The sequence below is a fragment of the Blautia hominis genome (assembly GCA_002270465.1).
In the GTDB taxonomy this organism is placed as follows: Bacteria; Bacillota; Clostridia; order Lachnospirales; family Lachnospiraceae; genus Blautia; species Blautia hominis.
Genome location: NQOF01000005.1, coordinates 57,672 through 115,342, shown reverse-complemented (window position 1 = coordinate 115,342; position 57,671 = coordinate 57,672). Strand labels below are relative to the sequence as shown.

Sequence of the window (57,671 nt, the reverse complement as noted above, 5' to 3'; positions counted from 1 at the left end):
ATTCCACGTCTGCTGTCTCCGAGGAGCAGGCCAGAAGTGCAGCGTTAGCTGATGCGGGAGTGACGGAGAAGGAGATCACAGGGATCCGGGTGAAAAGGGACCATGAGGACGGACGCCAGGTATATGACGTGGAATTTTATTCCGGAAATAAGGAATATGATTATGAAATTGACGCTTCCACAGGCAGCATTCTGAGTTCGGATTTTGATATTGATGATGATTTTAAACAAGGCGGACAAAATGCATCCGGCCTGACTCCGGCAGTAAGCCAGGAGGAGGCATCCGCGGCAGCCCTTGCTAAGGTTCCGGGGGCAGGGGAAAAGGATCTGCGCATAAAGCTGGATGATGATGACGGCAAGCTGATCTATGAAGGCGATATCTATTATAACGGTACAGAATATGAGTTTGAGATAGACGCGGCCACCGGTGATTTTCTGGAATGGAGCCAGGAGCGCGATTAAAGAACAAAGACAGGGGAGGATTTCCTGATATAGGAGTCCTCCCTTGTCTTTGTATGTATCTATAGTTCGCTTACCGCATCATAAGCTTCATGGACAGCATTGAAAACCTTTCTTGCGGATACACAATCCCCGGCTTTTATGGTTTTGTAGTCCCTGGCAATTTCCTCATATACGGAATCATCAGGCCGGAAGCCCATGGCAAGGACCACGGTATCGCATGGGATCCTTTCCTCACCGCTTTCCTTTTGGACAACAATCCCGTCCGGTTCTATTTTCAGCAGTTTTGTGCTGACCTGTGATGGCACCTGATATTTCTGCATCAGGTCCATGATCATCATCATATTCTGCATGAATACCGGTTCAGGCAGCAGTTTGGGTGCCATTTCCACCACAGTCACTTTTTTGCCTTTCTGGGTCAGGTCCACGGCTGTCTCCAGCCCCACAAGGCCCCCGCCGATGACGGCAATGTTCTCCCCCAGAAGGGCATTGTTTAAAAGTGCATCGATGGCTGTGCAGACATTATCCCCGTGGATCCCCTCAATAGAACCGGGGACAATGGGACGGCTGCCAGCAGCCCAGATGACAGCGTCCGGCTTAAAAGCATCCACGGCCTCTTTGTCAGCCTCCATGCAGAATTTTACCGGAACCTGCAGCCGGGTCAGCTCGTTCTGATAGTAGGAGAGCAGGTTTGCCATATCGGCCTTAAAGTTAGGGCGGGAGGCTGCCAGCACATTGCCGCCGATACGTTCCCTCTTTTCCCACAGTTCTACTTTATGTCCGGCCTGGGCAGCCGTGATGGCGGCTGTACATCCCGCCGGGCCGGCACCTACGACCAGTACCCGTTTGGGGTTAAGGGCGGGCTTTAGGTCATGGATCCCCTCCAGGCCTGCGCAGGGATTGACAGCGCACTGTACGCTCTGCCCAACACACACTCTGGCGATACAGCCCTCATTACAGGATATGCAGGGCCGGATTTTCTCTGTCTCGTGATCCGTCAGCTTGTTAGGCAGCTCCGGGTCTGCCAGAAGGCCCCTGCCAATGGCCACAATGTCCAGATCTCCATGGTTCAGAGCATATTCCGCCTTGGAAATATTACCCAGCCGTCCGTGGGAGATGACCGGTATCCCCACAACTTTCCGGACTGCCCTTGCACTGCGCAGCTGTTTTACCTGCTCCTGCTGGTAAACAGGAGGCATTGCCATATACCAGTTGTCATGACACCCGGCATCCACGTGGAGGGCATGTACGCCCAGGGCTTCCAGGCGCCTGGCTATCTCAAGGCCCTCCTCCATGCCACGGTATCCCTCTTCCTCCGGCAGATAATGGCATGGGGTGTATTTTACGATCAAGGGGAAATCCTCCCCCAGGTCTGTTTTTACGATCCTGATCAAATCCGTGAGAAAACGCATCCTCCCGGTCAGGTCCCCGCCGTACTCATCTGTACGGATATTCCAGCGTTTGGTCAGAAACTGATCGGTGAGATACCCGCCGTAGGCGTGGATCTCAATGGCATCTGCGCTGGCCTTTTTGGCGTATTGGGCAGTTCTTCGGAAACCATTCTCAATGATCCCGATCTCATCCCTGGTGATCTCCTCACAGATGACTCTGGGGTCCATCCAGGGCACTGCTGAGGCACCGATGGGTTTTTTCCTTCCCGGAGGCGGTGTGGTGATCCTGCCGTTGCCGGGATGGATCTGTACACAGACTTTACAGTCATAGCTGTGAGCCTTTTCTGTCATGTTTTTAAAATCCTGAAAGCTGTCAGCGTCCAGCAGGGACGAAGGGCACATGCCCTCGATCTCCGGGGTGGCCAGCGTATTGCAGAAGATCATGCCCACCCCGCCTTTGGCCCTTGCCAGAAAATAAGCGCTGGTGCGCTCATCATAATTCCCCAGGTCAACACCCATGGGAGCCATGACCATGCGGTTTTTCAGCTTCAAGTTTCCAATGGAAACAGGTTGTGTCAATTTCATTATAATTCCTCCAGTCCTTGAGTTCGCAGTGCGTCCAGGATCCCATCGCCAAAGGCAGGCCTGCAAGGGGGTCTGCCTGTAACCGTGAGGCTGCCGGACCGTTACTATTTATCTGTAAATCCAGCATAGCCCAGACAGGCCGGGAAAGCAAAGGACAGTGAATGAAGGAAATATGAAAGGATTGAATTTGATAAAATTCAAATAAGTCAAGTATTGTCAATAAATTCACATGTAAAATTGCTTTTAGCCGATATGTTTGCTATACTTTCATTTATAGGAACCGTTATGTGCGAGAGCGGGGTGAGAGCATGAATTTCAGCGTTTTATTACAGAGATTAATTCATATTACCGGTGTGAAACCACAGGTGCTGGCAGACAGACTGGGATATGATGTATCATATATCAGCAAATGGCAAAGCGGCGCCAAGCTGCCTTCTTCCAGGAATGCAGAGGAGCTGTCTGAAAAAATGGCTCATTTCTTTGTGTCCGGTGCTGACGAGGGCAGGAAAAAAGCCATACAGGAGGCTGTCGGTCCGGAAAATATGGAGGATGACTTAGAAAAGGCACTGAAAAAATGTTTTCTCCAGTCACTGCTCATGCAGAAACAGCAAAAAGAAGAGATCAGGAAAGTACGGGAAAAAATCTCCTACGATTCCCTTTGGCAGGACAAAGAGGTGGCAGCCGGTGCTGTGGGCAGTATGATCTATGAAATCTGTGCCCAGGCCGAAAAGGATGTGGACATTATTGTCACCTGTCCCTTCCAGGAATACGTGACAAAAGACAATGATTTTTTCAAGAAAATGGAGGATCTGGAGCAAAAGGGAGTCACTGTCAGAATCCATCAGTTTATAGACATGGAAAAATTCAGGGATCAGACAGATGCCTACTGCCGCTGCATAGCCATGTATCTGACTCCCATCTTTTCCGTGAGATATTGTTTTTATGAACTGCCCGGCGCAGCTGCAGACATTCCTGTTCTGGTATTAAAGGACGGTCTTTTAGTCACAGAGATCCAGGAGCCTTTTACCAGAGAGAGATACACTACAGTCATAAAAAACCGTCCTCTTGTCAACGCCTACTATGACGCAGCCTCCGCCTGCCTTCTTGTTCAGAAAGCGCTGGTGGAAGAATACTCCGTGAGCAAAATGTACAGGGAAAAATATATCTTTGACTATATGATGCAGAACGAGTACCGTTACCTTCTGAGGTCCATGCACATCATCCATCTGCCGGATGACATGCTCTGGGACCTGTGTCAGAGATACACACCGGACCGGGAAAGCGCCATTTTGCAGTACAATATGAACCGGAACTCCTTCCAGGCTCCGGTTACAGCGGTCATATACAAATCCACACTTATGGATTACATCTTTGATGGGAAGATCAATATATTCGGAAAAGAAGTGGAGGTGGACAGAGCTTGGAGGATGCGCCACATCAGCCATCTCATAGAAGAATTAGAAAAAAACAGCAGTATCCGTATACTCCTTCTGGAAAACAACAACCCATACATAGGATACCACGACCTGCAGAGCACCATTTACTTCTGCCGTGATACCGTATTTGCCATGTCTGTTCAGAAAGGAACATCCAGCTACTACCGTTTTTTCTCAAAAAAACTCATAGACCAGTTTAACGAATTTTACGGGCACATAGAAAATGCGGGTGATGAATATCTTCTGCGGGGCCATAAAGTCACAGACTTCCTTGCCCAGGGCCTAAAATTCATTTCATAGCCCTTTACTTATCATCACATTCCCAGCGGCCGGAAGCACCACAGGGCAGCACAAGTCCGCTTTCCCTTACGGGCAGCCCGATTTCCTGGGAATCCACCTTTCCATGAAGGTCCTTCAGCTCTGTAGCCAGCATATAAGTCAGCACGGCCGGCGCAAGCCCGGTGGTATAAGAATTCACCAGAAAGAAAAGCGGTTTATCACTGAGAAGCTTTGCACACAGTTTGATCAGCGGATGGATCGCTTCTTCAATCTTCCAGATCTCACCTTTAGGCCCCCTGCCATAAGAAGGCGGGTCCATAATAATGGCATCATAATGATTCCCCCTGCGGATCTCCCGTTCCACAAACTTCACACAGTCATCCACCAGCCACCGGATTGGTGCCTCCCCCAGTCCTGAGGACACAGCATTCTCCTTAGCCCAGGAAACCATCCCCTTAGAAGCATCCACATGCGTGACCGCCGCTCCCGCAGCCGCAGCTGCCAAAGTAGCCCCGCCCGTATAAGCAAACAGATTCAGAACCTTAACCGGCCTTCCGGCCCCTTTGATCTTATCCGAAAACCAATCCCAGTTCACCGCCTGCTCCGGAAAAAGCCCGGTATGCTTAAAACTAAAAGGTTTCAGGTTAAACGTAAGCTTCCCATACCGGATACACCACTGCTTGGGCAGATCAAAAAACTCCCATTCCCCTCCCCCCTTCGTACTCCTGTGATAATGCCCGTTCATCTTCCTCCACCCGGCATTTTTCCTGGGCGTATCCCAAATCACCTGCGGATCCGGCCGAACCAACAAATAATCCCCCCACCGCTCCAATTTCTCCCCGTCAGAGGTATCAATAATCTCATAATCCTTCCACCCATCAGCAATCCACATACATTTAATTCCTCTCAATCCTTAATTTCTTATTCAATCACACTTAATCCTATAAGTTTTTTGTTCCCAGTGTCCGGCAACACAGCCCGCTGCGCCTCTCTCATCGGAGTCAAATTTCCCACATCATATTGAGCAGAGTTCAATAAGCATAAACTGTAACGCACAGCTTGCCGAAGCAATTTTCAAACACATCCAGTACAGCCATCCGCTTTTAAAATCTTTTACCCACTACAGTTTATCGTAGCCAGGGAGTTTGTACGCGGGAGGGGCGGGGATGGTGTTTGTGTCGCTGTATGTATTCCGAGGCTACACTTTGCGGAGATTGTGCGCCTGAGGCGGACTCTTGAGTCCGATTCAGGCGCACAATCTCCGCAAAGTGTAGAAATCGGCTTCATACGAGAGCAAACACCATCCCCGCCCCTCCCGCGTACAAGCTCCCGTCCCATATAACTATACCTATTCTAACCCCCAAAAGTCAAGCATACATTATCCAAGGAGGTGAAGCCATGTACGAAGCATTCACAACCCCCCAATTAGAAGAAACCTTCCACACCCGCCAATCCACCGGTCTCCCCTCCGCCGAGGCCGCCGAAAGACTCCGTAAAACCGGAGAAAACATACTAAAAAAAGGCAAAGACCAGACAATCCTGGACATGGTCATGGAACAGCTCAACGACCCTATGATCTTCATCCTGTTCATGGCCGCGGCAATCTCCATGCTTCTGCGCCAGTTCAGCGATACCGCCATCATTTTTGTTGTCATAGCCCTGAACACCACCGTAGGCGTCATCCAGGAGGGCAGAGCCAAAAAAGCCATGGATGCCTTAAAGAAAATGACTGCCCCGTCCGCAGTAGTCAAACGTGACGGTATCTACAAGAAGATCCCCGCCTCCGGCGTAGTTCCCGGAGACCTGGTCAAGATCGAGGCAGGGGACCAGGTACCGGCAGATATCCGCCTGATAAGAGTACAAGGCTTCCAGACCAATGAGTCCGCCCTCACCGGCGAATCCATGCCTGTCCGGAAGACAGACACTGTGCTGCCCCAGGGGATCCCTATGGCAGAATGGAAAAACATCGCATTTATGTCAACCGAAGCCATGAAGGGAAGCGCCGAGGGAATCGTGGTAGCCACCGGCATGGAGACAGAGCTTGGCAAGATAGCCGGAATGATCAACGACACCCCCACAGAGCTGACACCCCTGCAGAGACGTTTGGGCGACCTTGGAAAAATATTGAGCGTGGTAGCTGTAGTCCTCTGCGCAGCCCTTTTCCTTCTGGGTGTTGTCCAGCACCGCAACATTCTGCAGATGCTTCTGGTTGCCATTTCTCTGGCAGTAGCGGCCATACCCGAAGGCCTGCCTGCAGTGGTGACCATTGTCCTTGCCCTGGGTGTTGCCCGCATGGTTAAAGTCAACACCATTATAAGGAAGCTTCCCGCAGTGGAAACCCTCGGGTCTGTGGGCATCATCTGCTCCGACAAAACAGGCACCCTGACGGAAAACAAGATGAAGGTGGTGGAGATTTACGGTGATGACCGCAAGCTTCCGCTGTCAAAAATCCGCCGCAGGGAATTTCCCCGTCTGATGGAAGGGTTTCTCCTGTGCAACAACAGTATGCTGGGAAAACAGGAGATCGGTGACTCCACAGAGCTTGCACTTCTCCACATGGGAGAGGAAATGGGGTATAACCGGGAGAAATTAAAGGAACAATATCCACGTACCCATGAAATCCCCTTTGATTCCGAACGGAAATACATGGCAACCGTACACAAGGACGGCGGCAACGAAACCGTCTACGTGAAAGGAGCCTGTGATTATCTGCTGGAGCGCTGCGCTTTTGTATCAATCCGTGGAAATGCGGTCCCTATGACGGAAGTGCAGCGCATGAAGATCCGCATGGCAATGGAGGCAATGGCCCAGGACGGACTTCGTGTGCTGGCTCTGGCATTTAAGGAACACGTAAAAGACAAAAGCGAGTCTGCCCTCACAGGCAATCTGGTGTTTGCAGGAATGGCAGGCATGATGGACCCGCCCAGAAAAGAAGTCACTCAGTCTATCCGCACCCTGAAAAAGGCAGGGGTACAGGTGGCTATGATCACGGGGGATTACAAAGACACAGCGTTGGCTGTTGCAAAAAAGATTGGCATAGCGGACTCCATGGACCAGTGCGTCACCGGCGCAGAGCTGGACAACATGAGCGAGGAGCGTTTTGCAAAGAAGATGAAAGACCTGCGGGTATTCGCCCGTGTCACCCCTGCACATAAAGTAAAGATTGTCAGCCGTTTCCGGAAAAACGGACAGATTGTAGCCATGACCGGGGACGGAGTCAACGACGCACCCTCCCTGCAGGCCGCCGACATTGGGATCGCCATGGGAAAAAACGGAACGGATGTGGCAAAGAATGCTGCGGATATGGTGCTGACCGATGACAACTTTTCCACCATTGAGAAGGCCATGGAAGAGGGCAGAGGCATTTACGTGAACATCAAGAAATCCATCCTGTTCCTGCTGTCCTCCAATTTCGGTGAGATCATTACCATGTTCGTGGCTGTTTTGCTTTCCCTGGAAACGCCTTTGAAGGCAAGCCATATCCTGTGGGTAAACCTGATCACAGATTCCCTGCCTGCCCTGGCCCTGGGCGTGGACAAAAATGACCCGGCATCCCTCATGAGGAAAAAGCCCAGGGATCCCAATGAAGGGCTGTTCGCCCACGGAGGGTGGCTGTTCACCGTATTTTACGGAATGCTGATCAGTGCCATCACGCTCTATGCCTTTCACAAAGGAGGCCAGACCTATGCCTTTACCGTGCTGGGTGTGTCGCAGCTTTTCCACGCCATTGGAATGCGGGACAGGGATAAGTCGGTACTCCGTATGAACCATCTGGATAACCCGTTTATGATACTGGCGTTTTTCCTGGGGCTGGCCCTTCAGGTTATGGTCACGGAGGTGCCGTATTTTGTCCGGGCATTTCAGACGGTGCAGCTGTCCTTTGGAGAATGGCGCTGGCTGCTGGGGATTTCCGCAATTCCGCTTCTTATGCATGAGATTCTGCTGCTTCCGAGGCTTATCAGCGGGAACAGAAAAAAACAGTAAAGAAAATGCAGGATTTCATTTGTTAAATTGCATATAAAAAGCTATAAACCCGGTAAAAAGGGGAAAAAATTACCAAAAATGCAAGAGGGTATTGACATAAAGTCATATTCTATCATACAATACCACATAACGAAGCATAATTGTTAAGAAGCTGCACGGGATGCTATACCGTGGCAGTAAGTCTTCGCAGCCCGACGGAATCGTTGCCCGCGAAGGAATAAAACAGTTACAAATTATGAAGATCACCAGGAGGAGAGCCATGACGCCGTACAAAGAACTGAGCAGAGAGCAGCTGCAGGCTATGAAAGCCGATTTGGAAAAACAATTTGAGGAAGTAAAAGCAAAGGGACTGAATCTGGATATGTCCAGAGGTAAGCCATCCAAGAAGCAGCTTGAGCTGGCAATGGATATGCTGGAAGAGTTAAAAAGCACTGACAAACTGAAATGTGAAACAGGTATTGACTGCCGTAACTATGGCCTGCTGGACGGTATTCCTGAAGCAAGAAGACTTCTGGGAGCCATGACCGAGGTTTCCGCAGACCAGATCGTGATCTTCGGCAACTCCAGCCTGAACGTGATGTTTGACACAGTTTCACGTTCCATGACACATGGTGTCTGCGGCAGCACTCCCTGGTGTAAATTAGATAAAGTAAAATTCCTGTGCCCGTCACCGGGATATGACCGTCACTTTAAGATCACCGAATACTTTGGTATTGAGATGATCACTGTACCCATGACTCCTGCAGGCCCGGACATGGATATGATAGAAGAGCTGGTAAGCTCCGATCCGGCAGTCAAGGGCGTGTGGTGTGTTCCGAAATACTCCAACCCACAGGGCATCACCTACTCTGAGGAGACTGTGAAACGCTTTGCCAGACTGAAACCGGCGGCAGAGGATTTCCGTATTTTCTGGGATAATGCATACTGCATCCATCATTTATATGAGGAACAGGATTTCCTGCTGGAGATTCTGGAGGAATGTGAAAAAGCGGGCAATCCGGATCTGGCTTACAAATTCATCTCCACTTCAAAAGTCAGCTTCCCGGGTTCCGGTATCGCCGCTGTTGCGTCCTCACCCAGAAACCTGGCTGACTTCAGGAAACATATGGCGATCCAGACCATTGGTCATGACAAGATCAACCAGTTAAGGCATGTGCGTTTCTTCAAGGATATCGAAGGTATGCATGAGCATATGAGAAAACATGCAGAGATCCTTCGTCCGAAATTTGAGGCAGTGGAGAATACACTGGAAAAAGAGATCGGCGGAGCAGGGATTGGAACATGGACCACACCGAAGGGCGGATATTTCATTTCCTTTGACTCCATGGAAGGCTGTGCAAAGGATATTGTTGCCAAGGCAGCGGAAGCCGGCGTGAAGATGACAGAGGCGGGCGCTACCTTCCCATATGGTATTGATCCTCATGACAGCAACATCCGTATTGCTCCCAGCTTCCCCACACCGGAGGAACTGCAGCTTGCAACCGAGATTTTTGTACTCAGCGTGAAATTGGTTAGTATCGATAAGCTTCTGGCAGAGTGATGCACGTTAAAGGTGCAGACCTGCCAAATAGCAGCGGGAAACCACATAAGTGAGATAACAAGGCAGAACTTTTGCAGAAAAGCAGAAGGTCTGCCTTATTGTATAACACCTTATTTCTATTTGGTTACGGAATTATCGGATAATTATCGGATAATTTACAGAAATGTGATATTTTAATGAATTTTGCATAAAACACTTTACTTCGACAATCAAAATGAAATAGAATAGAAAACGAAGGATAAGTGTAACTGCTCGGTCAGGTCTGCGCACCTACTGCGCTGAACGTGCAAAAGAGCAGCGGCAGCAGGTATTTGCCCCATTGCAAAGCAATCTATAATGGGAGGATACACGCAGCGATACAGACGACCGGATCGTTACGGTCAAACAAAGTTATAACATAAGGGGTAGAGGTTATGAAAAAAAAGAAAGGGAAGACAGGAAAGTATACGAAGGCAAAGAAGATCGTACTGGGTATTTTGATCGGGTATATAGCGCTGATGGTGCTTGGGTACATAGCCGGTGTCGTATATTTTACCAAACATTTCTATCTGGGTTCCCAGATCAACGGAATGAATGCCTCCGGCAAGAGCGTGGAGGATGTGGAAGACAACATAGTGGATGAGATTGCGTCCTACACGCTGCATTTGAAGGAGCGGGACGGTAAGACGGAATCTATAGTGGCTTCACAGATAAATATGCAGTATGTGGATGACGGCAAGATCCAGGAGCTGAAGGACAAGCAGAATCCGTTTCTCTGGTTCCTGTCATTTGCGCATCAGAATGACTACGATATGTCAGCCACGACCAACTATGACAAAGACATGCTGTATACTGCTATAGATGCCCTGGATGCGTTCCAGGAAGCAAATATAACACAGCCTGCGGATGCTTATCTGGGCGACACAGACACCGGATACGAGATCGTGCCGGAGGTTATGGGAAATGCCCTGGATAAGGACAAGGTAAAAGAACAGATCCTGAAGGCCATTGATGAGGGAAAAACGGAGCTGGATCTGGAAGCGGAAGAGTGTTATCTGAAGCCCGCAGTATACAGCACGGATGAGGATCTGATCAAGCAGCGTGACCAGAGCAATGTATTTCTGGGTGTAACCGTCACCTTTGACTTTTCGGACAGGCAGGAAGTGGTGAACAAGGATGTTATCAAGAACTGGCTTACCACAGATGAGAACGGGGACGTGGTCCTGGACGAGGAGAAAGCAAAAGAGTACGTGGTGGAAATGGCTAAGAAATATGATACCTTTGGTTATCCCCGCCAGTTTGTTACCTCCAATGGAGAGACAATTACAGTCAGCGGAGGAGATTACGGATGGCTGATAGCCAGAAATGACACTACCACAAAGCTGGTGGAGGCCATAAAGAGCGGCCAGTCCCAGACCATGGAGCCTGAGTACACCTACAGGGGCTATGTGCGGGATACCAATGATATTGGAAATACCTATGTGGAGATCAGTCTGCAGGCGCAGCACATGTGGTTCTACAAGGACGGACAGCTTCTGGTGAGTACGGATGTTGTAACAGGCAACCATAACCAGGGTTGGGATACCCACACGGGAATCTACGGCATTATGTATAAAGAGAGAAATGCCACACTGGTTGGTGAGAATTATTCCTCACCGGTTCAGTATTGGATGCCGTTCTATGCGAATACAGGCATCCACGATGCAGACTGGAGGGAAAGCTTCGGAGGTTCGGAGTACATCAACAACGGTTCCCACGGCTGTGTGAATACGCCTCCGGCCAATGCGGAGAAGATTTATAATAATATAGAAAAAGGTGTGCCGGTAGTGGTGTACTGATGTTGGCAGGAATAAGGCATTCAGAAGGTATAGACCTGCTGAATGGATAGAAGAAAAAATGAATGGATAGAAGAAAAAAGACGAACGGTTGGCAGAAGGCCAATAGTTCGTCTTTTTTCATGAAAATATGTTAATATGTTTCATAAATTTGTGGGGCCGGCATTTTGTGGATACCGGCCCCTTTTCTATAGTGAGTGTGTGCTGTCTGAAATAAATTAACGGGTTTGTGTCCAGGCACCGCTTGCGTTGACATAGTAATTGTCAATCCATGTGTTTTGGGTCATAGCGCCTGAAGCAGTCAGGTAATACCATTTGCCGCTGTCTTTGATCCAGCCTGTAGCCATGGCGCCTGAGGCGGTGAGATAATACCATTTGCCACTGTCTTTTATCCATCCGGTAGCCATAGCGCCGGAGTTAGTCAGGTAGTACCAGCTATTTCCCAGTCTGAGCCAGCCAGTAGCCATGCGGCCTGATGCATTGAGGTAATACCAGTTGTCGCCGTCTTTCAGCCATCCGGTAGCCATAGAACCTGAGTTTGTCAGGTAGTACCAACTGCTTCCCAGCCGGATCCATCCGGTAGCCATGCGGCCTGATGCATTGAGGTAATACCAGTTATTGTTCAGGTGAAGCCATCCGGTAGCCATAGTGCCTGAAGCGTTCAGATAATACCAGCTATTGTCCGGTTTGATCCATCCGGTAGCCATGGCGCCTGAGGAGGTCATGTAATACCAGTCACTGCCCGGTTTGATCCATCCGGTAGCCATAGCGCCTGAAGCGTTCAGGTAATACCAGGTTTGGCCAAGCTTTATCCATCCGGTGAGCATTGCGCCTGAACCGGAGAGATAATACCAGGTACCACCAACATTCATCCAACCGGTAGCCATGCTGCCGTTTTCTCTGAGATAATACCAGTTTCCTCCGTCTTTGAGCCAACCGGTAGCCATAGCGCCTGAACCGGTGAGGTAATACCAGGTATTTCCGTCCCGGAACCATCCGGTGCGCATATAGCCGTCGGCGTCAAACGCATACCATTTCCCTTCGATAAGCTCCCATTTTCCTGCCGGCCACTTTCCGTTGCCGTAATCATACCACCAGCCCTTGGCATTTTTCTTCCATGTGCCTTTTATTTCCTTTTTCAGGTCAGAGACAGCTTTTGTGATGCTTTCGGCTGCTTTGTCAATATCCTTCTGGGAAGCATTTTTATTGTCCAGCACTTTTTTACCTGCGTCTACTGCTTTGGTGAGGTTCTTCCATGAGGATGCGGTATAGTCGTTTTGTTTCAGTTTAGATGCTTTGTCAAGCGCATTTTTTAATGCTGTTTTATTTGTTTTTGTTATCTTTTTCAGTCCGTCTATTGCCTTTTGAATATCCTCTGCAGCTTTTTTGATATCACTGTCAGAAGCTTTTTTGTCATCAAATACCTTTTGGCCTGCACTGACTGCCTCTGTCAGAGTCTTCCATGAGGCTGCGGTATAATCGCTTTCGATGAGCTTTGCAGCTTTATCGAGTGCGGATTTAAGCGCCGTTTTGTCTGCTTCCGGTGCTTCCTCCAGGCTGTCGATAGCATTTCGGATGGCTGTGGCAGCATCCGCGATCTCCTGTGCAATGGCTGTCTCATCATTCATGACAGCCGCTCCAGCATCCAGGGCATCACTCAATACCTTCCAGCTCTCAGCCGTATAATCTTCGGCGTTCAAAGCATCCGCTTCTGCCATGACTGCTTCCAGTTGGGATTTATCCGCAGTTTCCTGCTGATCCTGAAGGAAGGTCACTTTTGCAAGCTGGATATCTGTGTTCTGAACCTCTTTCACTTCCCCTGATCTAAGAGCGTAGCTGACACCTTTATAGTCCGGGAACGCAACTTTCACATAATTTGTTCCTTCCGGAAGTCCGTAAGCGTCAAATGTGATCCTGGCATAGCTTGGATATGCCTCAGGGAAATTATCCACAGTCTTAATATTTTCAAACTTTGTCCAGTCTTTTCCGTCGGTTGAGGAGAATACCTGGAAATCAATATTTGCGTTATCCTTCAGCGTGGTCCTGATGGATGCGCCCTTGTAGGAACCTGCGCCGCCGTCCCACTGGGCCGCGTCACTGAGTGTCTGATAATAGGCGGTCAGATGTACATCCTTTACGCCCGGGATCTTGTATACAAGGGACTGGTCCTCAGCGTTTTCTTTTACTGCGATTCTGCTGTCCTCATATCTGGGCTGGCCGCCGTAATAGAAGTTATCCTTGTCCTCATAAGGCTCCTCTCCGTTTGTGAGCGCCATAAGGCCGTCTGTTGCGGAGGATGCACTGATAAAGTAATCGTTATTGGTTCCGCTTGAAATTTCAGTCAGGTCGTCAAAACGGGTAACTGCCTGATCTTCTGACTGGTATACACGTACCCAGTCAACCAGGAAATCACTGTCCTGTTTTGTGTTCTGTTTGCTGTAGTCCACATCGCCGACCCAGCCGTCGCCCACCTGTGTTTCCAGGATTGGGAACATGGGGCGGGTGTGCATGCCGTCTCTGCCGTCATCCCTGGCCTGACTGGTCTTGTGTACCTGATTGCCGTCGATAAAGAAGGTGATAGCCTCGGGATCCCATTCTACTTCAAATACATGGAAGTCCTGGCACCATGCCTCATAATTGTTGGTGGCAATACCGTGTGAACCTTTATTGTAGCTCAGGATACCGAAATGGTTGGTGGTCCAGGCTGACCAGGAATCCTGACCGAGATATTCCAACACGTCGATCTCATCATGTCCGGTCTCATCCTGGCACAGCATCCAGATCGCCGGCCAGATACCCTGGGAATCGTTGGGTTTTGCGCGGACTGCCATGCGTCCGAACTGGAAGGAGTACTTATTCTTGGATTCCAGACGGCCGGATGACCATGTGACCTTGGAGGCCAACTGCTGTGAACCGTACTGATCCCAGCCTACCGCATCAATAAGGGAATCTGTGGAGCCGTAGTTTTTGGAGTTGATGGAAAGATAGCTTTCCTCTCCATCCTTCACGATGCTGACTGCGCCTCTGTTGTAGATGGCTGCGTGGTTTGCCATACCGTCAATGATATTCCATTTTGTCTCATCAATGCTGTCTCCGTCAAACTCATCTGCCCACACCAGGGTGTCATATTTGGAATCCGGTGCCACATATTCAGGCTTGGACTCGTCGTAAGATTTGCCTGTGGCCCAGATCTCCACCTCTGAATATTTGGTGGGACTGTTGTTATCTTTGTTTACAGTAAAGCGCACGTATCTTCCGGTAATAGGCTGGTCAAGGGTTATTGTCTGCATGTCAGCGCCCTGTGTCCAGTTATTCTGCTGGAAAACAGTCTGTCCCGCATTGGTGGGGGAAGAGGACACAGAGACCTTTACGGACTGGTATGTGCCTTCCTCGAGCTTGAAGCAGATTTCTTTCATCTGGTAATTATTCTTGTATTCAAACTGGAGCCAGCGCTCTCCGGTGCTGTTGTGCACCGCATAGTTGTCGTCAACATTGCCGTCTGTGATAGCCTCAATATTGGTAGGGGTCAGACCGCGCACGTATGGGATCTTTCCAAGGGCAATATTCTGTGACTCCTCCTCCGGCGGCGGAGCGGGAACCTCTGATTTTGGAATGCTGGCAATTACTTCAATCTCATTAAAGAGGATACCGTTGCTGTAACCTTTCCAGGCGCTGTTGGTGTTCTGGATGTAGTGGCCTCTCTCCCAGATCCTGATGTACTGGGCAGCTACGGGCTCCTCCAGGACAAGGGTCTGGGGCTGTCCTTTATTGTCGGTGGTCTCCTCATAATCGGCAGTATCGTATACGATGGTGCTCTCTGAGAAATCCTCATCTGCGGACAGTTCCACTTTCACATCTTTGAAGGTGGACACTGCGTTGGGATAAGTGTTCCGGTACAGGTCGATCTCTTTTACGTCGCGGAGCTTGCCGAAATCATACTGCAGATATACATGGTCCCAGCCGGAATAGCCGTTGTCATCGCCTCCGATTTCTTCTCCGGCGATTATTTTGGTGTTGTTGGAGTCATCGTCACTGCCGGATCTGACACCATCTGTGGCAGCTTCCGGATTCTTGATCTGAACCTGGGGCACGGTGGCGTCACCGCTTACAATCTGGTGCGGAGAGTTGGAGGTGGGGAGAAGACCTGTCATGATGTTGGCGTCCACCATCTCCTCATCACCGCCGGGGTCTGTAGATCCCTCCTCAACAGAGGCAATGACTTCGATCTCATTGAAAAGGACGCCGTTGCTGTAGCCATTCCAGGTACCTACCGTATTTTCAATGTAATGCCCTTTTCCCCATACACGAAGGTAGCGGGCATCCACTGTGTCCTCTGCTTCCAGGTACTGGGAGGTGCCTTTGGTGTCTACGGTTTCCACTATATCTTCGCCGTCAGGATCACCGTAAAGGACAACACTTTCAGAGAAATCTTCCGTAGACGACAGTTCCACTTTAACGTCCTTGAAGGTGGAGACTGCGATATCATAGGTGTTGCGGTATATATCCACGGCCTTTACACTGTAGACATCACCAAAATCATACTGCAGATACACCTGGTTCCACTGGGAGTAGCCATTGTCATCCCCACCGATTTCTTCCCCGGCGTCGATGCGGGTATTGTTCATGTCTACATTGCTGTCGGTCTTGATACCGTCTGTTGCAGCCTCGGGATTGGCAATGCCTCCGGCAGCATTTGTGGTGGGAACCAGTCCTTCCAGGATGTTCTTATCCACGATTACGGGTTCTGCCTTGACTGTGGCAGGAGATAGATTTCCTGCGGTCAGGGCCAGAGCCATGAGCAGTGACAGGGACTTGCGGATCTTCTTGTTTCTTTTCATACATATGCTCCTTCCTTGTTATAGATGTTCGGCACATCCGTTGGTATTACATTTTCCTTTTCACCGGATGAGCATAATGCTATAATACTTATAGCTGATTTTATGGATGAGGGTGAAAAGGAGGAGATTCAAAATGGACAGCGTACATAAGGACACCGAGGTGAAATACACGGAATCCCCCAAGTATCAATGCCTGGAATTTCTCAGAAAAAACTCTGTGGAGCTTTATCTGGCTTACTGCGGCAGGGAAATCTGCGAGGCAGGGCATACTTACGGCCCTGCTGCCCGGAAGGAATATCTTCTGCATTATGTAGTAAGCGGAAAAGGCACCTTTACAGCAAATGGAAACACCAGAGAGCTTAGCGCTCATGATGCCTTTCTCATTATGCCGGAGGAGACCACTGTATACAGGGCAGATATGGAAACGCCCTGGTCCTATGTCTGGGTGGCATTTGACGGTATCCGGGCATATGAGTGCCTGGAACACGCCGGGTTTTCTGACAGTCAGCGGGTGGTCCGCTTTGAACAGGAGGAGAAACTTACCGCCTGTGTGGATGCCATGTTGGCGGCCCATCAGCTTACTTACGCCAATGATCTGGTGCGCCAGAGCCAGCTTACCCTGTTTCTGGCAAATATTATCCGTGAGTATCAAAGTACGCACGTCTCACGGGAGCCTTTCACAGAATATCACCAGCAGGAGTATGTGGACTATGCGGTTGCCTACATTGAACAGAATTATCACAAAGATATAAAGGTCAATGACATGTGCAGTTATATCGGCATTACCCGCAGCTATCTGACTAAGATATTCAAGCAGATCCTTCACGTTTCGCCCTATGAATATCTGCTGGGTGTCCGTATGAATAAAGCATCCCTGCTTCTTCAGGACACAACACTGCCGGTCAAGCAGATCGCGGAAATGGTGGGATATAAAGACGCACTGGTATTTTCCAAGGCATTTAAGCAGAAAATAGGCATCAGCCCCAAGGTGTTCCGCGCCTCCTCCGGGACGCTTGTTCTGTCTGATACAAAGAACGCATAAAAGGGTAAGATGGAGTGCCCATTCGGAATCTCGTCCAACCAGCGCCTGACTTGTTGGAATGTGATAATTTTACTGTAAAATGTGCACAGAACATATGATTTTTTATGCTGTTTGCATGTCAAATTGTATTTTGTGTTGAAGATATATGTCATAAAGATGGAAAATATAGATAAAAGTGCTGGAAAGATTTGCGGTATGACAGTTATTTTGACGATGAGGAGCTGCTTCAAATTTTATTTTTGCTGCAGAGACGGAGCCCGGGAGGTCAGGATAGAAGGAAAAAATCTGAACCTGAGGTGTCTTTTTTATTGCAGATTATGTTGTGAGACAGCAACAGCGTTGACAAAAAAGTTTAAATTGATTAGTATAAAAAGAACAGGTTAATGAAACCAAATGGCTGTGAAAAGGGAGAAAGAGCATGAATATAGTAGTTTTAGCAGGCGGCAGCAGTACGGAGAGGGAAGTTTCCATTGTGTCCGGACAGGGGATCTGCACAGCTTTGCGCAAGAGAAATCATAAGGCAGTATTGGTGGACGCGTATTTTGGAAAAGAGGAGTGGGGTGAGGAGATGTTTCCCCTTACCTATGATATAGATGCAGAGACTGCTTATATGCAGGCAAAAAGCAGGGAACTGGAAGAAACCATGAAGAGCAGGAAAGAATTCTTCGGACCGAATGTACTGGATATCTGCAAGGCCGCAGATATGGTTTTCCTGGCTCTGCACGGCTCCAATGGAGAGGACGGCAAGGTTCAGTCCGTATTTGACCTGATGGGCATTCCATACACCGGTTCCGGGCCGCTGAGCAGCGGGATGGCGATGGATAAAGGCATCACAAAAATGGTATTTGAAGCAAAAGGAGTACCCACACCCAAGGGTGTGACCCTGCAGAAGGGAAAATGCAGCAGTGAACTGGCTGACTATGATATGGATTTCCCGGTTATCGTCAAACCTTGCTGCGGCGGTTCCAGTGTGGGCGTGTGTATTGCTAAGAACCAGGAAGAGTATGAGGCAGCCCTTGAGGAATCCTTTTCCTATGAAAACGAAGCGGTTGTGGAACAGTTCATTGAGGGGCGTGAGTTCTCTGTAGCCGTAGTGGACGGCAAGGCATATCCGGTTATTGAGATTGCGCCGCTTCAGGGATTCTACGATTATAAGAACAAATACGAGGCAGGTTCCACCATTGAGACATGTCCTGCAGAACTGCCCGAAACACTGACCAGGGAGATGCAGAAATACGCCGAGCTTGGATATAAGGCACTGGCCCTGCAGGCATATGCAAGACTGGACTTCATTTTGGACAAAGAAGGAAATATGTACTGTCTGGAAGCCAATACGCTGCCGGGGATGACACCTACCAGCCTGATTCCCCAGGAGGCAAAGGTATTGGGCATGGATTACCCGGAACTGTGCGAGAAACTGATTGAGGTTTCCTTGAAAAAATATAAATAGCCGGAACAATCTAACAGTTCAGACGGGTCTGCGCATGCACTGCGCTGGCCATATGAATGCGTGGCGGCAGTCGGCATCCAGCCCATCGCAAAGCGATCCTTAATGGCTGGATGCATGTAACAGTTCATCTGTCTGAACTGTTACGGAAAATATAACGGATCAGAGGTGTGCCATGAAAAATCTTACGTTGGAAAATATAGCAAAAGTCTGCGGCGGTGTCTATGTGGGCAGCCCGGAGAAGAAGGAACAGGAAGTACAGGGAATAGTCACGGACAGCAGAAAGGTGGAGGAAGGTTTTCTGTTTGTTCCTATTAAAGGTGCCAGGGTAGATGCCCATGATTTTATTGACGGTGTGATGGAAAAAGGGGCACTGTGTACCCTCACAGAAAGGGAGCTGGGTGAAAAAAGCTTTCCTTATATAAAGGTGAATTCTTCGCTGCAGGCTGTGAAGGATATTGCGGAGTTTTATCTGAAGCAATTGTCCATCCCGGTAGTGGGAATTACCGGCAGTGTCGGTAAGACCAGTACCAAAGAAATGATCGCCGCGGTGCTGGAAGAAAAATACAATGTGCTGAAGACAAAAGGGAATTTCAACAATGAACTGGGAGTTCCGCTGACTGTATTTGGGCTGCGCCCGGATCACGAGATCGCGGTGCTGGAAATGGGCATCAGTGATTTCGGTGAGATGCACAGACTGGCTAAGATCGCGCGGCCGGATACCTGTGTGATCACGAATATCGGACTTTGCCATCTGGAATTTCTGAAATCCCGTGACGGGATCTTGAAGGCAAAGACAGAGATATTTGATTTCCTGGAAAGTGACGGACATGTGATCCTGAACGGGGATGACGATAAGCTGATCACGGTCAGGGATGTGAAAGGGATCAAGCCGTTGTTCTTTGGAGTTGATAACCATCAGGGAGTGTGGGCGGATGAGATTGAGAGTAAGGGGCTGAAAGGCATTTCCTGCCGGATTCATGCGGGAGAAGAGAGCTTTAAGGTACTGATTCCCATACCTGGACGGCATATGGTGTATAATGCGCTGGCAGGAACGGCTGTTGGCCTTACCTATGGGATGAATATGGAGGAGATAAAGAAAGGGATTGAAAGTCTCCAGTCTTTGAGCGGACGCTTCCATATTATAGAGACAGGGAACAGGACGATCGTGGATGACTGTTATAATGCCAATCCGGTTTCTATGAAAGCGTCTCTGGATGTGCTGCAGGATGCGCTGGGTAGAAGAGTTGCCATATTGGGTGATATGGGTGAGCTTGGAAAAGAGGAAGTGGAGATGCACCGGGAAGTTGGGGTGTATGCCGCTGCCAGAGATATTGATAAGATCATCTGCGTGGGTGAACTGGCAGGGGATATGGCTGAGGCAGCCAGGCTGGCAGCACCTACAAAAGATATTGTACATTTTGCGGAAAAGGAAAGCCTGCTGGAGGCTCTGCCGGAGATGATCCGGGATGGGGATACCATTTTGGTGAAGGCTTCGCACTTTATGGAATTTGAGAAAGTGGTGGAGATGTTGAAGGATTTTCCCTGTAACTGATTGACAAAATGTTTGAATTTTGAGATACTGAGTTTGATAATGAGAATAATCATAAAAGTGGAAACCCCTGCCGGTGAATGATACGGCGGGGGTTTTCACTTTTGTGATGGGATGATAAAGAGATAGAGGGGGTCCGTGTGGTGCGGGGCCTTTTTTGTTATGTGGAAAATCTCGCCCAACTTCTTTGTGTGACAAAAAAGCTTTCCGGGAGGGATGTGTATTGTGTGTAAGAGGAAGATGGGTGTAAGTGCTCAAATTTCCGTGCGAGGATTTGGCAAGGAGATACCTGTTTTGATTTATGGATTTGATTTATGGATTTATAGAAAGTTTTTAGGGATATTTTGTGTAAGAAACATCTTTTTGGGGAAGATGTATGAATATGGAGGAAGGCGGATAATGGCAGAAGGTATGCCTCTGTGCAGGCTTTGGGGGATGGTATATCTTTAACCATATTATTTTAGAAATGCGACAGGAGATAAAAAAGACAGGTCAGAAGGCGCGTCCGGCAGCTTCTGACCATTTTGGTGACCATTCATAATTCCGATTCATAGTATTGTGAGCTGGTTCATATACCTGCGCTTGGTATCCGGCTGTATATGCACATATAAGTCAAGCGTTGTCTTTACAGAAGTGTGGCCCAGGATTTCGGACAGGGATTTTGTGTCAAAACCCTGTTCTATCCAGCGGCATGAGAACTGGTGGCGGAGTGCGTGGATTTTTATGTGAGGGATCCGGCATTTTTTTAAAAGAGCGGCGTATCTGCGTTGTATTGTCCTTGGCTCCATGCATTTTTCTGTTCCGGTTAGGACAAAATAGCTGCTGTCCGTCTTTAAAGGCGCAGCCAGTGCCAGAAGTCTGTCAGGCAGAGGAATGGAACGTATGGATGTTGGTGTTTTGGGAGTGCCGATATTCAAATGTGTGCGGGAGCATTGACTTTTTCCGTCTGTTATGAGCATATTCGGGTTTTTTACACGTGTCACAGTACGGCGTATTTGAATTTTGCACTGGGCAAAATCAATGTCTTCCCATTTCAGGCCGCTCAGTTCGCCTACACGGATTCCGGTGTACATGCATAAGAGGATACCAAAAGAAAAGGGATCCATATTGTTGAACAGGTAGGAATCGAGTTTCTTGTAATCCTCACCGCTCATAATCTGTATATCACTGCTGCTTGAGGGGATACGGGGGAATTTAAGCGGCTCAGCCGGGAAGTAACCGAATTCCTGAGCATACCGGAGAATGTTTTTGAGCACACTTAGGATCACATGGATACTTCCGAAGGCCATTCCCTGCTCCAGCTCCTTTTGCACAAAACCTGTGAGGGTGTGGTTTGTAAACTTTTTAACCTGCATTTGGCCCAGGAGGGGCAGAATATGGTTGTCAAGAATTTCCTCATAGTTGGAATACGTGCTTTCTTTCACGGTATAGCGGATATGGGCTTTCCACTGTATGCTTACGGTACAGATCTGGTCATTATGGGGCGGTGTAGAGGACTGCCTGCCATACAGATAAAAATTAGGATTTTCGGATATGATCTTGTTTTTTTTATCTTTTACTTCCGTGTAGGACCTGCCGTACAGATAACCGTAACGGATCTTACCGTCCATATCACGCCCTTTGATATATCGTGCTTCCCAACGTCCATCTTTCCTTTTTCTGATATTTTCACCTTTTCTGGACATATTGACCTCCTAAAAATTATGAATTTATTGTACAAATTCAGACCACTTTTCTGACCATTAATGATTTTCTATTAATGGTGCCAAAATATCACGGTTTTCATTTTATATCCGGTAAAGTTTTCCAGTGGTTCCGAATATACTAAAAATAGCCAAAAAATTGCCATTATTTTTTGGCATATTGACTTTAGAGGCTTTTAGCGTTAAACTTAGTTTTGACTAAAGACCGGAAAATTATTTTTGTTAATACTATTTCCTGTCTTTTGATGTCGCATTTCTAAAAAAATATGTCCCATTTATTGGAATAAGTGAATGAAAACAGGATACAGTATTAAGACAATTAAATACAAACTTCGCTGTTCTCACCCGGAATGGCTGACAGAAACAGAGAAATATTACAGACAGGTGCTGGACTTTTATTTTCGTCTGCTTCTGGACCATGAGGAAATATGGGAATTGAATCTCCTTCAGATGCAGGGCGCGCTGGAACGCTTAACCATTCCGGGGAGGGACGGGAGAGTGCCCGAGAGGCCGCTGCCGTTTGACAGGGTTCCGGTATATTTCAGGCGTTCGGCTATTAATAAAGCTTCTGCCAGTTTAAAAAGTTATACGGAAAAGTATAAGAATTCAGGTGATGATCTGGTCTATACCATACCGGACACCATTGATGCATCGGTTACCTACTTTAAGGGGATGTATAAGGATTTTAGGGATAATAAGATTTCTCTGAAAGTATGGGATGGAAACAGGTGGAACTGGATGGACTGCAGGTTAAAGGGGCAGTTGGTACCTGAGGAAGGTATGGTGCTTTCTCCTACGGTAGTTTTTAGGGAGAAGGGATTTTGGCTGCATGTGCCTGTAAAACAGCAGACAGAGGATGCCAGGAACGCAAAAGAGCGGATGAAGGAAAAAGAAAATGTCTGCAGCGTACAATTTACGAATACGGACATTTTTGCTATGTGCTGTGTGCTGGATGGGGATGGGAAACAAAAGGCTGTGTATTCCTGCAGAGGCGGGGATGCGTACAGAAGCAAATGTAAGGTCCTTTTGGAGAAAATCGAGAAATCCAGAGTTTACACGGACAAAGATAATGCTCCTCATGCGAATCACAAATATTATCTGCGGTTAAGAAACCTGTCTGAGCATTATGCGCATCAGGTGAGCAGGGAAATTGTGGATTTCTGTGTGAGGGAAGAGGCCAGTGTGATCGTATTTCCGTCTTATGATAAGGAGTTTACGAAAGTTGTCCAGTATCGTTCAGGAATGTATTCGCCATTGTATTTGGGAAGCAGGATAAGAGAATTTCTGAAATATAAGGCATGGGGCGCCGGAATTGTGGTTCTGGAGCTTAGTGCGGAAGGGACAAGCAGTAAGTGTTTTGTCTGCGGCGGGAAGATCAAGAAAAATGGGACTATGTTTGAGTGTGAGAATGGGCATCAGGGCAGCCGGTTCCTAAACAGCGCGAGGAATCTTGGGGTGAAATGCCTGAAGGATTTTGAGCGGAAGAGGAAATGAGTCAGACAAATAATTTAGACATAAGTGTGAATATCACTCTTATATAGATGCCGGGAAACTGGCAAGAGGCTGTGCGCCAGTGACGCATGGTTTCCGGTTGAATATCGCCGGTCGGCTCCTTTACGGGGTCGGCGAAGAATTGTCTTTTGTGGGCAGAGAATATTCAAAGTAATAATAAATAAAAAATAAAGAGATAAAAAGATTTGGAAATACGAGGGGAGATATTATGTGGCAGATAATCATTGTGCTGCTGCTTCTGCTTGTACTGTTCCTGTTCGTGATGGTGTTTGCTTTGGCGAAGATCAATTCCGGAGACAGGAAGAGAGAGGATAATGAGCAGGAGGCGTTTATTCGTGGCAGAGAGGATGCTGGATATGACGAGAGCATGGAACATGGCTCCGGTATGACCGGTGAGGAAGAGAGAAGATGGAAAGCGGCACAGACGAATGAGGAAAGAGACAGGGTTCAGGAAGAGTTGATACAGAAGGCTGGTAAGAAGAGAAAGGTTATGGAACATTGGCAGGCGATTGCGCTTTGGCTGATGCTTTATGATGTTGTGGCTGTAAACGCGGCGTTTATGCTGGCTTTATGGGTTAGGTTTGACTGTCGGTATTCTTTGATTCCGGATGTTTATCTGGGGGCATTTTTGAAGTTTGCGCCTTGGTACACGGTGTTTAGCATTGCTGTTTATTGGGTGTTGAGGCTGTATAAGAGTGTTTGGCGGTTTGCCAGTTTTAGTGAGTTGTTCCGGATTGGGGCGGCGAATGTTGTGACTGGGTTGTTTCAGATAATTGGGATTACTTTGTTTGTGAAAAGAATGCCGATTTCTTATTATTTGTTTGGGATTATGCTGCAGTTTGTGTTTACGGTTGCGGTTCGGTTTTCTTATCGGTTTATTCTGTTGGAGCGTAATAGGAATAAACAGAGTGAAGAGGATGCGGTTCTTCATCGAGTTATGTTGATTGGGGCAGGTGCTGCGGGGCAGATTATAATCAGAGACCTGAATAGGGCCAGTGAGGTTAAGGCGAAGGTTTGCTGTATTATTGATGATAATCCTAATAAGATGGGACGTTACATAGAAGGGATTCCTATTGTTGGAAATAGGGATGATATTCTGCTGAGTGCAGAGAAATATAAGATTGACCAGATTTTGCTTGCGATTCCCAGTGCTTCGGCTGAGGAGAAAAGGGATATATTGAATATCTGCAAGGAGACTGGATGTGAACTGAAGATACTTCCCGGGATTTATCAGTTGGTGAATGGGGAAGTGGCGATCAGTAAGATGAAGAGTGTGGCTGTGGAGGATCTGCTGGGAAGAGATCCCATTAAGGTCAATATGGAGGAAATTTTTAATGCGCTGCGGAATAAGACGATTCTTGTTACGGGTGGAGGTGGTTCTATTGGTAGTGAGTTATGTCGGCAGATTGCGGCGCATGGTCCGAAACGGTTGATCATATTTGACATATATGAGAATAATGCTTATGACATTGAGCAGGAGTTGAGGCGGAAATATCCTAAGTTGGATTTGGTTGTATTGATTGGATCGGTGAGGGATAGCAGAAGGATTAACAGTGTGTTTGCTGAGTATAGGCCGGATGTGGTTTATCATGCGGCGGCACATAAACATGTGCCTTTGATGGAGACTAGTCCTTGTGAGGCCATAAAGAATAATGTTTTGGGGACGTATAAGACTGCCAGCGCGGCACTGCAGAGTGGGTGCGAGAAATTTGTGCTGATCAGTACGGATAAGGCAGTTAATCCTACGAATATTATGGGGGCAAGTAAGAGGCTTTGTGAGATGGTGATTCAGACTATGGATAGGCTGAGTAAACAGGGCGGGCCGATTATTTTGCCGGACTTGAATGGGCATGATGAAGGTGCAGATTATGAAGTGGCTGCGGCTACCAGGGAAAAGGGTGCGGATTGTGAAGAGGGCCAGAGAAAGCCTACCGATTTTGTGGCGGTTCGATTTGGTAATGTTTTAGGGAGTAATGGGTCTGTGATTCCGCTTTTTAAGAAACAAATTGAGGCTGGCGGGCCGGTTACGGTTACACATCCGGATATCATTCGGTACTTTATGACGATACCTGAAGCAGTGAGTCTCGTGTTGCAAGCGGGAACGTATGCGAAAGGTGGAGAGATATTTGTGCTGGATATGGGGGCGCCGGTGAAGATTGATACGTTGGCACGGAATTTGATAAAGTTGTCGGGGTATAAGCCGGATGTGGATATATCGGTTGTGTATACTGGGTTGAGGCCTGGGGAGAAGCTTTACGAGGAGAAACTTATGGCGGAGGAGGGGATGAAGACTACGCCGAATAAGTTGATACATATTGGGAGTCCGATTCCGTTTGATACGGAGAAGTTTTTAGGAGACTTGGAGGGGCTGGCAACGGTTAGTTATAGGAATAGACAGGATATCTGTGAGTTGGTAAAGAGGGTGGTGCCGACTTATAAACCAGATAACGTTATTTTGTAATAGGGTGTAGACAATGGATATGGGTATGGTAATAAGTGTTTAGTAGGTTAGCAACAAAATCAAATAAAAAGGAAGCATCATGATTAAGAAAGAATTCACGAAGTTTAAAAACAAGTTTTAAGGATAATTATTTAATAGGAACAACCAAGAGAAGCCCAGTATTTTTAAGGGTTTGCAAGCTTAGTTGTTTCTTCCTTTTATAATTTTTGTGCTGGACAGGCCAAATTAAGCATTCTAAACTGATTGAAACATGTTGGCCTCTCTGGTTGATCTATAATTAACCCAATCCAGAGCAAAAATACAATAAGGGGGAACGGACTAAGCCTGCACGGATTGTATCCGGCAGGCTTAAAGTTGTGGTAGGAAATAATAAAAAAGTATGATAAATTGGAACAGTCAAGAAATTAATCTCGTCGAGATGGGTTGTATCTGTTCCTATAGGTATAAAATTTAGGGCAGGCCTTCTAAGAGACGGGAATAAAATCTTGAATGTTAATTAAATTGCCCCTAAAACCCATAGGAACGAATGAGGCTCGTATTAGAGATGAATTTCTGGTACGAGTCTTTTTTCGTACTTAGAAATAAATTGGGAACATTGTTGTGAAAAGATTATTGATCGTTGGTGCCGGTGGTCACGGCAGAGTAGTAAAAGAGGTTGCGGAAGCTACCGATGAATTTGAAAAAATAGATTTCCTTGATGATAATAGCGAAGATACTGTCGGAAAAACAGATGATCTAAAAAAGCTATATGGTGAGTATGACAGTGCATTTGTAGGAGTTGGTAACAACATGTTTCGGATGGAATGTATAGCAAAAATAAAAGAGGTTGGGTATCAGATACCGACATTGATACATCCGACTGCTTATATCAGTAAGAGTGCCAATATTGAATTAGGTACAGTTGTTGAGCCAAAAGCACTCGTGAATGCAAATACAAAGATTGGAGAAGGATGCATTATATCGGTTTGGACAATCATAGATCACAATGTTGTTGTAGAAGATGGAGTACACGTAAATGCCCGGGCGATTGTAAGAGCTGGTGCACATATCGCTGCATTGTCGAAGTTAGAAGCCGGTGAAGTTATTCTGGGATATGAAAGTGCAAGGGTTAGCAGAAAATGAAAAGAAGGGGAATGATATATGTCGATTGATAAAAATTTAAAAAAGTTTGTTAAATTCGTCACTGTCGTAACAACGGCTACTTTTGTTGGGGTGAGTGCAGTCGCAAAGCTTAAGAAAAAAGATTCTATATATGAAAATGAACCAGAACAGAAGAATCCGTTTTTTGGCAAGAAGGTTGTCTTTGTGTCGGATAATAATGATTGTGAAAATGCAGACGGTGAAAAAGGACACCTAGAGGCAACGGCAATTTCTGATTATAAACAAGGTATTTATGGAAAATACATCAAACGAGCCATTGACATAGCATTATCTTTTGTTGGCTTAGTAGCATTATCTCCAGTTTATGCAGGAATCGCACTTGTAATTAAGATTGATGATCCGGGTCCGGTTCTTTTCATACAGAAGAGAATAGGACAGAATAAGCAGTATTTCAAATTACATAAGTTTAGATCCATGAAAATGAGTACACCGCATGACGTACCTACTCATATGTTGGAAAATCCAGATCAGTATATAACGAGAGTAGGGAAATTCTTACGCGCACACAGTTTGGATGAATTACCACAAATTTGGGATATCTTTATTGGAAATATGTCTGTGATTGGTCCCAGGCCAGGACTCTGGAACCAGGATATCCTCACAGCTGAAAGAGATAAATATAATGCTAATGATGTAAAACCAGGATTGACTGGATGGGCACAGATTAATGGTCGTGATGAGCTGGAAATTCCAGACAAAGCAAAACTTGATGGTGAGTATGTCAAGAAGATGGGAATGATTATGGACATTAAGTGCTTCCTAGCAACTATCATTAGTGTGTTTAAAAGTGATGGAATTGTCGAAGGTGGAACAGGGGAGTTGAAGAAAAATCTGAGTAAAGCAGGTGAACAGTGTGAAGCAGTGCTACAAATTAACTCCCAAATGAACAATATAGTGAGAAAAATCTTAATCACAGGGGCTGGCAGTTACATTGGAACTTCGGTAGAAAACTATTTAAAACAATGGTCAGAGCATTATCAAGTCGATACGATAGATATGAAAGATAGTTCCTGGAAGGATAAGGATTTTTCTGGTTATGATACCGTTTATCATGTAGCAGGAATTGCACATGCAGATATCGGTCATGTGAGTGAAGAGCAAAAAGCTTTCTACTATGAGATTAATACAAATCTCACGATTGAAACAGCTAAGAAAGCGAAAGCTGATGGAGTGAAACAGTTTATCTTCATGAGCAGTGCGATAGTTTATGGAGATTCTGCTCCAATCGGAAAGAAGAAAGTGATTACTAAGGATACACCAACTGCACCAGCTAATTTTTATGGTGATAGTAAGGTGCAGGCAGAGAAGGGAATCCTGCCATTGCAGGATGAGACGTTTAAAGTCGTTATCCTACGTCCTCCGATGATATATGGCAAAGGAAGCAAAGGTAACTATCCGGTACTTGCAAAATTTGCGCAGAAACTTCCGATATTTCCATATGTTAATAATAAACGATCTATGCTCTATATTGAAAATTTGTGCGAGTTCGTGAGATTAATGATTGAAAATGAAGAATCAGGTATTTTTTGGCCGCAGAACAGTGAGTATACCAATACTGCAGATTTGGTCAAGACGATTGCGAATGTGCATGGTAAGAAAGTAATACTTGTACATGGATTTGGAGGAGCATTAAAGCTGGCAAGTAATTTCGTTGGTCTGGTAAATAAGGCATTTGGAAGTCTGTGCTATGACATGAAAATTAGTGAGTATGTAAAGAATTACAGAGTCTTTGAGCTGAAGGAAAGCATAGAGAGGACGGAAAGAGAATGATAGATATTACATTCATTATATTGACAAAAAATGAAGAAGTAAATATTGCTAATTGTCTTAAGTCTATTCAGGGCTTTGCAAAGCGGGTTGTCATTGTGGACAGTGGCAGCGTGGATCGCACCGTTGAAATAGCAAAAAAAATGGGGGCGGATGTTTACACGCATAAGTTTGAAAATTATGCTCGTCAGTTTAATTGGGGATTAGATAATACTGGAATTGATACGCAGTGGTGTTTCCGATTAGATGCTGATGAAAGATTAACACCCGATTTATGTAAAGAACTTGAGAAGATTGCAAAGAAACATGCTAACGACAATGTTAATGGTGTAACCATGGAAGCATGGCTATACTTTATGGGACGTAAAATTAAGCACGGTTGCCATAATAAGCGTAAGTTAATGATGTTTAAGACAGGAATCGGCAGAATTGAAGATAGAAAAATGGATGAACATACGGTCCTGTCTGAGGGAGTGTCCATCAGTACGAAGGAACGTTTCGTCCACTATGATTTTAAGAATATGACCCATTGGATTAATAAAATGAATTGGTATGCTACTCGTGAAATGCAAGATTATATTGAGTTTGCGCAAGGAAAAGGAGCTAATCTGAGCAAGGGTGATGACTCAACAATTTCTGGTACACGTAAGAAAAAATACGGGTTTTATTATAAATTTCCACTGTTTGTAAGAAGTTGGCTTGTTTTCATTTATTTCTACATATTCAAACTGGGATTTTTAGATGGTAGAGAAGGATATATTTATAATTATATGTACCACAGATGGTATAGGAGCCTTGTTGATACAAAAATATATGAGCAGCTGAAGACAAAAAAACCATTCGAAGAAACAGGTGATTTGAAATGACAGATAGACATGCCTATTTGATTATGACACATAAAAACACGTATGTTCTTGAAAAGCTATTGATGCTTATAGACGATGTACGAAATGATATTTTTATTCATGTGGATACAAAATGTAAGGATTTTGATTACAACTTATATCAGTCCAAGGTTAGAAATTCAAAGATGATATTTGTTAAAAACAGAAAAAATGTTTCGTGGGGGGGTATTCAATTGTTGAAGTAGAGTTGAGCCTGTTTAAAGCAGCTACAGATTATGGTGAGTATTTGCATTATCATTTGCTTTCTGGTCAGGATATGCCTATAAAAACACAGGATGAGATTCACAAATTCTGCTCTAGAAATTCGAATATTTCTTTTATTGACATAAATAAACCAGACTTGACTTCGGATTTTGGAAAAATAATATATAGGCGTGTTTCTATTAAAAGGTATATTTCGGAAGAGAAAAAGAGGGAATCGTTCGTATTGAAATGGTTTGATCGAGTGATACTTGGAATTCAGTATTATTTGTTAAAATGTGATTTCGTGAAAAAAACAGGAATTCAGTTAAGATATGGCTCGCAGTGGTGTTCATTATGTGATGGGCACATAAGGATTCTTTTGCAGAATATTGATAAGATTGAATACTATTTCAAAAAAAGTAGTATCCCGGATGAATTGTTTGTTCAGAGTATTCTTGCAGAGATGGGGTTAGAAAAAGAGATAGCAGGAAATAAACGAGAGATTATGTGGAATCATAATGATAAGTTACATCCACATGTCTGGGTTAAAGAAGATTATGAAAAACTTAAAAGGAGCAATGCTTTTTTTGCACGAAAATTTGACGAGAATTTTGATAAGATAGTGATAGATTTGGTTTATGAGTACATAAAACCGTGAATTTGAAATGGAATAAGGTTATGAAAGAGGCTAAATGAGTATGAGAAAAATACTTTTTGTTACAGGTGAATATATTTCCAAAACGGCTCAAAATGGCTTGTGTGTAAGATTTATAGTTGATGAATTGAAAAAAAGGAATGTTGAATCTCATATCTTATGTCTTGAAGAAAAGGTAGATAAAGATACCGCAAAAAAGGGCATATTTCCGATTTACTATCACCAACATATTAATGGGTTATCAAATAAATTAAGACAACTTAAGAAATTTCTGCATATGCCAATTGAAAATAAAGAACTATGTAAGCGACTCGAAAAAGAAATCATCGACTTAGACAAAAATTATGCTTATGATTTAATCGTTGCAGTAATTAATCCCGTAGAAACAGCGGAAGCACTTTATTTAGCAAAAAAAACGAATCCGAGATTGAAATGTGTTTTATATGAAATTGATCCAGCCTCGAATCGTTATAAATATCCTTCTAATATGATTGAAAAGATGTGGAAAAAAAGATCTATAACTTGGGAGCAAAAAGTATATCATGTGATAGATAGAATTATTCATATACAAAGTCATAAAAAACATTTTTCGAATAATGTCTATAAACAATTTGAAATGAAAACATTATATTCGGATATTCCTAGTTTAAGGTTTATAGAATTTAATTTAAATGAAAAAGATTATCATCAAATAAATGCAATTTATGCAGGAGCATTTTATCCGGTATTGCGTGAACCAGATTATATGATTGACTTATTCAAGGCATTAGATGATATTAATTTAAATATTTATACCGGAAACATTTATAGGAAGCATATAGAAGAATTGGTAAGAAAGACACCAAATATTCAGTTAAAATCATTTATCCCTCAAGAAGAATTGGATAAAAAAATTTATGATTCGAATCTGCTGGTGAGTATTGGGAATAAAGAATCAGACTTTCTTCCTTCAAAAGTCTTGTATTATATAGGAACTGGAAAGATTGTTTTGCATTTATATTCAGACGAAAACGATGTGGCAAAAAAATATTTTGAAAAATATCCCAAGGCGATTTTGGTAGATCAAAATATAGATATCAAAGCGAATATAAATATAATAAAAAGGAAATTAAAAGAAGTCAGTACCTTAAATTTAGATGAGGAAATTATAAAGAGCATATATCACAAAAACACACCAGATTATACGGCAAGTGTTTTTGAGGAGATACTTAATGGATAATAAAGAAAATTATAGGATTAATCATTTTAATTGGATACTATATCTTCTGTTTTTTACATCTACGGATACAATTTTATTTGGAACTAATTCAAATAATTTGGCTTTATATATCCCTAGAATAATAGGCCTATTATTTATAATATGGTCGATTATGATTGTAAAAGGGCAAATAAGAGTTGATTTAAAAGTATTAATTATAACGATTTTATTTGTTGGATTATTGATTTTAAATCTTTTTGTTCATAATGAAAATACAAATACTATTCTATCAAGAATTATTTCAGTGCTAGTGGCCATTAGCATTGTAAATACTTATAAAATCAACTATTTTTTAAATATATTTGATAGAGTTATGTCACTAGTGGTTAAAATTGCAATTTTGATTGAACTGATTGCATATATTGTACCTGGGTTAATATTATTACTTCCGAAAGCTACAAATACGGCAGGTAATATATTCGCTATATGTGGAGTAGGAGGACTTCAGCTATCGAATATAGGACGGTCTTTTATCAGGGCATCAGGACCATTTTGGGAGCCTGGTGCATTGGCCATTTACTTGGTCTTTGCAATAATGAATCAACTGTTTTTTTTGACTACAGATTTGAAGAAAGTAATCTTATATGTTATCACTTTAGTAATAACATTTTCTACAACTGGATATATAGCAACAGCAGTTTTATTTATTATTTACGTCTTGTGTATTAAGAAGGCCGCTATAAATCGCTACATTAAAGCAAGTATCATAGGTGTTTTAATTGTCGGGATTATAACGATATTTTGGGGTCAAAATACACTGATATATCAAATGATTTTTGGAAAAGTAATTCTCGGTGAAAGTACTTCAATGACACGTTATGCGTCCATTATTAATGGACTTCAAATCGGTTTTGACTATCCTTTACTAGGTGTTGGACCTAATCGATTGAGTGAATATATGGCGTTGTATGCAAAAAAAACAACTATAATGAACTTAGGAGCAAATCCGTGGAATACAAATACCGTAACATATCAATTTGCAGCATATGGAGCAGTGTTTGGAATACTTTTTGTTATTGGTTACTTTAAGTTCTTTAGAAAAATAACAAATAGACAATTTTTAGGGCTTGGATTATTTATAACAGTGATACTTGCTTATTGTGGAGAGGCGTATTTTTCATTTATGCCATATTTGTTTGTTTTATATGGATATAATAGTAATCTACACATGGAAAGTAATAAGGATGCAATAACTGGAGGAAATAATAGTGAAAATTGCAGCAATTAATTCGATGTCTGTTGGAAGTACTGGTAGGATCATGATAGAAATTGGAAAACAGTCAAAAATTGATAATCTAGAATATATAGGTTACTGTGGTAATTGGGTTAAAAATCAACCATTAAATGAATGTGTAAGGTTTGGATTCAGAGTTGAAAATTTTGTATCGGCAATTCTGTATCGTATAACAGGCATTCAACATGTTGGATCAATTTTAGGGACATTATCTTTGATCAGAAAGTTAAAAAAATATAATCCAGATGTGATTCATATTCACAATTTGCATCTTTGGGTTTTGAATGTTCCAATGTTGTTTAGGTATATAAAAAGGCAAAATATTCCGGTTATATGGACGTTGCACGATTGTTGGGCATTTACTGGGCAGTGTCCTCACTTTACTATGGCAAAATGCGAAAAATGGAAAACGGGATGTCATGATTGCGTACAGTATAAGCAATATCCTAAAAGTTATGTTGATCGTACCGGGATTATGTGGAAGCTCAAAAAGAAATGGTTTACCGGTGTAAATAATGTGACAATAGTGACGCCATCTCAATGGCTTGCTGATTTATTAAAAAAATCATTTTTACATGAGTATCCAATAAGAGTAATACACAACGGAATAGACTTATCAGTCTTTAAGCCAACAGAGAAAAGCTTTCGTACAGCACATAAACTAGAGGATAAGTACATAGTTCTTGGAGTGTCTTTTGGTTGGGGAAAGAGTAAAGGATTAGATGTTTTTATAGAACTATCTAAGTCCTTGCCAGATTCTTATCAAATTGTTTTAGTAGGTACTAATGGTAATACGGATAGAATGCTACCAGATAATATTCTATCGATTCATACTACGCACAATCAGATTGAGTTAGCAGGAATATATACAGCAGCAGATGTATTTGTGAATCCGACGCGGGAAGAAAATTATCCTTCTGTAAATATGGAAAGTCTGGCATGTGGAACGCCAGTTCTTACATTTAAAACTGGAGGCAGTCCTGAAATTTTGAATGAAGCATGTGGGTTTGTAGTTGATAGTGAGGATGTGAATACATTACAGAATATAATTATTAGGATATGTGAGGAAAAGCCGTATTCTAAGGAAACGTGTATTAAACATTCAAAGAATTTTGAGGCTAAAGATCGGTTTAAGGAATACTTAGAACTGTATAAGGAGGTGGTAGAATAATGGATTTACATGAGTTTATATTGAACAACAAAATTCTTTTACCAATCGCCCTAAAAATTAATAAATTGTTAAGAGACAAAAAATTATATCAGATGACAAAATCAGCAATATTGGCTTCAACAGATAACGCACAAAGAATTTTTTATTTGGGGATTCCAGCTCATAGCAACTTGGGGGATTTAGCTCAAGGTGTTTGCATAAGGAGATGGATAAACAAACACTATCCTAATTATAAACTTGTAGAGATTGAGACTAATGCTCTTGTTAACACAAAAAAATCTGTCTTAAATATTTTGAAAGCAAATTATCGTAGTGATGATTTTATTATTTTTCAGAGCGGTTATACAACAACTGATCTTGGAGGATTTGCTGACGAAATGCATCGAGCTGTTATGGGAGCACTGCCAAATGCGCGAATGTTAATGCTTCCTCAAACAATATTCTTTGAAAAAGAAGAAAATCGGATAAGAACTTCAAAGTGCTATAATGCGATGAAACATATGCTATTTCTCGCAAGAGACGGTGTCTCTTATGACATGGCAAAGGAACTGTTCCCTGATATTCCGGTTATGAAATATCCAGATATTGTTACCACTCTGATTGGTAGTCATCAATATGATTATGAGAGGAATGGAATTATGTTCTGTTGCAGAAATGACGGAGAAAAGTATTATTCAGATGAACAGATTCACAATCTTATGATTAGATGTTCAAAATTTTCAAAGGTTCAAAAAACTGATACTACAAAAAAAGGAAAAACAAAAGAGATCGTTCGAAACGCGGAGCATTTAATTTATAAAGAGATTGATACGTATGCACATCATAAAGTTGTAATAACAGATAGATATCATGGTACTATATTGTCTCTTGTTGCTGGAACTCCGGTTATAATTATTAAAACAACAGATCATAAGGTGACTACAGGAGCGGAATGGTTTAGAGGAATTTATGATGATTATGTATATTTGGCAGATGATTTAGAAGAGGCATATCAATTGGCACAAGAGGTATACAACAAAGACATGGATGGTAGGTTAGATACTTACTTCGATGCGGAGTATTATGATAAATTACCGAAAATATTTGATACGGAGGTACAGTAGTGATAATTTGTGAAAGTGAAAAATGTACCGGCTGTGGAATGTGCGTGGATTGTTGCATTGTCTGTGCAATTGAAATGAAAAAAGTTGAGCATGGTTTTTATTATCCGACGATAGACTCAGAAAAGTGTATTGATTGTGGTCAGTGCAAACGAAAATGTCCTGCAAATGATACTAGTATTAAAGGGCAGAAGCAATTAGGAATTTATTCAGCTTGGAATAAAAACAAGGCTAAAAGGAGTAAGGCAACTTCAGGTGGGATTTTTAGCTTACTAGCTGAAAAAATCTTAGAAAATGATGGTCTAGTGGCAGGTGTGGCTTGGGATGATTCATTTCATACGGAGCATGTTTTGATTAATTCAGTTGACGAATTGTGTAGACTGAATGGATCTAAATATGTTCAAAGTCATACAAACTTAATATATAGACAAATAAAGAATACGTTAGATAATGGTAAATCGGTGTTGTTTTCAGGAACACCATGTCAAAATCATGCCCTCAGATTGTTTCTGGGTAAAGATTATACGGATTTATATTTGATAGATCTTGTTTGCCATGGAGTGCCTTCCGAGGATATTTTTGATAGATATTTAAATGAACGTTCTAACAATGGAAGCAAAATAATTAAGCAAATCAGGTTGCGTCATAAGAAACCATACTGGGATTGGAGTTATGTGACGATTGATTTTGAAAATTCAGAATCATATTCTGAATTAACCACAGATGATTCGTATTTTACATTATTTAATGTGGGATATTCATTAAGAAAATCATGTTCACAATGCAAATATGCGAATATGAAACGATTTGGGGATATCACCTTGGCAGATTTCTGGGGATTTACAGCAAATAGTTTTAAGCAATCTAATTATTTGCGAGGCGTATCACTTGTAATGGTTAATACGTATAAAGGTCAGAAATTATTTCAAATTATTTCAAACGATATTATTTATGAAGAGACAAGTGAAAAGAAAGCTTTAAAAAGTAATAAAAGCCTACAAGAACCATATTTTATTTCTGAAGACAAAATTAATGCTTTTTGGTCAGACTATGATATTGGAACGAGTATAGATGAGCTTAGAGATAAATACACTGGTAAACCATTTACCATCCCAAAGTTATTGTGGTTAAGAAGAGTTAAGCATATGTATTGGTGGCTGGTAAAACGAAATGAATAATTCAAGAAGTAAAAACGCAACGCTTAATATCATACTTGGCTGTATTACACAATTAGGAATATTGCTTCTATCATTTTTATCAAGAAAAATTTTTGTTCATTTTTTATCCGCCGATTATTTGGGAATAAATGGATTATATGGAAACATTTTATCAGTTTTAGCATTAGCTGAATTGGGATTAGGAAATGTAACGCAGTTCTTTCTATATAAACCTGTAGCAGATAATAATCAAGGTAAGATTTGCCAACTTATCAATTATTTCAGAAAATTATATTGCATTATAGCAGTAGTAGTGTTTGTAATTGGAATGTGCATTGTTCCATTCTTGAAAGTTATTATAAACAGTGAGCTTCCTCAAAATGAGTTGATTATTTATTATATGATTTTCCTGCTTAATTCATGTGTAACATATTTTTCGGCTGATAAAATTGCACTTTTGGCAGCTTATCAGGATAATAGGCTTACAAAATACATAACGTTGACTGTAAATTTTTTCTTGCAGATAGGTCAGATTATTATACTTGCGGCATGGCATAATTATGTATTATACGTTTTGGCAACACTCGTAAGTTCAATAGCAAATGTGGTTATAACAAATCTTCTTTGTTATAGAAGATATCCATATCTTAAAGCTAAGGTATCTGGGAAAGTTGATGTTGATAAGGCATATATTATAAATAATTTAAAATCCACTTTTGTGTATAAAATCGGTGCGACAATTGTTAATAATACTGACAATATTTTGATTTCAATGATGATAAGCACTGCAGCAGTTGGCCTATACTCAAATTACTATATGGTTGTTTCAGGAGTACAAGCATTTCTGACTATTATAACTACAGCTTTAATTAGTGGTATTGGAAATTTAAGCACGAGCGCCAATAAAATAAGAAAGCATGAAGTGTTTGATATTATGACAATGTTTTATCATTTTATTGCAGCATTTGGCGGAGTATCGTTTTTCTTATTGTTTAATGAACTAATTTCAATATGGCTAGGCGTCCAGTTCTTACTAGATCAAAGTACAGTGTTTGCAATAGCTTTTTCCTTTTATTTGACAAATGCGATAAGTCCGATATGGATGTTTCGAGAATCCAATGGCTTGTTCAACAAAGTAAAATACCTATTGCTCGTAACGGCTGTTTTTAATATAGTACTTTCGATAATTTTAGGTCGTTATTTTGGAATGTTTGGAATTTTAATTGCAACATCAATTGCAAGAATAGTTACTCAAGTGTGGTATGAACCGCATGTCCTGTTTAATAATTTATTTGGTGTTTCATCAATATCATATTGGTTAAAACAATGTAAGTATTTTGCATTATCACTAATCAGTGGTGCTTTCTGTATAGGAATTTCAGAGGTTATTCCATATGGTTTTGTTTTTATTATAATAAAAGCAATTGTATATTTTGGTTTATTTGTAATTGTTTTCTCGGTTTTCTGCTATAGAGATTCAGAATTTAAAGAAATTAAGAAAATGATTGATAGAATTATAAAAAGAAGGAGAAAGTAGAAAATGAATTTGTTTACAGGAAAGACATTGATGATTACAGGAGGCACAGGTTCATTTGGAAATGCGGTATTGAACCGTTTCTTACAGACAGATATTGGAGAAATTCGTATTTTTTCACGTGATGAAAAGAAGCAGGATGATATGCGTCATGAGTTTCAGGCAAAAATGCCAGAAGTAGCAGATAAGATTAAATTCTATATTGGCGATGTCCGTGATTTACAGTCGGTGAGAGGTGCGATGCATGGTGTAGATTATGTCTTTCATGCAGCAGCATTGAAGCAAGTACCTTCTTGTGAGTTCTTTCCGATGGAAGCGGTACGCACAAATGTTATTGGAACAGACAATGTATTAACAGTAGCAATCGAAGAAGGCGTAGAAGCCGTTATTTGTCTTTCAACAGATAAAGCGGCTTATCCAATTAACGCAATGGGCATCACAAAGGCAATCGAAGAGAAGGTTGCAGTAGCTAAGTCAAGAAATTCTGGAAAGACCAAGATTTGTTGCACTCGTTATGGCAATGTTATGTGTTCTCGTGGATCTGTTATTCCGCTGTGGATTGATCAGATTAAAGAAGGAAATCCAATTACATTAACCGAACCTTCAATGACGAGATTTATCATGTCTCTAGAAGAAGCGGTTGAACTTGTATTATTTGCATTTGAGCATGGAGAAAACGGTGATCTTTTGATTCAGAAAGCACCGGCTTGTACAATTCAGACACAAGCAGAGGCTGTTTGTGAGTTATTTGGTGGAAAGAAAGAAAATATTAAGGTGATTGGTATCCGTCATGGTGAGAAAATGTATGAGACACTACTTACAAATGAAGAGTGTGCTAAGGCAGTAGATCTTGGTGATTTCTATAGTGTTCCTGCTGATAATCGTGGATTGAATTATGACAAATATTTTAAAGAGGGCGATGAGCATCGTAATAAATTAAACGAATTTAATTCAAATAATACGAGAATATTAAATGTAGCTGAGACAAAGGCTAAAATTGCAGCGTTGTCTTATATCAAAGAAGAACTTGCAAAGATGGAGAAATGATGTGATTTTGCTACATTGGCATAGGAAGGAATTAAACTATGAACTATGAAGATATTAAATGGAAAGAAAATGGTAAGTTAAAACTTCTTATCATTGTAGGAACCAGACCGGAAATTATCCGTTTGGCAGCGGTTATTAATAAAAACCGTCAGTATTTTGATGTCATTTTGGCACATACCGGTCAAAATTATGATTATAATTTGAATGGAGTTTTTTTCAAAGAATTGAAATTGGATGATCCTGAGGTCTATCTTAACGCTGTAGGAGATGATCTTGGTGAAACTTGTGGAAATATTATTGCGCAGAGCTATAAGCTGATGGTAGCAATTAAGCCGGAGGCTGTTCTCGTTTTGGGCGACACAAACTCTTGTTTGTCTGTTATTGGAGCAAAAAGATTGCATATTCCAATATTTCATATGGAAGCGGGAAACCGCTGTAAAGATGAGTGTTTACCGGAAGAAACAAACCGTCGTATCGTTGATATTATTTCTGATGTAAATATGGCTTATTCCGAACACGCAAGACGATATCTCGCAGATTGTGGATTTCCAAAGGAAAGAACATATGTGACCGGCTCTCCAATGGCAGAAGTATTATATAATAATCTTGCAGAGATTGAAGAATCGGATATTCATGTTCGCTTGGGATTAGAGAAGGGAAAGTATATCCTTCTGTCAGCACATCGAGAAGAAAACATTGATACAGAGAAGAACTTTTTAAGTCTCTTTAAAGCAATCAATAAAATGGCTGAGAAGTATGATATTCCGATTCTTTATTCATGTCATCCACGTTCTCGTAAGAGATTGGAGCAGAGCGGATTTAAGCTTGATTCAAGAGTGATTCAGCATGAGCCACTTGGATTTCATGATTATAATTGCCTGCAGATGAATGCATTTGTTGTTGTATCAGATTCTGGCACGCTTCCGGAGGAAAGCAGCTTCTTTATATCTGTAGGACATCCGTTTCCGGCAGTTTGCATCCGTACGTCTACCGAACGACCAGAAGCATTGGATAAGGCATGCTTCATCCTTTCAGGGATTGATGAAAAGGGATTGTTACAGTCTGTTGATACGGCAGTCGAGTTGAATAAAGCTGGCGATTATGGCATTCCAGTACCGGATTATATTGAAGAAAACGTTAGTACCAAAGTAGTGAAAATCATCCAGTCTTATACGGGGGTGGTTAATAAGATGGTATGGCGCAAATAATAACATTACGATATAAGGAAAAGATAGCTAAAAGTAAAGTTGATGGGGAGTAATAATAGATATAAGATATACAAATTAGAATATTTTTTGGTGATGGAGCATGCTCCTTTTATCAGAGGCATTCGCTGGAACTGCTCTATGAATCCTCTTATGTTGCAGATAACATGGACGTCTTGCTTATGCTACTGACCGTCAGTTCTTTACAGTGGTTACTGCGGATGCGGGATGTGGCAAGTCCAACAAATATAATGATTTGTAACTGAATCCAGCCGGATGGGTATGATTTCCACAGTCCATGGTGTTTTAGATTTTTCTGACAGTCTATCTGAAAAGTCATGCTCATGTATCTGCACCACCTTTGTCTACCACATAACGAATCATGTGCTCGTCGATTAGACATTGTTCTGCTGAAAGGTATACATTAGTCATTTTTCACTAATCCGATTGATGCCTCTTGGAATTACCTGCTCGGAATTTAATTCTTTGGTTGAACCATTTAGAACAAAAATAGCAGAATTTTCAGAATATAGAATGAATTCGGATTATTGACGAAAAGCTAACTCAGTTGTTTTTGATTATGTAATGAGTCACGTGGATATTTTGGATTAAACATGCAGAGAATTGGTAAAACATCAACTTAGAACTATAGATGAGTGCATGTTAGAGCTAAGTAAAACAGTAAAAGATGAGCCAGTCAATGATGAAAACTTAATACCGTTGAAGAATCGCTTCCCGGACTTAATAGAGATGAGGCAACGAAATAGCGACGGAAGATTAAAGGAGAATAAAGCAGAATGAATATTTTAGTGACAGGTGCAAAGGGCATGGTTGGCACAGCCCTCGTTAACAATTTAATAAATATAAGAGATAATAAAAATCGGACAAGACCGGAAATTAAGATTGATGAGATATATGAATATGACCTTGACTCATCGATAGCAGACTTGGAAGAGTACTGTCAGAAAGCTGACTTTGTGTTTAACTTGGCGGGCGTGAATCGTCCGGAAAATCCAGACGATTATATGAAGGGAAACTTTGGATTCGCTTCAGAACTACTAAACACTTTAATACGGCATAATAATAAATCGACGATTATGTTATCTTCGTCTATTCAAGCTACATTAGCAGGTAGATTTGGATATTCAGATTATGGAAGAAGTAAAAAGGCTGGGGAAGAACTCTTTTTTGACTATGCTACCAAAACTGGTGCAAAAGTAGCGGTATATCGTTTTTCTAACCTGATGGGACATTCCAAACCAAAGTATAATTCTGCCGTCTCTACATTTTGTTGGGCCGTAGCAAATGATGAAGAATTTACGGTAAATGACAGAAGCACAGAACTGGAACTTCTCTATATCGACGATCTGATTGAAGGTATGTTTGATCTCTTGGAGGGTAAGGAAAAACATTGCGAATTTGATGGTGTGGAGACTGTTGTCAAGGAAGATGGCAGATACTGTTGTGTTCCAGTTACTCATAAAGTGACTTTAGGTGAAATTGTGGATTTGCTTCAACAGTTTAAAGAGCAGCCGACAACGCTGATGATGCCGAAGATGCCAGAAGGATCGTTTGCAAAGAAACTATACAGTCTGTATTTGAGTTATCTTCCTGTCGATAAATTTAAGTATGCCATTAAGACGAATGTGGACGATAGAGGTAGCTTTACAGAATTAGTTCACACAGAGGATTGTGGTCAGGTATCTATTAACATTAGTAAACCAGGTATCATAAAGGGACAGCACTGGCATAATAGCAAGTGGGAACTTTTTATTGTGGTTGCCGGACATGGACTGATTCAGGAGCGAAATATTATTACTGGAGAAATAGTAGAATTTGAAGTATCCGGTGATAAGGTTGAAGCAGTACATATGATTCCAGGATGGACGCATAATATTATCAATCTATCAGATACAGAGAATCTGATTACAGTGATGACGTGTAATGAGATTTTTAATCCGGAAAGACCGGATACGTTTTATGATCCAGTGTAAGTATTTTTTACAAAAATAGACAGAGGGATGTATTGGATAAGTAACATTAAACATGATTTGCTTCTGGCTCTGAAATCCAGAAAGTGAGGGTGTTAATATTTCTGTGTCCTGATAAGCTGAATGTTTCTGATATGAATTAGATATGTTCAAGGAGTTAGTCGATTTCAGTTACTGCTTGATGTCGATTCCTTTTTTCCACTGGTCTATACCATCTTTGTCTATTTTTGCATCTAAGCGGGCGTTCTTTGCGTTACATTTTTGTAGGGCCTGGAATAAAATGGAGGTATTTTGGTAATGTCTTGAATGCCGACGGAATATTGCGGGAGCAGGACTTCTATTAACAGAGCATTGTCCCTTTCATTTAAAGATATTTCGTCAGGCGTTCATCATAAAGGATAAGCAGGTGACTGGATGCTTGGTCCCAGTTTCAATAAATATTCTTGTGCGGTGAAACCGCATATCCGGACTGGTGGAAGTATACGGTCAACCATGAGTACTGGCTTTTTTTCGACCGCCGTTTCCGGCGGCCAGGTCTACACATTGGTTGATTTAGACTTGCTCCGGCAGATCTCAGGTAACTAATCTGACCAGGGAAGTAGTTCTTCTATAAAGCTGTAATCCGTGTCATCCTGATGGTCTTTCAAAACTGTCAGGACATAGGCCAGATAACGGAACGGATTCAGGTTATTCGCCTTTGCTGTTTCCGTTATGCTATAGATGATCGCGCTGGATTTCGCGCCATCGATACTGTCGATCAGCTTCCACGCATGTTTATGCACACAGAAGCTGCGGAGCGCTCCTTCTGTTACGTTGTTGTCAAGAGGGACTTCACCATCATTCAGGAACACTCTCAGGGTCTCTTCCTGATTGATACAGTAATTGATTCCTTCCAGTGTTTTCCCTTTGGAAAGACGACCAGAGGATTGAACCTCTTTTGTCCACGCAAAGAAAGCCTCCACCAGAGGTTGGACTGTGATCTGCCGCTGTTTCTTCCGATCATCCGGTTTCAGATCAGATAATTGATTGTCCAAATGATAGATGGCTCCAATCCGCTTTAGTGCCTCATATGCAACAGTATCTTTTGCGGTTTTTTGTGCCGCTTTCGGAAGGGCTTTTAAAGCATCCGAGAAATACCGTCTTGTATGTGTCCAGCATCCGGCAAAAATAATATCCGGATTTTCCCGATCCAGCTTCCAGTAAGCGGAATAGCCGTCGCAGACAACCACGCCTGCGAAGCCCTTCAAAAATTCTCTTGGGTGGTCTGCTTTTCGGGTACGCTGATATTCGTACAGGATGATCGGCGTGTCTGTGTAGATCTTACCGGTGCGGTAGACCCACATATTATGTGAGTAGTCACATAATATGTGTTATGCGCTGAGTTTTTGAAAATGGCTAAAACCTACAAGAATACTGTATTTCAGCCACTTATTCAAAAAACTCATAGCATAATTATTTATCTTGAATTCTGAATGAAATCGGGTATATCCTGATTTTTTGAATGCGGTTGTCCCAGTGCCTTCGGTATCCTTGTTTCAGCTTTTCTTTCTTTCAATATCTTTGAAACAGATTCTTGATGGACGCGCAGATAGTTCTCTGTGGTCTGAACAGATTCATGGCCCAAAAAGTTTCTTATATATATGAGTGGCACCCCAGCTTCAAGCATGTGAATTGCTTTGCTATGACGGAAACTGTGTGGGGAATAACCTTTTTCCCTAAAGTGATTCGGATTATTGGTTTTAGCCAAAGTTACATACTTGCAGACAAGGTTTCGGATACATGCAGTTGTTATCCGGTCAGACCTCTGGCTTGGAAACAGATGCTCGTTCCTGTCCTCTTTTAAAGTTTTCCCTCTTTCTGCCAGATATCTTTTTATCAGTTTCATGACATCGGAGGAAATGGGGATTTCGCGTGTCTTTTTTCCTTTCCCGTGGATTCGGATAGTGGAAGTTTTAGCAAATGTTATATCGCCAATCATGATGTCACATACTTCCTGTGCCCTTGCACCGGAATCGTAAAGCAGAGCCAGTAACGCAACATCCCGGCTGCCGGACTTACCTTCCGTTGTGGGAATGCCCAATAAAATCCTTATCTCTTCCGCAGAAAAATACGGAATGACTGCTCTGGGAACTTTTGGGGTCTGTGCCACCGAAACTGCATTGTATGCACCGAGGGAAGCTATCTCCCGGCCAGAAGCATATTTCAAAAATGAAGATAATGCCGATATGCGTTGCTTTTGGGAAGCTGCACTATAATTTTTTTCATTTTGGAGCCAGAGCAGATATTCATCCAGGGTCTTTGTGGTGATATCCGAATAGTTAATCCTGTAATGCGGGACACCTTTTATCTCCTTGAAAAACTGGAATAAAGTCACAAATCCATCTGCATTGTATATTACCATGAAAATGTACCCCTGTTCCGGAGGAACGGATACCGGAAGTCCGGGACTATGATACCGCAAGTCCGGAACAGAGATACCGTACTTAGCAGATTGTTACCTGCGAGTTTACTCGCTTAATGCAGGATCTAGTCCGTATACTTCCCGCATGGATCTATAATTCGCCGGATCTGTCGGGATGATGTTGATCTTGTATGCATCATGTTTGATGCGGTCCAAAATTGCTTCCGAAAGAGGGCTGTCATCCCCGCCCAACTGATCGTACCATCCACTGGGATCATACTGGGAACAGAAGATGGTGGATGACCTCCTACGTCTCCTATGGAGTAGTTCCAGAATGTCATGCTGTTCCGATTCTGTAGGCTTCAGCAGAAGCCATTCATCGATGATCAGCAAGACTGGATTGGCATATTTCCCTTGGACTTTCTTATATGTGCCGTCATTGCGTGCCATCTCCAATTCGAGGAGCAGATCCGGAAGACGGATATATTTCGTCTTGTAGCGCTGTTTACAGGCTTCCATCCCGAACGCGCAGGCCAGATAGGTCTTCCCACTCCCGGTAGCTCCTGTGATAAAGAGATTCCTATGCTCTGCGATATATTCACAAGTTGCAAGCCGTTCGATCAGTGGCCGGTTCAGCTTTCGCCCGGAAGTATAATTGATATCGCCTATGTATGCGTCCGGCTGATCAAACCCGGCATTGCAGATCAGACGTTTCAGACTGTTGCTCTTACGGTTGCTGTATTCGATATCCACCAGCATCCCGAAGCAATCCTCAAAAGGAATCTCTTTCATCCGGGGGTCTTCCATCTGGTTACGGAATGCATCTGACATAGAAGTCAGGCGCATTTCAATGAGCTTATCTATGGTTCTTTGTGTAGTCATGATTCCTTACCTCCTGTAGTAATCAGCGCCTCTTGTAAGCGCATGGCTGCTCTTTGCTGGTTCTGTATGGCTGCCAGTTGTCGGCTCTTTGTCCAACTTCTCTGGCTGGTCATTTCCGGTATCAAGGATGTTCTTGATACTCTTATAGCTGGGAGCTGCCGTAAAAGAGAGTGCCTTCCGGCAGGCAGCTTCCAAACGGTCTACAGAATATTTGTCGGCCAGTTTTAAAAGCCCCATACAGCTGCGGTAGGACTGTTGTTCTACACGTTTGGAGGTAAGGACCGCATCTACAACCTGATAGGTACTGGAGCCAATCCGCTCTGCCCATTTGCGGAAACAATCACCGTTCCATTCCAGATATTGCTGGTGGGAAGCCGGCATGTGCTCTGTAACTGTGCTGTATTGTCCCTTGCGGCCGTAAAGCCGGCGATGGGACGCGATCCTGTTATGGTTGTAAAAAATCTTTTATCTGTAACCCTCACATCAACTTTGCGTTTTATATACTCATAAGGGACTGAGTATAGCATTCCGTCAAAAGATATGTGATAATTGAATTGAACGGTGGCTTGTTTCCATTCCGTCAGTTCATATGGGGTAGCAGGTAACGGTGTCAGCAATGGCAGTTCTTCATCGCGGAAGATTTCGTATCGGCTGCCCTCTTTCTTTTGGAAGGGATGGCGGCTGAAGGAGTCAAAGCAGTTTGTTAAGGACTGGATCCGTCAGCTTAGGATCCAGAGGCCATGAAAGGCCCTGCTCTCTTGCGGCCTTCAGTACTTTATTGACTGTTGCTTTAGATGCGCTGCAGCTGAGAGCAATGTTGGTTTGGCTGAGACCTAATCCAGACAGTCGGATGATCTCATGATACTTGGTCATAAGAGGTGACCTCCTTTGAAATGTATTTACGCTTCAAAGCGCATAGATACATTATAAAGGAAATGGTATCATTTAGCTGGAATCTCGGTATCCAATGCCCGGAATGGCGGTATCCACCAAACCGGATTCGCGGTACTGTGCCTCCGGAATGGCGGTTTAAAAAAGACCGGAATACTCATGCATATGAGGAAAGGGTATTTTTAGAACATTTTTTGTTTAGCGGTAAATATAGGCTGAAATATTCCGCAAGCTGCTTTGTAAATAAAGTTTGCTTCATCCCCACACCTCCGGAAAGAGTCCTTTATTGAACTCCTTCATTTTATCCATGATATCCTGGCTGTTTTCTGTTGTCATATGGAGATAATGTTCCGTCCCGTAAAGATTTTCATGCCCCATATATGTAGAAAGTATCGGGATCTCATTGTACATATCTAAGCCGTTATTATCTAACTGGCGGAAAGCTGCCACTGCAAAACTATGGCGGAGACAATGCAGGCAGATATTTCTGGAATGTTTCGGTAGATCTGGTTTCTCTATGCCAATATATTGGATACATTTCAGAAATGCATCCCTTATCCATGAACATGAAATGGGATTCCCGGTTCCGGAAGGAAAAAACCAGTTTTCTTTCTGGGTAAGTCCACTTATTGAATATATCTTTACATTTTCCGTCAGCGTTTTGTGCATAGGAACAATTCTGTCCCGGTTTCCCTTTGCATTTCGCACATGGATAATACCGTATTCCAGATTAACATCTTTCGTCTTCAGTAGCCGTATTTCGTTTAATCGAAATCCACAACCGATATACATTCTCAGCATTACGCTGAAACAAGCAGCATTGTGACGATGTTTTTCAGAAGCAGAAAACACCAGGATATCTGCGGCCTTTGTCAATGCAGCCAGGTCATCTTCATGAAATATATACGGAAAATAATTCTTTCTGCCGATTACTTTCTCCGGTATAAAAGCACCGTGTCCAAGTGATTGCAGATATTTCGCAAACTGTATATAAGTTGAAATATAAATATTCACTGTATTTACACTGAGCTTTTCCGGGAGGGCTGCAATCCAGCCATCAATGATAGATGGTGACAAGCTCTGGCCGCTAAGATTAGCATCCTGTAAATACTGGTCGAGCGAGACAAAAATATGGCGTATTTTTGAAGTTTGATGGCCCTGGCTCTCTCTTAATCCCATATAAGAATTTAATCTTTCCTTTAGGCAGCTTTCAAACCGGATGGGAGTTTTCATCTGTCAATTCACCGCCTTTCCTGGAAATAAGCAATCAGTTCATTGGAAAAACCCAGCACTTCTATAGCGCATTCCCTCAGACGCTCTGCTCCAACACGGATATAATGTCCAGCGACATCGGGAGAAGTCTGGCCTAATACCTGTTGGATTTCCGGATAGCTCTTCCCCTTCGCAAGAAGATGTGACGCCAGACTTGATCTAAGGGCATGGGCACCATGCCTTCTGGAGGACACTTCTATGTCGGACCGTGCAATCGCTCCGGATACAACGGCATAAATTGCCTGTGTGCTTAAAATAGAGGAAAACAGCTTTATTGAAGAACTGCTTCCATGGTCCGATCAATTACCGGAGATCTGTCGGAGCAAATCTAAAACAACTAATATGTAAACCTGACTGCTAGAAATGGCGGTCAAAAAATGGACCAGTACTCATAGTTTACCGTATACTATGTTCAGCACACGGTCCGCGATAAAATCTTTCCTTGTATCGTTACTTTCCACAATCGCACTTATCATATTCTGCGGTACTTTATCATAGTTTGCCAATAACTGTTTTGTATTTTGGGGCAGGTAATACCCCCATATCCGAAACTTGGATTATTATAATGCGTACCAATACGCAAATCTAGACAAATCCCATCAATAATAGCTTTCGTATCTAACCCTTTCATTTCTACGTCCTCCTGGAGAAGTGTTGCAAAAGTATGGGACGTGTTTACCAACTTTTCATCAGCTTTATCGGTGGAAACTACAATACTGATATCCTAATTACTTCTGTCACATCTTTCGCCATCCGCTACCGTAACTCAATAGTTAAAAGCAATAAATCAACTCCCGAAATATTTACTTGCCTGCATATAATTTAAGTGGTAACCTGATAATAACAAATAATAAATCAATGAAAGAGAGCAAAAAACCACATTGGACTTATATCAAATTTTCATCACCCACAACAGAGCCTGGACAGTCCGTGAAGTTATCGGTTTTTCTATACTATTTACCATCGCATTACTGACAGCACTATATTTACTGCACAACAAAAAAATAAAACCATCACAGGCCATATCAGGCTTGCTCCTTCTTCTCTTCCTAGGCATCGTATTCGGCTCCACGGTATTCACCCGCATGCCAATGGAACGGCAATACAACCTGGAACTATTCTGGTCCTGGAAAGCAGTCTTCTTGAACCACAGCCGTGAGATGCTGAAAGAAAATCTGCTAAACTGCATACTATTATTCCCCATGGGCCTATTGCTTCCGGTAACATTTAACCGCAGGCTAAGCTGGTGGAAGGGACTGCTCGCCGGCGTTATTGTTTCAGGTATGATCGAAACTTTCCAATTAATATTCTGCAGAGGATTATTTGAATGGGATGATATAGTCCATAACAGTCTTGGCTGTATGGCTGGATGCATAATAATCAGTACCGTTCTAAAACAGAAAAAATAGTCTGCCGCCTCAACAATTACTGCATTAAATTAAAATAACGCAAAAGAGTGAGTCATGGAGCTGTCAAGCCAACAAGCCATCAATCCAATAAGCTATCAGACCAACAAGCCATCAATCCAATAAGTTGTCAAACCAACAAGCTATCAATCCAATAAACTGTCAAACCAATAAGCCAAGCTGCCAATCCAATAAACCATTAAACCAATAAAGCCAAATCAATAATCCACTAAAACAATCCCCCGCCAAATCAGTACCCCATCAATACACCACACTATCATACAAGGAGAATACCCTATGAACAAACTCTGGAAAAAATTCGACCAACTATCCACCCGATGCTACGAAGATATGATCCAATCCAACCCCACCATGGACAACTGGGATGAAGCATTTTCCGTATTAGTTGAGATCACTGAGGAAGGAAGACAACGAGACAGCAGCTTCGCCCAAGAGATGTACCAGTTAGAGGAGAGCATTGAGTACAAATGCGATGTCAGCGGATGGTTTGAAGATTACATGGACGAGCTTGAGATGTGTGAGAGATATGACGGGCTTCAGTATGTCTGCGAAAAAGTCCTCCAATTATTCCAGTGGAAAGAGGAGAGCCCTTCAGACATTAAATTCCACATTGCATTCGCCATGGCAGGCCAGGGGAAAAACAAGGAAACCCTTGCCTTTTGTGAGGATTGGTATAAAGCAGAGTATGACAATATAGTTGCAGCAACTTCTCTGATCTATGCGCAGACCGCAGTGAAAGATTATCAAGGCGCGGAAGCCGTTGTTAAAAAATTTATCACCAAAGACACGGTTTGTTCGGAGGAAAATGATATTATCTATACCGCAGCTTCCCATTTATACAAGGTTAACGGTAATAAAAAAGAAGAAAAACGCATAAATAAGGCTATTAAAACATATGAGAAAGAACTGGAGGAGTATTTTTTGAGTTTAGATGAAGAAGATCTGGATTTCGATTTAAATCTGGATATCCCAGATGAGGAACTGCCATTTAAATAAAAAACGCATAAAATTACAGAAGATTTCCCACGCACATATAAATAGAGGCATATAAAATGGAAAAAAACAAAAAATCAGTCAAAGCAAATATACTGAATATGCAAGAAGTACAAGCGGCTGCAGAGTGTTTGGCAGAGGACTACATACAATTCTTAAATTATATGGGTAACAATACCGTAAAATTAACCGCAAGAACCATACGTTTGGGAAAGAAGGACTGCTTTGAAATCAACAGTCTGTTCCATTGTGCACCGGAGATATGGCAGGGGGCGGGGCGCACACAGGAATATTATGTGGAAATAGATTATTTTTTCTGTTTTTCAATATATTATGGGATCATCCGTCCATTCAAAAAGGGCAGCAGCTTTTTGGTTGAGATGACCGGAAAAAAAGAACAGTTCTTAAAGATGACCAGTACCCAGCGCTATGGCATTATGCTGACATACATGTTTGGAGAATACCTGTGGAGCGAAAACAGTGATGGCTGCACAAATGATTTTTCCCATGCATTAATGCGTGATGAGTGCATGCCTGTAGATTATTCGCAAATTACAGACATGAGAAGTTTCAAATACATTTACTTAACATTCCCCAGGTTGTTTTCGGTCTTTGGATTTTTGGAAATTAAATGGGTGGAAACATTAGAAAAAGATGATAAAAACGGGATGCACCATATACGTCTGACAAGTCTGGGAATGGATATCTTCCGCTTCATTCGCATCCGAGATCTGTTATCTCTCTGGGATGAGGAAAGGATTCCTTATCTGCTGAACAAGTTTACGGCACTTGGTTCCACCATTGATGACGTAAAAGCGTTTATGCAGCCGGAAAGCACATCCGGTGATGTTACATACATACTGAAAGTGGAGCTGGGGAGCTGCATGAGAAAAATCAGGATAGGCGGCAGGGCAACCCTGGAGGAACTACATGAAGCGATACAGCGGGCAGTTGACTTCGATAATGACCATATGTATTGTTTTACGATAGGATTTGGAAGAACAAAGAAAAGTTATTACCATCCCTATTGTAGAGACAAGGCATATCTGGCAAATGAGGTGTATTTGCAGGAGATACTGCTGTATGAAAAGATGAAGTTTGAATACCTTTTTGATTTTGGAGACTGCTGGAGATTTGAAATTACAGTGGAGAAAATCCTTCCGGAGTATACGGAAAACGCGGGGGTGATCGAACAGAAAGGAAGAAATCCTGAGCAATATTGGGACGAATTTTAGGATACGTTATAAGATGTGCATGCGCCAGAAGCAACCAGATAAGAGAAGTATTCCGGTAGCTGTTCTGCAAGTCTGCGAGTTCCGAGTACTGACCGTCAGAAAGCGTTCAGCGTGCAGGCAAAAATCTCATTGTGAAAACAATTTTGCACGGCTTTTTGCTTGTAAGAGTGAATGTAGTAAGTTACTAAACAGTCACGAATTCTGCAGAATAGGAGTGCTGTACGTGCTGTTACACCATTGTGTACAGCACGCGCAAGCAGCCTGTGAAGGACCTGATATGCTTCAATATTTCCATTTACCAAGCAATTCATCCCGAAGTTCCAGATCATCGATTCCCGTCATATCCGCATATTTAATATCCTCCGGATAATTCTTCATTTGACTCTCCTGTCCTTCCAATATCTTCCCCGGATTATAATGGTCCTTATCATAAACAAGATAGTCATTTACCAGATAAGTAAACACATCTTTAACATCCTGCTTATCATCCTTCCCTTTCACAATACTAACCCCATCCAACGAATACGGTGACCCGGATTCGGGATAAATCATTTTCAAAGGATTTCCATTATTGATCTCCGTTACCACCTGATATGTGAGGGCAGTACCCACAGCACATTCCCCCTGAATCAATAATTTCACCGGACCGGACCCCGACTCAGAGTATTGTTTTACATTCTCATTGAGTTTGTCAAAATAATCTAACGCCTTGTCCTCCCCCCACACATTCCTCAGATTTAGATAAAAATTATATCCTGTGGAACTGGATTTGGGATTCTGGATAGAGATTCTATTCTTAAATTCCGGTTTCAGCAAATCTTCATACGTTTTGGGTTCATCAATCCCATACTTTTCCAGAATTTCCGTATTTACCGCAAACCCTCCGCCATAACTCTCCCATATTAAATACTTTCCATGCTCCGGAAGCATACCCTCTATATAATCCAAATGTGAATACTCCGATACATCGGCCAAAGCATCCTTCATTTTTTCCATATATCCGGTTTCAATCCCCAGCACAATATCTGCATCAGAGCTTTCTTTTTCCGTTTGAACCTTAGCAGCCACCTTTGCTGTAGGCATGTACATGATCTGTACGTTTAACCCCGGAAATTTTTCTGCCAGATGAGCTTTCAGATCATCATTTCTATATTGTTCCAGAGCGGAATAAATCACCAGTGTATTACTATCCTGTTTATTTATGAAAAAATACAATGCTGCGATAACAACCAATAATCCTGCCAATATCTTCTTCATCTTCTAATTCTCCTTCCTTACAAAATACAATTTCAGGAAATAGATCACACCCTTCGCCGCTACATTGATCAGCAGGATCAAAATAGAGATAAATGCAATGGGTTCAATCAGTGACTGAGAATCAAACTGGGGGATCAGAAGGGCCAGAGGCATATTTCTGAAATTTGCCAGGAAGGAAATAGCTGAGATCGTCACCATACAGTTCACAAATATATAGCTGAACATCTCTAAAATCGTCCCCCTTGTGCAGGGCATGTACACATCCATCAGCATCCTCATTTTAGAGATTCCCAGAGAGTATGCAACATCCTCTAGATTACCGTTGAATTTGGATAGTGAATTATAAGCCAGCAAATAAGGTGACGCAAAAAAGTGAGTGATATTCACAGTGATCAATATGGCAATTGTCCCATAAACAAAGCTTCCCTGGAAAAACAGCACATAAGACAAGCCCAAAACAATACCCGGAAACGATAAGGAAACCAGGGAAATCAAATGGATAGCCATGGAAGAAAAGTTCTTCCCTGAACGGGCGGTAACGTATGCCGCATAATATGTAACTAATGTACCTGCTAAAGCCGTTGTCAGCCCGATAAACAGGGAATTCAGCAGATACCCCCCAATCCCCAGATCCATTGACTCCGTTATATTATCAAGCGTAAAACTGAAATCAATCGGATACTGCTTTACAAAACTTAAAATAATAAACGTAACAATAGGCAGACTGATCAAGACAAGTGTCACTGCACATACAATTTTGGCAAAAATATCGCGTTTCTTGTTTTTCTTTATTATATAGGGCTTGGTAACAGTACTGCCTGTACCGGTGTCCTTGTTCATCAAGTCAATGATAAATGCAATGACTGCAGGAATCAGCAGGATGACGCCGATAATTCCCCCTTTTGAATAATCAAGCAGCCCAATGACTTCCCGGTACATATAAACAGGCAGCGTCATCATTTTGCCGCCCACGATCAACGGCACACCATAATCCGTGAATACCACGGTAAACACAGCAAAGAAAGCAGAGATCAGCGGTTTTTTTAGATTGGATAGGGTAATGGCCTGTAACTGCTGTTTTTTTGATAATCCCAGCACATCCGCAATCTCATATACAGTGAAATCTTCATACTGAAAGATATCTGTCAGCATCAGAAATGCCATGGGGCAGGAATACAGTGTTGCCCCGATCACGATACCTGTCAGTCCATACAGGTGAATGTTTATCCCTGTTAAATTAGTGAAAAAACCGTTGTCTCCGAATAACAATGTCAATCCCATACCATGGGAAATAGAGGGGATCAGCATGGGCAGTGTAAAAATAACCGACCACACACCTTTATGCCGGATCCTTGTCCTGTTGACACACCAAGCCAGCAATAATGCCAGACTTACGGATACAATAGTTGTCACAAGAGATGAAATAAAGGAGTTCCATAACATTGGCCCAAACTGCGCACTGGATATAACCTCGCTGATATCTCCGATTGAAATATGGGCTGCCAGGGCAATGATCGGGCAAATAACATGTAATATTAAAAATATGGCCACAACAAGTTTCAGGCCGTGAAAGGTTCTGTTCTTCATACTTCCTCCGTCCTATAATCTGCCGATACATTTTGACAGTGACTCATATTTCTGATTCAAATGACCCACCACAAAGCTTTGGATATATTCATTCGCAGGATTATTGTATATTTCCAGAGGGGTATCCAGTTGTTCAATGGTTCCGGTGCTCATTACCATGATCCTGTCGGAAAGGAAAAATGCTTCCTCCTGGTCATGGGTAATATAAATCATGGTAGAATGGAATTTTCTCTGGATGTCCTTCAGTTCCCGCTTCATGATCTCTTTATTTTCAACATCCAGTGCACTGATGGGTTCATCGAGCAGAACAATGGACGGGTTTAAGGCCAGGGTGCGGGCGATTGCCACTCTCTGCTGCTGGCCTCCGGAGAGATGATGCGGCCTTTTCTTTAACTGGTCACTCATGCCTATCATTTCCAGAGTCCGCTTGGCACGCTGCGTGGCATCTGCTTTTGTTTCAGGCCTGATCTTAAGGGCATATTCCACATTTTCCAATACGGTCATATTGGGGAATAAAGCATAATTTTGAAAGATGATGCCCATTCCTCTTTGGGATGCGGGAAGTTTGCTTATATCTTTTCCATCCAACAGTATTTCACCTGCTGTCTGTGATTCCAGACCAATGAGTATTCTTAATAAGGTTGTCTTACCGCAACCACTGGGGCCCAGGACACTGAGGAATTCTCCTTCTTTTACTACAAATGATAGAGATTTTAAGACTTGTTCTCCATCATATTCTTTTACCAGATTTTTTACTATCAATTTTTCTGCCATATGGTTTTCTCCTTGATATGATAAGCCGTAGATTTTTAATTATGGATTGCTGAAACTCACTATTGTGAGGAAAAATAGAATTACCTGCAGTCTATATCGGGGGTGGAGGCCAATGGTCTTTTAGAGAAAATAGCTGCTGAAGCCGGGTTATTTGTTTTAAAATAAGGGGTGTTTTATGAGCTGACATGATTATATATCCTTTTATTTTTTGTTTCAGTATACCATTTATTACTATTTCATGCTACTGTTATTGCGAATTAGCAAATTAAAGTATAATGTGGGGAGGTAGGTTACCGTGTGTGGAGAAGGCTGAAGTGTGAGATGCGGTCTTGTTATATACTAAAATGTCAGACTTGTAAATAAAAGATTAATATGATAATATATGGTTAAAGTGTATAATAAGAAAGAAATAAAAATCAAAAATATATATAAAATATACAAAAATATATAGGGGATAAGTTCTTGGTGAACAAAATAAACACAAACTTTGAAAAAAATAAGTATATAGCCCATACCATACCCGAAACAGGTGATATACAGTTTATGGAACAGCACTTATTAAATGTAGAAAAACTTTCTGGTGCCAACTGTCCTTTACAGTTAATGAAAAATCTGGCGGTCATTACAGCAATACTGCATGATTCTGGTAAATTCTGTATAGAATTTCAGGAATATATGCAGGCAGTGATGGAATCTAATGGAGCAACTGTAAGGAGAAGAATTGATCATTCTACGGCGGGTGGAAGAATAGCCCTGAATTTATTGCCCGGAACCTTGTCGGCAAAAATGATTAGTATAGCCGTGTACTGCCATCATGGGTTACAAGATTGTATTGATTTGGAATTGGCAGTATCTTTGGAGGAAGAACGACAGAAAAAGGATATAGATTTGCAGACAATCTGCAGCAGATACTTTAAACTTTATCCTGTAGAAAAATTGAAAGAGTACTGCCTGCGGGCGCAGGACGATGTGCAGATATTGAAAGAGGAAATAAAAACTATAGCTAAAAGTGGTGACAGGGTGCGTATTTATGGTACGGAAAATTTTTTTCTGGGAATGTACGAACGCATCTTACTTTCCCTATTAATAGACAGTGACTGGACGGATACTGCTGCGTTTAATCAGCATGTCGATGTCACTTTCAGGAAAACAGCTGATGATACACAGAAAATTTGGAGTCAATGTATCAGGCATTATGAAAACTATCTTACTCAGATGACAAAGAATAAAAAAGACAGCCCTGTTGATAAATACCGACAGGAGATTTCTGAATACTGCAGGAAAACGGCAATCACTTCATGTCGGCTTTATCGTCTTACGGTCCCAACCGGTGCAGGTAAAACACTGAGTAGTCTCAGGTTTGCGCTTTATCATGCTGAAAAGTTTAAAAAGAAGCACATAATTTATGTGGCGCCATACAATTCCGTGTTAGAGCAGAATGCATCTGAAATACGAGAAGCAATCGGAAATCCGGATATTGTTCTGGAACATCACTGTAATGTGGTACAGGAAAATGATGAAGATGAGGAACGTTACAGGCAGTTATCAGAAAGCTGGGATTGCCCGGTTATTGTTACAACGGCAGTACAGCTTCTGAATTCGTTATACTCATCCGGTAAAATGAGTCTCCGAAGAATGCACGTCCTGTGTAATAGCGTGATCATATTTGATGAGGTACAGGCTTTTCCTGTTAAATGTACAGAACTTTTTAATCTTGCAGTTAATTTTCTAACTTCATTTTGTGGCACGACAGTTGTTTTGTGCTCCGCAACACAGCCTTCTTTAGCCAAGATACCTCAAAATAGAGTTTTTGAATCAAAAGAAATGATAGAAGATCCCTCAATATATGCACAGGCATTTAAGAGGACAAATATTATTGATAAGACGCAACTGAAAAGTGGTGGACTTGAAGTTGAAGATTTATTGGATTTTGTTGGTGAACTAATACCGAAACAAAATAAGATTTTAATAATAGTTAACACAAAGCCATGTGCAAAAGAAGTGTTTAAAGGTTTGAAAGAACGATATGGGGGACAGCAGCATCATTATTTATTTCATTTAAGTGCGAATATGTGCCCGGTTAATAGGAAATCTGTTTTAGGCAATATTAAGAAGAAATTAGATGAAAAGAAAAGTGAAGAAGATACCGTTATCTGTGTCAGCACACAGTTAGTGGAAGCCGGCGTTGATTTCTCCTTTAAATGTGTAATACGTTCAATGGCAGGTCTGGATAATATTATTCAAGCAGCGGGCAGATGCAACAGACATAGGGAAAGGGATAGAGGGGATGTATATATAGTAAAAATGTCACAAAAGGCAGAAAACCTTTCCAGAAACAGAGATATCAGAGATGCACAGACTGCAATGGAGGAGGTTCTGTATCAATTCAACAGCCATGCTGAAATCTTTTCTGATGATTTAAGTTCACGGGAAGCAGTTACTTACTATTATAACAGGTACTATCTGAAAAAAGTTGGTGTGGAGACAAATTTCCCGGCTTCTGTAAATGGAATACAAACCACATTGGTAGAATTATTGTCAA

At 42.5% G+C, this 57,671-nt stretch carries 41 protein-coding genes and 1 pseudogene (2 of these 42 cut by a window edge); 27 read left to right on the top strand and 15 right to left on the bottom strand.

Annotated elements, in window-relative coordinates; all coding sequences use genetic code 11:
- Nucleotides 1-461, top strand: partial view of a PepSY domain-containing protein gene (locus CI595_RS16995; RefSeq protein WP_162291907.1) — the 3' portion only. Its footprint begins 340 nt before the window's first position; the window shows 461 of its 801 coding nt (coding positions 341-801); its start codon lies off the left edge, out of view; it ends in the stop codon at nucleotides 459-461.
- A gap of 59 nt (nucleotides 462-520) precedes the next feature.
- On the opposite strand, the gene CI595_RS16990 is transcribed toward CI595_RS16995, so the two are convergent.
- Entirely contained in the window at nucleotides 521-2,434 is a 1,914-nt protein-coding gene (locus CI595_RS16990) for an NAD(P)/FAD-dependent oxidoreductase (RefSeq protein ID WP_095174832.1), read from the bottom strand.
- A gap of 308 nt (nucleotides 2,435-2,742) precedes the next feature.
- Here CI595_RS16990 and CI595_RS16985 point away from each other — a divergent pair, with 308 nt between their 5' ends.
- Nucleotides 2,743-4,170 (top strand): helix-turn-helix domain-containing protein, encoded by a 1,428-nt coding sequence (locus CI595_RS16985; protein ID WP_095174831.1) that lies wholly within the window; start codon nucleotides 2,743-2,745, stop codon nucleotides 4,168-4,170.
- Nucleotides 4,171-4,174: 4 nt separating this feature from the next.
- Here CI595_RS16985 and CI595_RS16980 read toward each other — a convergent pair whose 3' ends face one another.
- A complete protein-coding gene (locus CI595_RS16980) occupies nucleotides 4,175-5,041 on the bottom strand; it encodes a class I SAM-dependent methyltransferase (RefSeq protein WP_095174830.1) in 867 nt (288 codons plus the stop codon).
- Nucleotides 5,042-5,547: 506 nt separating this feature from the next.
- Here CI595_RS16980 and CI595_RS16975 point away from each other — a divergent pair.
- The 3 genes from CI595_RS16975 to CI595_RS16965 all read left to right on the top strand — a co-directional run bounded on the left by CI595_RS16975 (nucleotide 5,548) and on the right by CI595_RS16965 (nucleotide 11,490).
- Nucleotides 5,548-8,133 (top strand): cation-translocating P-type ATPase, encoded by a 2,586-nt coding sequence (locus CI595_RS16975; protein WP_095174829.1) that lies wholly within the window; start codon nucleotides 5,548-5,550, stop codon nucleotides 8,131-8,133.
- Nucleotides 8,134-8,392: 259 nt separating this feature from the next.
- Nucleotides 8,393-9,673: an aspartate aminotransferase type Ic gene (locus tag CI595_RS16970; RefSeq protein WP_095174828.1), complete on the top strand. Its 1,281-nt coding sequence runs from the start codon at nucleotides 8,393-8,395 to the stop codon at nucleotides 9,671-9,673.
- Nucleotides 9,674-10,086: 413 nt separating this feature from the next.
- Nucleotides 10,087-11,490, top strand: a complete 1,404-nt coding sequence (locus tag CI595_RS16965; protein WP_095174827.1) for a L,D-transpeptidase family protein — start codon at nucleotides 10,087-10,089, stop codon at nucleotides 11,488-11,490.
- Between the two features lie 215 nt (nucleotides 11,491-11,705).
- On the opposite strand, the gene CI595_RS26665 is transcribed toward CI595_RS16965, so the two are convergent.
- Complete coding sequence (locus tag CI595_RS26665) at nucleotides 11,706-16,325, bottom strand: family 16 glycosylhydrolase (protein ID WP_279233389.1); 4,620 nt, start codon at nucleotides 16,323-16,325, stop codon at nucleotides 11,706-11,708.
- A gap of 133 nt (nucleotides 16,326-16,458) precedes the next feature.
- On the opposite strand from CI595_RS26665, the gene CI595_RS16945 reads away from it, so the two are divergent.
- The 3 genes from CI595_RS16945 (at nucleotide 16,459) to CI595_RS16930 (ending at nucleotide 20,369) form a co-directional block, all read left to right on the top strand.
- A complete protein-coding gene (locus CI595_RS16945; protein ID WP_158661544.1) occupies nucleotides 16,459-17,367 on the top strand; it encodes an AraC family transcriptional regulator in 909 nt (302 codons plus the stop codon).
- A gap of 418 nt (nucleotides 17,368-17,785) precedes the next feature.
- Nucleotides 17,786-18,817: a D-alanine--D-alanine ligase family protein gene (locus CI595_RS16935; RefSeq protein WP_095174824.1), complete on the top strand. Its 1,032-nt coding sequence runs from the start codon at nucleotides 17,786-17,788 to the stop codon at nucleotides 18,815-18,817.
- Between the two features lie 172 nt (nucleotides 18,818-18,989).
- Complete coding sequence (locus tag CI595_RS16930) at nucleotides 18,990-20,369, top strand: UDP-N-acetylmuramoyl-tripeptide--D-alanyl-D-alanine ligase (protein ID WP_095174823.1); 1,380 nt, start codon at nucleotides 18,990-18,992, stop codon at nucleotides 20,367-20,369.
- Nucleotides 20,370-20,914: 545 nt separating this feature from the next.
- On the opposite strand, the gene CI595_RS16925 is transcribed toward CI595_RS16930, so the two are convergent.
- On the bottom strand, nucleotides 20,915-22,051 hold the full coding sequence (locus tag CI595_RS16925) for a tyrosine-type recombinase/integrase (protein WP_095174822.1): 1,137 nt from the start codon (nucleotides 22,049-22,051) through the stop codon (nucleotides 20,915-20,917).
- Nucleotides 22,052-22,360: 309 nt separating this feature from the next.
- Between CI595_RS16925 and CI595_RS16920 the strand changes: the two genes are divergently transcribed.
- From CI595_RS16920 to CI595_RS16845, 15 genes are all read left to right on the top strand, one after another.
- Nucleotides 22,361-23,563, top strand: a complete 1,203-nt coding sequence (locus tag CI595_RS16920; RefSeq protein WP_095174821.1) for a zinc ribbon domain-containing protein — start codon at nucleotides 22,361-22,363, stop codon at nucleotides 23,561-23,563.
- 508 nt (nucleotides 23,564-24,071) lie between these two features.
- The gene (locus tag CI595_RS16915; protein ID WP_408608205.1) at nucleotides 24,072-26,042 is read left to right on the top strand and encodes a polysaccharide biosynthesis protein; all 1,971 of its coding nucleotides are present in this window, start codon (nucleotides 24,072-24,074) and stop codon (nucleotides 26,040-26,042) included.
- Nucleotides 26,043-26,642: 600 nt separating this feature from the next.
- The gene (locus CI595_RS16910; RefSeq protein ID WP_095174819.1) at nucleotides 26,643-27,164 is read left to right on the top strand and encodes a PglD-related sugar-binding protein; all 522 of its coding nucleotides are present in this window, start codon (nucleotides 26,643-26,645) and stop codon (nucleotides 27,162-27,164) included.
- A gap of 18 nt (nucleotides 27,165-27,182) precedes the next feature.
- Nucleotides 27,183-28,973: a sugar transferase gene (locus CI595_RS16905; protein WP_095174818.1), complete on the top strand. Its 1,791-nt coding sequence runs from the start codon at nucleotides 27,183-27,185 to the stop codon at nucleotides 28,971-28,973.
- The gene (locus CI595_RS16900; protein WP_095174817.1) at nucleotides 28,970-29,836 is read left to right on the top strand and encodes a glycosyltransferase family 2 protein; all 867 of its coding nucleotides are present in this window, start codon (nucleotides 28,970-28,972) and stop codon (nucleotides 29,834-29,836) included. The genes CI595_RS16905 and CI595_RS16900 overlap by 4 nt, the downstream gene beginning before the upstream one ends.
- A 196-nt stretch (nucleotides 29,837-30,032) precedes the next feature.
- Nucleotides 30,033-30,716, top strand: a complete 684-nt coding sequence (locus CI595_RS16890) for a beta-1,6-N-acetylglucosaminyltransferase (protein ID WP_095174815.1) — start codon at nucleotides 30,033-30,035, stop codon at nucleotides 30,714-30,716.
- A 40-nt stretch (nucleotides 30,717-30,756) separates the two neighbouring features.
- Nucleotides 30,757-31,932, top strand: coding sequence for a glycosyltransferase family protein (locus CI595_RS16885; RefSeq protein WP_095174814.1), 1,176 nt, complete (start codon nucleotides 30,757-30,759; stop codon nucleotides 31,930-31,932).
- The gene (locus CI595_RS16880; RefSeq protein ID WP_095174813.1) at nucleotides 31,925-33,199 is read left to right on the top strand and encodes an O-antigen ligase family protein; all 1,275 of its coding nucleotides are present in this window, start codon (nucleotides 31,925-31,927) and stop codon (nucleotides 33,197-33,199) included. Before CI595_RS16885 ends, CI595_RS16880 begins: the two co-directional genes overlap by 8 nt.
- Entirely contained in the window at nucleotides 33,180-34,376 is a 1,197-nt protein-coding gene (locus CI595_RS16875) for a glycosyltransferase (protein ID WP_095174812.1), read from the top strand. The genes CI595_RS16880 and CI595_RS16875 overlap by 20 nt, the downstream gene beginning before the upstream one ends.
- Nucleotides 34,376-35,479, top strand: a complete 1,104-nt coding sequence (locus CI595_RS16870) for a polysaccharide pyruvyl transferase family protein (RefSeq protein ID WP_095174811.1) — start codon at nucleotides 34,376-34,378, stop codon at nucleotides 35,477-35,479. The genes CI595_RS16875 and CI595_RS16870 overlap by 1 nt, the downstream gene beginning before the upstream one ends.
- Entirely contained in the window at nucleotides 35,479-36,654 is a 1,176-nt protein-coding gene (locus CI595_RS16865) for a Coenzyme F420 hydrogenase/dehydrogenase, beta subunit C-terminal domain (protein WP_095174810.1), read from the top strand. Before CI595_RS16870 ends, CI595_RS16865 begins: the two co-directional genes overlap by 1 nt.
- Complete coding sequence (locus CI595_RS16860; RefSeq protein WP_095174809.1) at nucleotides 36,647-38,170, top strand: polysaccharide biosynthesis protein; 1,524 nt, start codon at nucleotides 36,647-36,649, stop codon at nucleotides 38,168-38,170. The genes CI595_RS16865 and CI595_RS16860 overlap by 8 nt, the downstream gene beginning before the upstream one ends.
- A 3-nt stretch (nucleotides 38,171-38,173) precedes the next feature.
- A complete protein-coding gene (locus CI595_RS16855) occupies nucleotides 38,174-39,214 on the top strand; it encodes a polysaccharide biosynthesis protein (protein WP_095174808.1) in 1,041 nt (346 codons plus the stop codon).
- Nucleotides 39,215-39,252: 38 nt separating this feature from the next.
- Nucleotides 39,253-40,422 (top strand): UDP-N-acetyl glucosamine 2-epimerase, encoded by a 1,170-nt coding sequence (locus tag CI595_RS16850; RefSeq protein WP_095174807.1) that lies wholly within the window; start codon nucleotides 39,253-39,255, stop codon nucleotides 40,420-40,422.
- Nucleotides 40,423-41,216: 794 nt separating this feature from the next.
- Nucleotides 41,217-42,413: a polysaccharide biosynthesis C-terminal domain-containing protein gene (locus tag CI595_RS16845; RefSeq protein ID WP_095174806.1), complete on the top strand. Its 1,197-nt coding sequence runs from the start codon at nucleotides 41,217-41,219 to the stop codon at nucleotides 42,411-42,413.
- A gap of 578 nt (nucleotides 42,414-42,991) precedes the next feature.
- Here the strand turns inward: CI595_RS16845 and tnpC are convergent.
- The 8 genes and pseudogenes from tnpC to CI595_RS16805 form a co-directional block, all read right to left on the bottom strand.
- Nucleotides 42,992-43,753, bottom strand: a complete 762-nt coding sequence (tnpC, locus tag CI595_RS16840) for an IS66 family transposase (protein WP_243135196.1) — start codon at nucleotides 43,751-43,753, stop codon at nucleotides 42,992-42,994.
- Between the two features lie 113 nt (nucleotides 43,754-43,866).
- Entirely contained in the window at nucleotides 43,867-44,811 is a 945-nt protein-coding gene (locus CI595_RS16835; RefSeq protein WP_095174805.1) for a tyrosine-type recombinase/integrase, read from the bottom strand.
- A 105-nt stretch (nucleotides 44,812-44,916) separates the two neighbouring features.
- Nucleotides 44,917-45,693, bottom strand: coding sequence for an ATP-binding protein (locus CI595_RS16830; RefSeq protein ID WP_095174804.1), 777 nt, complete (start codon nucleotides 45,691-45,693; stop codon nucleotides 44,917-44,919).
- 6 nt (nucleotides 45,694-45,699) lie between these two features.
- Nucleotides 45,700-46,074: a hypothetical protein gene (locus CI595_RS27490; protein ID WP_330397314.1), complete on the bottom strand. Its 375-nt coding sequence runs from the start codon at nucleotides 46,072-46,074 to the stop codon at nucleotides 45,700-45,702.
- Nucleotides 45,981-46,310 (bottom strand): Mu transposase domain-containing protein, encoded by a 330-nt coding sequence (locus CI595_RS27485; protein ID WP_456318629.1) that lies wholly within the window; start codon nucleotides 46,308-46,310, stop codon nucleotides 45,981-45,983. Before CI595_RS27485 ends, CI595_RS27490 begins: the two co-directional genes overlap by 94 nt.
- A gap of 529 nt (nucleotides 46,311-46,839) precedes the next feature.
- Nucleotides 46,840-47,763, bottom strand: a complete 924-nt coding sequence (locus CI595_RS16815) for a tyrosine-type recombinase/integrase (protein ID WP_162291906.1) — start codon at nucleotides 47,761-47,763, stop codon at nucleotides 46,840-46,842.
- A gap of 62 nt (nucleotides 47,764-47,825) precedes the next feature.
- Nucleotides 47,826-48,113 carry a tyrosine-type recombinase/integrase gene (locus CI595_RS27375; protein ID WP_408608204.1) on the bottom strand — a complete coding sequence of 96 codons (288 nt, stop codon included), beginning with the start codon at nucleotides 48,111-48,113 and terminating at the stop codon, nucleotides 47,826-47,828.
- Between the two features lie 156 nt (nucleotides 48,114-48,269).
- Nucleotides 48,270-48,496 (bottom strand): annotated as a pseudogene (locus CI595_RS16805) (UDP-glucose 6-dehydrogenase); the annotation flags it as partial.
- A gap of 241 nt (nucleotides 48,497-48,737) precedes the next feature.
- Here CI595_RS16805 and CI595_RS27185 point away from each other — a divergent pair.
- From CI595_RS27185 to CI595_RS16790, 3 genes are all read left to right on the top strand, one after another.
- On the top strand, nucleotides 48,738-49,265 hold the full coding sequence (locus CI595_RS27185) for a VanZ family protein (RefSeq protein ID WP_095174800.1): 528 nt from the start codon (nucleotides 48,738-48,740) through the stop codon (nucleotides 49,263-49,265).
- 294 nt (nucleotides 49,266-49,559) lie between these two features.
- Nucleotides 49,560-50,279: a hypothetical protein gene (locus CI595_RS16795; protein WP_095174799.1), complete on the top strand. Its 720-nt coding sequence runs from the start codon at nucleotides 49,560-49,562 to the stop codon at nucleotides 50,277-50,279.
- A 56-nt stretch (nucleotides 50,280-50,335) separates the two neighbouring features.
- Nucleotides 50,336-51,511, top strand: a complete 1,176-nt coding sequence (locus CI595_RS16790) for an IS1096 element passenger TnpR family protein (RefSeq protein WP_095174798.1) — start codon at nucleotides 50,336-50,338, stop codon at nucleotides 51,509-51,511.
- Nucleotides 51,512-51,793: 282 nt separating this feature from the next.
- On the opposite strand, the gene CI595_RS16785 is transcribed toward CI595_RS16790, so the two are convergent.
- The 3 genes from CI595_RS16785 to CI595_RS16775 are packed head-to-tail and all read right to left on the bottom strand — an operon-like array spanning nucleotide 51,794 to nucleotide 55,129.
- The gene (locus tag CI595_RS16785; protein ID WP_095174797.1) at nucleotides 51,794-52,768 is read right to left on the bottom strand and encodes an extracellular solute-binding protein; all 975 of its coding nucleotides are present in this window, start codon (nucleotides 52,766-52,768) and stop codon (nucleotides 51,794-51,796) included.
- A 3-nt stretch (nucleotides 52,769-52,771) separates the two neighbouring features.
- The gene (locus CI595_RS16780; RefSeq protein ID WP_095174796.1) at nucleotides 52,772-54,355 is read right to left on the bottom strand and encodes an ABC transporter permease subunit; all 1,584 of its coding nucleotides are present in this window, start codon (nucleotides 54,353-54,355) and stop codon (nucleotides 52,772-52,774) included.
- A 12-nt stretch (nucleotides 54,356-54,367) separates the two neighbouring features.
- Nucleotides 54,368-55,129: an ABC transporter ATP-binding protein gene (locus CI595_RS16775; RefSeq protein WP_095174795.1), complete on the bottom strand. Its 762-nt coding sequence runs from the start codon at nucleotides 55,127-55,129 to the stop codon at nucleotides 54,368-54,370.
- 465 nt (nucleotides 55,130-55,594) lie between these two features.
- Here CI595_RS16775 and cas3 point away from each other — a divergent pair, with 465 nt between their 5' ends.
- Nucleotides 55,595-57,671: the 5' portion of a CRISPR-associated helicase Cas3' gene (cas3, locus tag CI595_RS16770; protein WP_243135205.1), read on the top strand. It continues 392 nt past the right edge of the window; 2,077 of the gene's 2,469 nt are visible here — the first part of the coding sequence; it begins with the start codon at nucleotides 55,595-55,597; the stop codon falls past the right edge of the window.

Bases quoted from the DNA above. Each gene is read 5' to 3' on its own strand.
- CI595_RS16925 (WP_095174822.1), bottom strand. From the start codon at position 22,051: ATGTCCAGAAAAGGTGAAAATATCAGAAAAAGGAAAGATGGACGTTGG.
- CI595_RS16815 (WP_162291906.1), bottom strand. From the start codon at position 47,763: ATGGGATTAAGAGAGAGCCAGGGCCATCAAACTTCAAAAATACGCCAT.
- CI595_RS16780 (WP_095174796.1), bottom strand. From the start codon at position 54,355: ATGAAGAACAGAACCTTTCACGGCCTGAAACTTGTTGTGGCCATATTT.
- CI595_RS16785 (WP_095174797.1), bottom strand. From the start codon at position 52,768: ATGAAGAAGATATTGGCAGGATTATTGGTTGTTATCGCAGCATTGTAT.
- CI595_RS16965 (WP_095174827.1), top strand. From the start codon at position 10,087: ATGAAAAAAAAGAAAGGGAAGACAGGAAAGTATACGAAGGCAAAGAAG.
- CI595_RS26665 (WP_279233389.1), bottom strand. From the start codon at position 16,325: ATGAAAAGAAACAAGAAGATCCGCAAGTCCCTGTCACTGCTCATGGCT.
- CI595_RS16775 (WP_095174795.1), bottom strand. From the start codon at position 55,129: ATGGCAGAAAAATTGATAGTAAAAAATCTGGTAAAAGAATATGATGGA.
- CI595_RS16975 (WP_095174829.1), top strand. From the start codon at position 5,548: ATGTACGAAGCATTCACAACCCCCCAATTAGAAGAAACCTTCCACACC.
- CI595_RS16915 (WP_408608205.1), top strand. From the start codon at position 24,072: ATGGAACATTGGCAGGCGATTGCGCTTTGGCTGATGCTTTATGATGTT.
- CI595_RS16835 (WP_095174805.1), bottom strand. From the start codon at position 44,811: ATGGTAATATACAATGCAGATGGATTTGTGACTTTATTCCAGTTTTTC.
- CI595_RS16885 (WP_095174814.1), top strand. From the start codon at position 30,757: ATGAGAAAAATACTTTTTGTTACAGGTGAATATATTTCCAAAACGGCT.
- CI595_RS16880 (WP_095174813.1), top strand. From the start codon at position 31,925: ATGGATAATAAAGAAAATTATAGGATTAATCATTTTAATTGGATACTA.
- CI595_RS16920 (WP_095174821.1), top strand. From the start codon at position 22,361: ATGAAAACAGGATACAGTATTAAGACAATTAAATACAAACTTCGCTGT.
- CI595_RS16850 (WP_095174807.1), top strand. From the start codon at position 39,253: ATGAACTATGAAGATATTAAATGGAAAGAAAATGGTAAGTTAAAACTT.
- CI595_RS16945 (WP_158661544.1), top strand. From the start codon at position 16,459: ATGGACAGCGTACATAAGGACACCGAGGTGAAATACACGGAATCCCCC.
- tnpC (WP_243135196.1), bottom strand. From the start codon at position 43,753: ATGTGGGTCTACCGCACCGGTAAGATCTACACAGACACGCCGATCATC.
- CI595_RS16930 (WP_095174823.1), top strand. From the start codon at position 18,990: ATGAAAAATCTTACGTTGGAAAATATAGCAAAAGTCTGCGGCGGTGTC.
- CI595_RS16855 (WP_095174808.1), top strand. From the start codon at position 38,174: ATGAATTTGTTTACAGGAAAGACATTGATGATTACAGGAGGCACAGGT.
- CI595_RS16845 (WP_095174806.1), top strand. From the start codon at position 41,217: ATGAATATTTTAGTGACAGGTGCAAAGGGCATGGTTGGCACAGCCCTC.
- CI595_RS16790 (WP_095174798.1), top strand. From the start codon at position 50,336: ATGGAAAAAAACAAAAAATCAGTCAAAGCAAATATACTGAATATGCAA.
- CI595_RS16905 (WP_095174818.1), top strand. From the start codon at position 27,183: ATGTCGATTGATAAAAATTTAAAAAAGTTTGTTAAATTCGTCACTGTC.
- CI595_RS16795 (WP_095174799.1), top strand. From the start codon at position 49,560: ATGAACAAACTCTGGAAAAAATTCGACCAACTATCCACCCGATGCTAC.
- CI595_RS16860 (WP_095174809.1), top strand. From the start codon at position 36,647: ATGAATAATTCAAGAAGTAAAAACGCAACGCTTAATATCATACTTGGC.
- CI595_RS16970 (WP_095174828.1), top strand. From the start codon at position 8,393: ATGACGCCGTACAAAGAACTGAGCAGAGAGCAGCTGCAGGCTATGAAA.
- CI595_RS16935 (WP_095174824.1), top strand. From the start codon at position 17,786: ATGAATATAGTAGTTTTAGCAGGCGGCAGCAGTACGGAGAGGGAAGTT.
- CI595_RS16830 (WP_095174804.1), bottom strand. From the start codon at position 45,693: ATGACTACACAAAGAACCATAGATAAGCTCATTGAAATGCGCCTGACT.
- CI595_RS16900 (WP_095174817.1), top strand. From the start codon at position 28,970: ATGATAGATATTACATTCATTATATTGACAAAAAATGAAGAAGTAAAT.
- CI595_RS27490 (WP_330397314.1), bottom strand. From the start codon at position 46,074: ATGCCGGCTTCCCACCAGCAATATCTGGAATGGAACGGTGATTGTTTC.
- CI595_RS16985 (WP_095174831.1), top strand. From the start codon at position 2,743: ATGAATTTCAGCGTTTTATTACAGAGATTAATTCATATTACCGGTGTG.
- CI595_RS16990 (WP_095174832.1), bottom strand. From the start codon at position 2,434: ATGAAATTGACACAACCTGTTTCCATTGGAAACTTGAAGCTGAAAAAC.
- CI595_RS16870 (WP_095174811.1), top strand. From the start codon at position 34,376: ATGGATTTACATGAGTTTATATTGAACAACAAAATTCTTTTACCAATC.
- CI595_RS16980 (WP_095174830.1), bottom strand. From the start codon at position 5,041: ATGTGGATTGCTGATGGGTGGAAGGATTATGAGATTATTGATACCTCT.